The organism is Streptomyces sp. NPDC003284, assembly GCF_053589675.1.
This window is the reverse complement of the sequence record NZ_JBSFSI010000006.1, coordinates 226,850-284,520: the sequence shown is the minus strand read 5'-3', so window position 1 is coordinate 284,520 and position 57,671 is coordinate 226,850. Positions and strand designations below refer to the sequence as shown.

Sequence of the window (57,671 nt, the reverse complement as noted above, 5' to 3'; positions counted from 1 at the left end):
CCGAGTTGCCCGAGCCGGACACGATGGCCCGGTGGAACTCCAGGTCCGCTGAGACCAGTTCCTCCACCGAAGGGGCCGGGCCCAGCGAGTCCAGCCGCGCCTCCAGGGCGTCCAGACACCGCTCGTCGAGGCGGGCGGCCGCCAGCGCGGTCGCGGCCGGCTCCAGGATGCGGCGCACCGCCAGGAACTCCAGCACGGTGTCGTCGCGGTGGAAGTCGACGACAAAACTCAGCGCCTCCAGCAGGAGTTGCGGATCCAGACTGCTCACATACGTGCCGTCGCCCTGGCGCACGTCCAGGATCCGCATCAGCGACAGCGCGCGCACCGCCTCCCGCAGGGAGTTGCGCGACAGCCCCAGTCCGGCGGCGAGTTCGCTCTCCCTGGGCAGCCGGTCACCGGGCCGCAGCGCACCGGAGACGATCATCGCCTTGATCTTCTCGATCGCCTCGTCGGTCACTGCCATGCTCGGTCTCCGCTCCGTCAGACATGGGATGTCTCGGCGGCCATTATGCGGCCGGGCCGCCGCACCGCTCCCGGCCCGCCGCCCGGTCCCGCGCTCCGCTACGAAGCCCCGGACACCCCTCGCGCACGGAGCCCGGGACGGCCTTCCCGCACGGAGCCCGGGGCGGCCCCGGACAGCCGGTGGGGGCGGCCCCGCAGCCGCGGAACCGCCCCCACCGCCGTGCGGATTACTTCTTGTCGAGCACGTCCTGCACCTTCGCGCGGACCTCGTCCGTGGCCAGGCCGCGGATCGTCAGCGTCGTACGGCGGCGCAGCACGTCGTCGGGCGTCTCGGCCCACTCCTGGTCACGGGCCCACACGACCTGCGCCCAGATCTCCGGGGCGTCCGGGTGGACCCGCTCGCCCAGCTCCGGGTTCTCGTTGGCCAGCCGGGCGATGTCCAGGGCCAGCGAGCCGTAGTGCGTGGCCAGGTGCCGGGCGGTGTCGGCGGCCATGCGCGGGCCGGGCGCCGGCCGGTCCACCAGCAGCCGGTGCGCGACCGCGCGGGGGTTGGCGATGCCCGGCAGCGGCAGCTTCTTCGGCAGCGCCGAGATCGGCTCGAAGTCGTCGCCCAGCGGGTGGCCCGGCAGTGACTCCAGCTTCTTCATCACGGTGCGGCCGATGTGCCGGAACGTGGTCCACTTGCCGCCGGCCACGGACAGCATGCCGCCCCTGCCCTCGGTCACGACCGTCTCGCGCTTGGCCTTGGCGGTGTTGCCGGGGCCGCCGGGCAGCACCCGCAGGCCCGCGAAGGCGTAGGTGATCAGATCGCGGTCGAGCTGCTGGTCGCGGATGGAGAACGCGGCCTCGTCGAGTATCTGGGCGACGTCCTTGTCGTTGACCGCGACATCGGCCGGGTCGCCCTCGTACTCCTCGTCGGTGGTGCCCAGCAGCAGCATGTCCTCCCAGGGGAGGGCGAAGGTGATGCGGTACTTGTCGATGGGCGTGGCCAGCGCGGCCTTCCAGGGCGCGGTGCGCTTGAGGACCAGGTGCGCGCCCTTGGACAGCCGGATGGAGGGCGCCGCGTTCGGGTCCTCCAGCCTGCGCAGGTGGTCGACCCACGGACCGGTGGCGTTCAGCACCAGCCGGGCGTCCACGCCGAACTCGTCGCCGGACAGCCGGTCCTTCAGCTCGGCGCCGGTGACCCGGCCCTTGGTGAAGCGCAGCCCGGTGACCTCGGCGTGGTTGAGGACGACCGCGCCCGCCTCGACGGCCGCGCGGACCGTCATCAGCGCCATGCGCGCGTCGTTCATCTGGTCGTCGCCGTAGACGGCCACGGCCTTGAGGTTCTCGGTGCGCAGCTCGGGCACGTCCTGCGCGGCCTTGGCCGGGCTGAGCAGGTGGCCCACGCCGTCACCGAACGCGGAGAGCGCGGAGTAGGCGAAGACGCCCGCCCCGAGCTTCGCCGCGCCGTGCGGCCCGCCCTTGTACACGGGGAGGTAGAAGGTGAGCGGGTTCGCCAGGTGGGGGGCCACCTGGCGGGAGACCGCACGGCGCTCGAAGTGGTTCTCCGCCACCAGCTTCACCGCGCCGGTCTGCAGATAGCGCAGACCGCCGTGGAGCAGCTTGGAGGAGGCGGAGGAGGTGGCGCCGGCCCAGTCGCCGGCGTCGACCAGGGCCACCCTGAGTCCGGACTGCGCGGCGTGCCAGGCGGTGGAGATGCCCAGGATGCCGCCGCCGATCACGAGGAGGTCGTACGTCGCCTTGGAGAGCTGCTCCCGGGTCTCGGCCCGGCTCGGGTTCGAGCCGGAGGCCGGGTGCGTCCCGAGGGCAGGCACGGACAGGGTGGACTGACTGGTCATGGTGGTTCTTACTCCTCGTCAGCTTTCTTCGGCGATCCAGCCCATGGTCCGCTCGACGGCCTTGAGCCAGCTCTTGTACTCACGGTCGCGGGTCTCCGCGTCCATGCGGGGGGTCCACTCGGCGGCCCGGCGCCAGTTCTGGCGCAGGTCGTCGGTGGAGGCCCAGAAGCCGACGGCGAGACCGGCGGCGTAGGCGGCGCCGAGGCAGGTGGTCTCGGCGACCATCGGGCGCACCACGGGGGCGTCCAGGAAGTCCGAGAGCGTCTGCATCAGCAGGTTGTTGGAGGTCATGCCGCCGTCGACCTTCAGCGCGGCCAGCTCGACGCCGGAGTCCTTGGTCATGGCGTCGGCGATCTCCCGCGTCTGCCAGGCGGTGGCCTCCAGGACGGCGCGCGCGAGGTGCGCCTTGGTGACGTACCGGGTCAGACCGGCGATCACACCGCGGGCGTCGGAGCGCCAGTACGGGGCGAACAGGCCGGAGAAGGCCGGCACGAAGTAGGCGCCGCCGTTGTCCTCGACCGAGAGCGCCAGCGTCTCGATCTCGGCGGCGGTGGAGATCAGGCCCATCTGGTCGCGCATCCACTGCACCAGGGAGCCGGTGACGGCGATCGAGCCCTCCAGCGCGTAGACCGGCTTCTGGTCGCCGATCTGGTAGCCGACCGTGGTCAGCAGCCCGCTGTAGGAGTTGATGATCTTGTCACCGGTGTTCATCACCATGAAGGTGCCGGTGCCGTACGTCGACTTGGTCTCGCCCTCGGCGAAACAGGTCTGGCCGAACAGCGCGGCCTGCTGGTCGCCGAGCGCGGAGGCGACCGGGATCCCGCCGAGCAGCTCGCCCAGGCGGCCGCCCTTGACCTCGCCGTAGACCTCGGCGGAGGAGCGGATCTCGGGCAGGATCTCGGTCGGGACGCCGATGGACTCGGCGATCTTCGGGTCCCACTCCATCCTGTGCAGGTTCATCAGCAGGGTGCGGGAGGCGTTGGTGACGTCGGTGACGTGCTTGCCGCCCTCGGCACCACCGGTCAGGTTCCAGATGACCCAGGTGTCCATGGTGCCGAAGAGGATGTCGCCCGCCTCGGCGCGCTCGCGCAGGCCCTCGACGTTGTCGAGCAGCCAGCGGGCCTTGGGCCCGGCGAAGTAGGAGGCCAGCGGCAGGCCGGTCTCGCGGCGGAAGCGGTCCTGTCCGACATTGCGGCCCAGCTCGCGGCAGAGGGCGTCGGTGCGGGTGTCCTGCCAGACGATGGCGTTGTGGACGGGCTCACCGGTGTTCTTGTCCCACAGCACGGTGGTCTCGCGCTGGTTGGTGATGCCGATGGCCTTGATGTCGTCGCGGGTGATGCCGGCCTTCTCGACGGCTCCGGCGACGACCTCCTGGACGTTGGTCCAGATCTCGGCGGCGTCGTGCTCGACCCAGCCCGGCTTGGGGAAGATCTGCTCGTGTTCCTTCTGGTCGACGGAGACGATCCGGCCGTCCCGGTCGAAGACGATGCAGCGGGACGAGGTCGTGCCCTGGTCGATGGCGGCGATGAAGGGTCCGGCGGTGTGGGCGTCGGTCACTGTCTGCTCCTGAGGTCCGTGGTCAGTGGGGCTGCGCGTACGGCGCGTGCGGTGCGGCTCGGCGCGCGCCGCCCGGGGGACGGGCGCGCCGCTCGTCAGGCGAAGGCGACGTTGTAGACACCGGCGGCGATGGCCGCGCCGACCAGCGGGCCGACCACCGGGATCCAGGCGTAGCCCCAGTCCGAGCCGCCCTTGTTGGGCAGCGGGAGGAGGGCGTGCACGATGCGCGGGCCGAGGTCGCGGACCGGGTTGATCGCGTAGCCGGTGGGACCGCCGAGCGAGAGGCCGATGGAGACGACCACGAAGCCGGTGATCAGGGCGCCGACGACACCGAGGCCGTTGCCCTTGTCGTTCAGGCCCTGGGTGAGGATCGCGAGGATCAGCACGAAGGTGCCGATGATCTCCGTGGCGAGGTTCTGCACCACGTTGCGGATCTCCGGGCCGGTGGAGAAGACACCGAGCACGGGGCCTGCGCCCTTCTCCTGCGCCTCGACGGCCTTGGCGGTGGTGGCCTGCGCGCCGGGACCGCCGACGATCTCCTTGTCGGTCAGGTGCGCCTGGAACTGGCCGTAGTAGGCGGCCCAGACGAGCACCGCGCCGATCATGGCGCCGAGCAGCTGACCGGCGAGGTAGGTCGGCACGTTCGTCCACGCGCCGTCCTTGATGGCGAGGGCGAGCGTCACGGCCGGGTTGAGGTGGGCGCCGGAGAGCGGACCCGATATGTACGCGGCCGTCATGACCGCGAAGCCCCACCCGAAGGTGATGGCGAGCCAGCCGGCGTTGCGGGCCTTGGAGGCCTTCAGGGTGACGGCGGCACAGACACCGCCGCCGAGCAGGATGAGTATGGCGGTACCGATGGTCTCGCCGATGAAGATGTCGGAGCTGGACACCCGCGACTCCTTTGTCCTTCGTCCAGGGGAAGCCGAACCCCGGGTCCCTCCGGGGGTCTGGTGCCCTCGGGGTGAGAGCGATGCCGGCCCTTGGCGTTGTCACACTCTAACGCGTTTTTCCGCAAGGTGTTCGACAATGCCGACCGGTGGACGCGAGTCTCACCCTCTCCCAGACGGGCGTCAAGAGGTCTGTTGCGCAAAGCACGATCGTTACGTGGCGTCCCGGTCCGCACCGGCGCGCGCGGCCCGGCGCGGCTGCCCCGCGCGGCCCGGCACGGCGCCCGCGCGCGGGCGTGCGAAAGGCCGGTACGCGAGGGCGTACCGGCCGGTGCGGCCCGGGGCCGCGGAAAGGGGAAGGGGAAGGGCGAAAGGGGAAAGGCGCAGGGGGAAGGGGGAGGGGGGAGGGGCGAAGAGGGGGCGACAGTGCGTCGCCGGGGCGCGGGCGGCGGCTCAGAACCGTCCGGCGCCCAGGTCCCGGGAGACCGCGCGGGCGCAGTCGCGCACCGCCGCTATCAGCTCCGGGCGCAGCTCCCCGTCCCGGCAGACCCGCTCCACGGCGCCGGTGATGCCGACCGCCCCCACCGGCATCCGCCGCCGGTCGTGGATGGGCGCCGCGATGGACGCCACGCCCTCCCAGGTCTCCTCCACGTCGGCCGCGTACCCGCGCGCGCGGGTGAGGTCGAGGAGCTGCTCGAAGTCGGGGGCCGTGCACACCGTCCGGTCCGTGAAGGCCCGGCGCTCGGTCTCCAGCGCCTCGCTGTGCGCGACCGGGTCGTAGGCCGACAGGACCTTGCCCAGGGCCGTGGAGTGCAGCGGTTGCATGGCCCCGATCTCCAGGACCTGCCGGCTGTCGTCCGGCCGGAAGACGTGGTGCACGATCAGCACGCCCTGCTGGTGCAGGACGCCCAGGTGGACGCTCTCCCCGCTGGAGCGGGCCAGGTCGTCGGTCCACACCAGGGCGCGCGCCCGCAGTTCGTGCACGTCCAGATAGGTGGTGCCCAGGCGCAGCAGCTCCGCGCCGAGCTGGTAGCGCCCGGAGGCGTCGTCCTGCTCCACGAACCCCTCCTGCTGGAGGGTGCGCAGGATGCCGTGGGCGGTGCCCTTGGCGAGGCCCAGCGACGAGGCGATGTCCGACAGGCCGAGCCGTCGCTCGCCGCCCGCGAGCAGCCGCAGCATCGCGGCGGCCCGTTCGAGCGACTGGATGTTCCGTGCCATCGCCGTGCTGCCCTCCGTCCCCTTCGACCGCCGGCGTGCGATGTGCTGCCGCCGTTCGGCAATGCCGAACACTACCGGTCCTTGTCGACTCTCCGCTAATGGGCGGCCCTCAGCTGTTACGCAACCGGCCATCCGCCCCGGCAACGGTGACATGCTCGTCCGTGTGGTGGACGCCCCTGACCGCCCGCCTCCGGTCCCGGCTACTCTTGCGGCGTGCGCCCTTCCCGGGAGCCCTGGGCCGACCGCCCGGGACCGCCGGGGAAGACGCAAAGCCGACAGCCGTCGCACCTTCAGGGAGCCCCTTCATGGCCTCGTTGCCGCCGACCCCTTCCGCCGACGCCTCCGCCGGTGGTTCCGCCGACAGCCGGACCCGGGTGTCCGCCCTCCGCGAAGCGCTCGCCGCCCGCGTGGTGGTCGCCGACGGAGCGATGGGCACCATGCTCCAGGCCCAGGAGCCCTCGCTGGACGACTTCCAGCAGCTGGAGGGCTGCAACGAGGTCCTGAACGTCACCCGCCCCGACATCGTCCGCTCGGTCCACGCCGCGTACTTCGACGCCGGTGTGGACTGCGTGGAGACCAACACCTTCGGCGCCAACCTGACGGCGCTGGGCGAGTACGACATCCCCGAGCGGATCATCGAGCTGTCCGAGGCCGGGGCCCGGATCGCCCGCGAGACGGCGGACGAGTTCGCCGCCCGGGACGGCCGGCAGCGCTGGGTCCTCGGCTCCATGGGGCCGGGCACCAAGCTGCCCACCCTGGGCCACACGACGTTCGCCGCCATCCGCGACGCCTACCAGCAGAGCGCCGAGGGGCTGCTCGCCGGCGGCGCCGACGCGCTGCTGGTGGAGACCACACAGGACCTGCTCCAGACCAAGGCGTCGGTGATCGCCGCCCGCCGGGCCATGGCGACGGCGGGCTACGACGTGCCGCTGGTGGTCTCGGTGACCGTCGAGACGACCGGCACCATGCTGCTGGGCTCGGAGATCGGCGCCGCGCTGACCGCGCTGGAACCGCTGGGCGTCGACATGATCGGCCTGAACTGCGCCACCGGCCCCGCCGAGATGAGCGAGCACCTGCGCTACCTCGCCCGGCACGCGCGCATCCCCCTGTCGTGCATGCCGAACGCCGGTCTGCCGGTCCTCACCAAGGACGGCGCGCACTACCCGCTGACCGCTCCGGAGCTGGCGGACGCGCAGGAGCACTTCGTCCGCGACTACGGCCTGTCCCTCATCGGCGGCTGCTGCGGCACCACGCCCGAGCACCTGCGCCGGGTCGTGGAGCGGGTGCGCGGTCTGACCCCCACCGCCCGCGACCCGCGCCCCGAGCCGGGCGCCGCCTCCCTGTACCAGACGGTCCCCTTCCGGCAGGACACCTCGTACCTGGCCATCGGCGAGCGCACGAACGCCAACGGCTCCAAGAAGTTCCGCGAGGCCATGCTGGAGGCCCGCTGGGACGACTGCGTCGAGCTGGCCCGCGAGCAGATCCGCGAGGGCGCGCACATGCTCGACCTCTGCGTGGACTACGTCGGCCGGGACGGCGTGGCCGACATGGCGGAGCTGGCCGGTCGCTTCGCCACCGCCTCCACCCTGCCGCTGGTCCTGGACTCCACCGAGGTCGAGGTCATCCGGGCCGGTCTGGAGAAGCTGGGCGGCCGCGCGGTGATCAACTCGGTGAACTACGAGGACGGCGCGGGGCCGGACTCCCGCTTCGCCCGCGTCGCCGAGCTGGCGGGCGAGCACGGTGCCGCGCTGGTCGCGCTCACCATCGACGAGCAGGGCCAGGCGCGTACGCCCGAGAAGAAGGTCGAGATCGCCGAGCGGCTGATCGACGACCTCACCGGCAACTGGGGCATCCGCGAGGAGGACATCCTCGTCGACTGTCTGACCTTCACGATCTGCACCGGCCAGGAGGAGTCCCGCAAGGACGGCCTGGCCACCATCGAGGGCATCCGTGAGCTGAAGCGCCGCCGCCCCAAGGTGCAGACCACGCTCGGCCTGTCGAACATCTCCTTCGGCCTGAACCCGGCCGCCCGGATCCTGCTGAACTCCGTCTTCCTCGACGAGTGCGTGAAGGCGGGCCTGGACTCCGCGATCGTGCACGCCTCCAAGATCCTGCCGATCGCGCGGTTCGACGAGGAGCAGGTCACCACGGCGCTCGACCTGATCCACGACCGGCGCCGCGAGGGCTACGACCCGCTCCAGAAGCTCATGCAGCTGTTCGAGGGCGCCACCGCGAAGTCCCTGAAGGCGGGCAAGGCCGAGGAACTGGCCGCGCTGCCGCTGGACGAACGGCTCAAGCGGCGCATCATCGACGGCGAGCGCAACGGCCTGGAGGCCGACCTCGACGAGGCGCTGGAGACCCGCAGGGCGCTGGAGATCGTCAACGACACCCTGCTGGACGGCATGAAGGTCGTCGGCGAACTGTTCGGCTCCGGCCAGATGCAGCTGCCGTTCGTGCTCCAGTCCGCCGAGGTCATGAAGACCGCGGTGGCCCATCTGGAGCCGCACATGGAGAAGACCGACGAGGCGGGCAAGGGCACCATCGTGCTCGCCACCGTCCGCGGCGACGTCCACGACATCGGCAAGAACCTCGTCGACATCATCCTGTCGAACAACGGCTACAACGTCGTCAACCTGGGCATCAAGCAGCCCGTCTCGGCCATCCTGGAGGCCGCCGACGAGCACCGGGCCGATGTGATCGGCATGTCCGGACTGCTGGTCAAGTCCACGGTGATCATGAAGGAGAACCTGGAGGAGCTGAACGCCCGCGGCCTCGCCGCCAGCTACCCGGTCATCCTCGGCGGCGCCGCGCTGACCAGGGCGTACGTCGAACAGGACCTGTACGAGATCTACGAGGGCGAGGTCCGCTACGCCCGCGACGCCTTCGAGGGGCTGCGCCTGATGGACGCCCTCATCGGCGTCAAGCGTGGCGTCCCCGGCGCCAAGCTGCCCGAACTGCGCCAGCGCCGGGTCCGCCCGGCCGCCGCCGCGGTCGAGGAGCGCCCGGAGGAGGGCCACGTCCGCTCCGACGTGGCCACCGACAACCCGGTGCCCGAGCCGCCGTTCTGGGGCACCCGGGTCAGCAAGGGCATCCAGCTCAAGGAGTACGCGTCCTGGCTGGACGAGGGCGCGCTGTTCAAGGGCCAGTGGGGGCTGCGCCAGGCCCGCACCGGCGACGGGCCGACCTACGAGGAGCTGGTGGAGAGCGAGGGCAGGCCCCGGCTGCGCGGGCTGCTCGACCGGCTCCAGACGGACAACCTCCTGGAGGCGGCCGTCGTCCACGGCTACTTCCCGTGTGTGTCCAAGGACGACGACCTGATCGTCCTGGACGAGCGGGGCAACGAGCGCACCCGCTTCACCTTCCCGCGCCAGCGCCGCGGCCGCCGGCTGTGCCTGGCGGACTTCTTCCGCCCGGAGGAGTCGGGCGAGACCGATGTCATCGGCTTCCAGGTCGTCACCGTCGGCTCGCGGATCGGCGAGGAGACCGCACGGCTGTTCGCCTCCGACTCCTACCGCGACTACCTGGAGCTGCACGGCCTGTCCGTGCAGCTGGCCGAGGCCCTGGCCGAGTACTGGCACGCCCGGGTCCGCTCCGAGCTGGGCTTCGCCGGCGAGGACCCGGACGCCATGGAGGACATGTTCGCCCTGAAGTACCGCGGGGCCCGCTTCTCCCTCGGCTACGGCGCCTGCCCCGACCTGGAGGACCGCGCGAAGATCGCCGCCCTGCTGGAGCCCGAGCGGATCGGTGTCCACCTCTCCGAGGAGTTCCAGCTCCACCCGGAGCAGTCCACCGACGCCATCGTGATCCACCACCCGGAGGCGAAGTACTTCAACGCCCGCTGAGCGGGTTCCCGCGGCCCCCGGGACAGGGGCACCGGCCTCCGGTCCCGGGGGCCGCGTGCGCCCGGCGGGGACCGTGCGGGCCCGGCGCACGTGGCCCCGGCGACGGGCGCGGGACCCCGCTGCGAGGCCCGCGCGAGGGGTGAGCGAAGCGCTCGCGAGGCGTGCGCGAAGCCCGCGCGAGGTGTTCGCAGGGCATTCGCCCGGTCCGCGTCGTACACTGGTCGGTCCACTGCAGGCCGGTTCCCGCGCGGGAACCGGCCTGATCGTCCCTCAAGGAGGTATGCCGGATGACCAGTACGGTCCCCGCGCTCGGCACCTGTACGGCCGAAGGCTCAGCCCTTCAGGCGGTGCTCCTCGACATGGACGGCACGCTGGTGGACACCGAGGGCTTCTGGTGGGACGTGGAGGTCGAGGTCTTCGCCGCGCTCGGCCACCGCCTCGACGAGGCATGGCGGCATGTCGTCGTCGGCGGCCCCATGACCCGCAGCGCCGGCTTCCTCATCGAGGCCACCGGCGCCGCCGTCACCCTCGCCGAGGTGACCGTGCTGCTCAACGCGGGGTTCGAGGACCGTATCGGCCGGGCCCTGCCGCTGATGCCGGGCGCCGCGCGGCTGCTGGCCGAGCTGTCCGCGCACGAGATCCCCACCGCCCTGGTCTCCGCCTCCCACCGGCGCATCATCGACCGCGTCCTGGCCTCGCTCGGCCCCCACCACTTCGCCCTGTCGGTCGCCGGCGACGAGGTGGCGCGCACCAAGCCGCACCCCGACCCGTATCTGCTGGCCGCCTCCCGGCTGGGCGCGGACCCGGCGCGATGCGCGGTCGTCGAGGACACCGCGACCGGGGTCGCCGCCGCGGAGGCGGCCGGCTGCCGGGTGGTCGCCGTGCCCTCCGTCGCGCCCATCGCCCCCGCCCCGCGCCGCACCGTCGTCGGCTCGCTCGAAGAGGTCGACCTGCCGTTCCTCCAGTCGCTGATGACGTACCCGCAGCCGCCGAGCACGGGCTGACCTGGACGCCAGGGCGGGCCAGGCGGGCCCCGCCGGGCGCCGCGGCGGAATCGTCCCGGTCCGTACTGGCGTACGGGATAATCCTGGTGACGGGTGTGCGAATGAAGGGGAATCCCGCCGGATGGCTGAATTCCGGCACCAGTCGGCCGAGTTGGCAATGTGACGTTCGTCACGCGACTCGGGGTGGACGGTGGTCCGCCGGTGTGCAGGGCCCCCCGTGCCGGGCCTCAACCGACTGCCCTTGTGTCCCGATTGGTGAAAGGCTGCACGAATCCTTCCGGTGGCGCGTTTTCACACCGTCGACAGCCGGTTCCGCTGTGTGATGGCGGAGCGGATCCGGGGGCGGCGGGCCGCGTCCGGGGCGCGGACTAGTCTCGTCGCGAGACCATCGTCCTCACCCCGTGATCGGCCGCACCACCCCCTCTGCATGCCGGGTACACGGACATGACAGCCCCTGGAGAAACTCGAGCATGAACCGCAAGACTTTGGTGCTGCCGGCCGTGGTCGGACTGCTCGCGCCGGTGCTCGCCGCATGCGGTGGTTCCGACAGCGGCGGCAAGAGCGGCGACGCCATCGTCATCGGCACCACGGACCGGTTCACCGCCACCAAGGACGCCCCCGCGCCGCTGGACCCGGCGTACGCCTATGACATCGGCACCTGGAACCTGCTGCACCAGACGTTGCAGACCCTGATGATCCAGCCCAAGGGCGACGGCCAGCCGGTCCCCGAGGCCGCCGAGAAGTGCGGCTTCACCGACAGCGGCAACGAGCGCTACGCCTGCACGCTGCGCGAGGGCCTCAAGTTCGCCGACGGCACCCCGGTCACCGCGGCCGACGTGAAGTTCTCCGTCGACCGCGCCCGCACCATCAAGTCGGAGAACGGCGTCTTCGCCCTGCTCTCCACCGTCGACACCGTGGAGACCCGCGGCGACCGCGAGGTCGTCTTCCACCTCAACACGGCCGACGCCACCTTCCCCTTCAAGCTGTCGACCCCTGTCGCGGGCATCCTCAACCCCAAGGACTACGACAAGGGCAAGCTGCGCGACGGCTTCAGCGTGGACGGCTCCGGTCCGTACACCATGAAGGCCGACGTCAAGAACAACGAGCTCGTCGACGCCGTCTTCACCAAGAACCCCCACTACCAGGGGACGTTGAAGGTCAACAACGACAAGGTCGAGCTGCGAAGCTTCACGGACGCCGACGCCATGGGCGCCGCCCTGGACAAGGGCGACATCGACCTGATGACCCGTGCGATGTCGCCGGACCAGATCCGCAAGCTCTCCAACGCCTCCGGCGACAGCAAGATCGACCTCGTCGAGATGCCCGGTCTCGAAGTGCGCTTCCTCGCCTTCAACACCGACGCCGCCAGCGTGAAGGACAAGGCCGTACGGCAGGCGATGGCCCAGCTGATCAACCGCAGCGACCTGGTCGCCAAGGTCTACGGGACCCAGGCCGACGCGCTGTACTCGATGGTCCCGGCGACCATCACCGGCCACTCCAACTCGTTCTTCAACAAGTACGGCGACCCCAGCGTCAGCAAGGCCAAGTCGCTGCTGAACAAGGCCGGCGTCACCACCCCGGTCAAGTTCACGATGCACTACACGACCGACCACTACGGCCCGGCCACCAAGAAGGAGTTCGAGGTGCTCCAGCAGCAGCTCAACTCCAGCGGCCTGTTCGACGTCGACATCCAGGGCACCCCCTGGAAGGTCTTCCACCCGACGTCCCAGAAGGGCCAGTACGACGTCTACGGCATGGGCTGGTTCCCCGACTTCCCGGACGCCGACAGCTTCATCGCGCCGTTCCTGGACGCCGACAACACCCTCAACACGCCGTACGTCAGCAACGAGATCCGCAAGAACCTGCTCCCCGAGTCCCGCCGCCAGGCCGACCGGCTCGCCGCCTCCACCAGCCTGACCGCCATCCAGGACCTCGTGGCCAAGGACGTGCCGCTGCTGCCGCTGTGGCAGGGCAAGCAGTACGTCGCCACCCGCGACGACATCACCGGCGCCGCCTACGTCATCGACTCCTCGGCCACCCTGCGGCTGTGGGAGCTCGGCCGCGGTGTGAGCGGCTGACACACAGCGCCGCACACGACGGAGGCGCCCCTGCCCGGTCCGCCGGGAGGGGCGCCTCCGTCATGTGCACGGGGGACGCGCGGGTCACTGCGCGCCGGGCCGCACCAGACCGCTCTCGTAGGCGTACACCGCGGCCTGCACCCGGTCGCGCAGCCCCAGCTTGGTCAGCACATGCCCGACGTGGGTCTTGACCGTCGTCTCGCTCACGAACAGGTCGGCGGCGATCTCCGCGTTCGACAGCCCGCGCGCCACCAGCTTCAGCACCTCCACCTCACGATCGGTGAGGGTGTGCAGGGTGTCCGGCACCGGCTCGTCCCCGGAGGGCAGGTGCGTGGCGTACTTGTCCAGCAGCCGGCGCGTGATGCTCGGCGCCAGCATCGCCTCACCGGCCGCCACCACCCGGATCGCCTGCACCAGCTCATTGGCCGGCGCGTCCTTCAGCAGGAAACCGCTCGCGCCCGCGCGCAGCGCCTCCACCACGTACTCGTCGAGGTCGAAGGTGGTCAGCACCAGCACCTTCGCCGGGCCGTCCCGCTCGGGGCCGGTGATCTGCCGGGTGGCCTCCACCCCGTCCATCCGCGGCATACGGATGTCCATCAGCACCACATCGGGCTGTAGCGCACGCACCTGGTCCAGGGCCTGGAGGCCGTCCCCGGCCTCGCCCACGACCGCGATGTCCTGCTCCGCCTCCAGGATCATCCGGAACCCGGTGCGCAGCAGTGGCTGGTCGTCGACCAGTAGGACGCGGATGGCCACGTAAGTCTCCTTCGCTGGACCCCAGGGCCTCTGATCCGAACGAAAGACCCTAGTCCCGCCCCATTGTGCCCTGTACCTGCGCGGGCACCTGCGGCTCGGTCCCGCCCACGGGCAGCGGGTACGGCGGGGGAGTGCCCCCGAACTCGGGGCAGCGCTCGCGGTGGTCGCACCAGCCGCACAGCTTTGTGGGGCGCGGCCGCCACTCACCGGTCTCGGTGGCCAGCCGGATCGCCTCCCACAGCGCCAGCAGCTTGCGCTCCACCCGCTCCAGATCCGCCATGACCGGGTCGTACGTCAGCACGTCACCGCTGCCCAGGTACACCAGTTGCAGCCGCCGCGGCACCACCTGCTTCAGCCGCCACACCACCAGGGCGTAGAACTTCATCTGGAACAGCGCGCCCTCGGCGTACTCCGGCCGCGGGGCCTTGCCCGTCTTGTAGTCGACGATGCGCACCTCGCCGGTGGGCGCCACGTCCACCCGGTCGATGATGCCGCGCAGCCTGAGCCCGGAGTCCAGCTCCGCCTCGACGAACAGCTCCCGCTCGGCCGGCTCCAGGCGCGTCGGGTCCTCCAGCGTGAACCAGCGCTCCACCAGCCGCTCCGCCTCGGCCAGCCAGCGGGCCGCCCGCTCGCCGTCCGCGTCGTCGGCGAACAGCTCCACCAGCTCGGGACGGGCCTGGCGCAGCCGGTCCCACTGCCCCGGCACCAGCGCCTTGGCCCGCGGCGCGGTCCGCTCGGCGGCCGGGGCGTCGAAGAGCCGCTCCAGCACCGCGTGCACCAGCGTGCCCCGGGTGGCGGCCTCGCTCGGCTTCTCCGGCAGCCGGTCGATCACCCGGAAGCGGTACAGCAACGGGCACTGCATGAAGTCCCCGGCCCGCGAGGGCGACAACGACGAAGGGGGCGCGGGGGCCCGCAGGGGCGGCTCCCCGGCCACCACGCCCGCACCTGCACCCGCACCCGCGTCCGTGCCCACGCTCGCGTCCGTGTTCACGCCCGTGACCGCGCCGGGGCCCGCCGTCCCGGGCTCCCCGGACGTCCCGGTGCCCCCCGCGTCGTCCGTGGCGTCCGCCGCTGCGGCCTGCGTGCTCGTCTCCATGCCACAGACCCTACGGCCCGCCACTGACAGTGACCCCCGGCGCAGGCCGGTGAAGTGCGTTACGGCGGGTACGACACTGGGGTGCCGGGCGGAACCGTTCGCCCCGGCCGCATACCATCGACCCGAGACCTCCCGGCCGGCAGAGCGGGGAGCAGCGCTTCGAACGAGGGGACACCGTGGACGTGAGCGGCGGGAGCGGGCAGCCGCGTTCCGGCAACGACGAGCCGGCCGAGTCCCCCACGGGACCCGCCGGCCCGGCGCCCCACGACAGCCCCGCCCGTCCCGGATCCCGTGCGGAGCAGCCCGCCCCCGGTCACGGCGACCCCGCGCACCCGGCCGACGGCCCCCCGCCCGCCCCGGACCACGGCGGCACCCCCGGCCCCGGCACGGACCCGGACGCCGCGGCTCCAGCGGGCGACCGCCCCCCGACCGGCCCCGGCACCCGTCCCGGCCGGACGCCCCGGCCCCCGGCCGGCCACGACTCCCACCCCGACCGTGCCCTCGCCCACTCCGGCCCCGGCCGGACCCCGCCGCCCCCGCCCAGGCGCCCCCGCGAACCCGGCGGCGGACTGCTCATGGGACGCCCCTTCGGCGTGCCCGTCTACGTCGCGCCCAGCTGGTTCCTGATCGCCGCGCTGATCACCTGGGTGTTCGGCGGCCAGCTCGACCGCGTCCTGCCCCAGCTCGGCGCCGCCCGCTATCTGGTCTCCCTTTTCTTCGCCGTCGCCTTCTACGGCTCCGTACTGGTCCACGAACTGGCGCACACGGTGGCCGCCCTGCGCTTCAAGCTCCCGGTGCGCCGCATCCAGCTCCAGTTCCTCGGCGGGGTCTCCGAGATCGAGAAGGAGGCCGAGACACCCGGCCGCGAGTTCGTGCTCGCCTTCGTCGGACCCCTGCTCTCCCTGGTCCTGTCCGGCGTCTTCTACCTCGCCCTCCAGCCCGTGGAGCGCGGCACGGTCCCGGGAGTCCTGCTGGCCTCCCTGATGATCTCCAACCTGATCGTCGCCGCCTTCAACCTGCTGCCCGGCCTGCCCCTGGACGGCGGGCGGATGCTCCGCGCCGTCGTCTGGAAGATCACCGGCCGCCCCATGAGCGGCACCGTCGCCGCCGCCTGGGTCGGCCGCGCCCTGGCCGTCTCCGTCCTCATCGGTCTGCCGCTGCTCAGCCAGTCCGGCGCGCTCGGCACCGCCGCCGAGGACAGCGTCGGCCTGGGCACCGTGACCGACGCCCTGCTCGCCGCGATCGTCGCCGCGATCATCTGGACCGGCGCCGGGAACAGCCTGCGCATGGCCCGGCTGCGCGAACACCTGCCCGAGCTGCGCGCCCGCGCCCTGACCCGCCGCGCCGTCCCGGTCGAGACCAGCACCTCCCTGGCCGAGGCGCTGCGCCGCGCCAACGCGGCCGGTGCCCGCGCCCTGGTGGTCGTCGACGGCCACGGCGAACCGCTCTCCCTGGTCCGCGAGACCGCCATCGCGGGCGTACCCGAGCACCGCCGCCCCTGGGTCGCCGCCAGCTCGCTCGCCCAGGACCTCACCGACGGCATGCGCGTCTCCGCCGAGCTGGCCGGTGAGGAGCTGCTGGACGTGCTGCGCGCCACCCCCGCCACCGAGTACCTGGTGGTGGAGGAGACCGGCGAGATCTACGGGGTGCTGTCCGCCGCCGACGTCGAACGCGCCTTCGTGAAGGCCATGGCCCGCCCCAGCTGAGTCCCGCTCTCCCGAAGCGGTGGTCGGCGGGCCTCCCGGGGGCCGGTAGGCTGGTCACATGTCCGAACCGACCGGTGCCGCCCGCCGCCGCGGGCCCTTCAAGGTCGGGGACCAGGTACAGCTGACCGACCCCAAGGGCCGCCACTACACGTTCACGCTCGAGGCCGGGAAGAACTTCCACACCCACAAGGGTTCCTTCCCGCACGACGAACTGATCGGCGCACCCGAGGGCAGCGTTGTCCGCACCACCGGCAACGTCGCCTACCTCGCGCTGCGTCCCCTGCTCCCCGACTACGTCCTGTCCATGCCCCGCGGCGCAGCCGTGGTCTACCCCAAGGACGCGGGGCAGATCCTCGCCTTCGCCGACATCTTCCCCGGCGCCCGCGTCGTGGAGGCGGGCGTGGGCTCCGGCTCGCTCAGCAGCTTCCTGCTGCGGGCCATCGGCGACCAGGGCATGCTGCACAGCTACGAGCGGCGCGCCGACTTCGCCGAGATCGCCCAGGGCAACGTCGAGCGCTACTTCGGCGGCCCGCACCCCGCCTGGCAGCTCACCGTCGGCGACCTCCAGGACAACCTGTCCGACACGGACGTCGACCGCGTCATCCTCGACATGCTCGCCCCCTGGGAGTGCCTGGAGGCCGTCTCCAAGGCGCTGGTCCCCGGCGGCATCCTGTGCTGCTACGTGGCCACCACCACCCAGCTCGCCCGGACCGTGGAGTCCATCCGGGAGATCGGCTGCTTCAACGAGCCGACCGCCTGGGAGACGATGATCCGCAACTGGCACATCGAGGGCCTGGCCGTCCGCCCCGACCACCGCATGATCGGGCACACCGGCTTCCTGCTCACCGCCCGCCGCCTCGCGGACGGCGTCGAGCCCCCCATGCGCCGCCGCCGTCCCGCCAAGGGCGCCTACGGCGACGACTACGAGGGCCCCAACGCCGACGGCGGCGCCGGCCGCTGACCCGGCCGCGCCCCGACGGCAACGCTTCGGCGCCGTGGCGCAGTTCCCGGCCGGTTCCGGGAACTGCGCCACGGCGCCCGTTCGTTGAGCGGCGGCACGAAGGGCGAGGTCCGCGGCCGGTCGCGGCCCGCAGGAGTACCCACCCCGCCGTTCCCCCGCACTGTGACGTGTGGCACGATGCTGGCCATCCCACCGGCACAGCCCTCACGGGAGACACTCCTAGTGCAGCACTCCGCCGTCCCGGAACTGGCACACGCGCACACCCGCACCCGCCCCGTCCACTGGGTCGCCACCGCCGCGGCCGTCGCCGCGGTGATCGCCCTCGCCCCGGCCCTGCGCCCCGGCTCCGCCACCGCCGCCCAGCACACCGGCACCGGCACCCGGACCGAGAGCGCCCCCGTCACCGCCGAGCCCCCCGCCACCACCGGGGTGGCCTTCCCCATCCAGTGCGGTCCGCTCAAGCCGGTGGTCGCCGAGCAGGCCACCGGGGACCTCGACCACGACGGCCGCCCCGAGACCGTGGCCGTGGTGCACTGCGACGGCTCCATGGGCACCCCGCCCGACGCCGTCTACGTCCTGACCCGCGCCCGGGAGACCGGCGCCACGCGCGTGGTGGCCACCCTCGTCGACCCCAAGGACCGGTTCACCGTCACCGACTTCGCCGTCCGCGCGGGCGAGGTCACCGCCACCCTGCTCGGCTACTCCTCGCCCGACGTGCCCAATTGCTGCCCCGACCTGAAGGACGGCGCGAAGTGGCGGTGGCACAACGGCGCGTTCGTCCGTTCCGGACCGCAGCGGTCGCGCAGTGTCTGAGCGGACGAGCGGTCCGGCCCCGTGCGCCGCACGGGGCCCGCGGTACCCGCCGGGGTGTGAGGAATCAGACAACCGCGACGGCGGGCGTCCGGACGGTCACCCAGCGTCCGGGCCGTACACCTCGACCCTGTCCAGAACCCGCCGCACATGGATGCACTCGCCCGGACACTCCCGCGCCGAGTCGACCACGTCCGTGAGAAGCGGCAGCGGCACGGGCGTTGCCGCGCCCTGCGCCTGGAGCAGCTCGTCGCCGGGGCCCTTCACATAGGCCAGACCGTCGATGTCCAGCTCGAACACCTCCGGCGCGTACTGCGCGCAGATGCCGTCGCCGGTGCACAGGTCCTGGTCGATCCAGACCTCCAGCTCCTCGCCGCCGTCCGCGGTCTGCTGCTGCACGCTCATGTCTCCTGCCGTTTCACGTCGGACCGGACGGGAATCAGGCCAGCTCCGACGGGTGTTGAACGTCTCGACCCTACCTCCGTCCGCTTTCCAATCATGTTCGGTGGGTATTCCCCTGGCGTGAGGGAGAGCGCAAGGGTGAAGATCGGACACACCCCGACAGTCTTTGTGATCTAGGGGTTTCAATCGACACCCACCCAGGTAGGGTCTGGAAGCGTCCAGCTCCCCTTGGAGGAGGTGAGGACCGTGGCAGCCCACGACGACGACATGAACCGCGGCATCCGCCCGGGACGAGGGTCCGACGACCCGGCCGGGCAGATCGCCTACCTTGAGCAGGAGATCGCCGTCCTGCGACGCAAGCTCGCCGACTCTCCGCGGCACACGAGGATTCTCGAGGAGCGGATCGTCGAGCTGCAGACCAACCTGGCCGGCGTCTCCGCGCAGAACGAACGGCTGGCGAACACCCTCCGCGAGGCCCGCGACCAGATCGTGGCCCTCAAGGAGGAGGTCGACCGGCTCGCACAGCCGCCGGCCGGCTTCGGCGTCTTCCTCCAGTCCAACGAGGACGGCACCGCCGACATCTTCACCGGCGGCCGCAAGCTGCGGGTGAACGTCAGCCCCGGCGTCGAGCTCGACGAGCTGCGGCGCGGCCAGGAAGTGATGCTCAACGAAGCGCTCAACGTGGTCGAGGCCATGCAGTACGAGCGCGTCGGCGACATCGTCACCCTCAAGGAGATCCTGGAGGACGGCGAGCGCGCCCTGGTCATCGGGCACACCGACGAGGAGCGCGTGGTGCGCCTCGCCGAACCGCTGCTCGACGTGACCATCCGGGCCGGCGACGCCCTCCTGCTCGAACCCAGGTCGGGCTACGTCTACGAGGTCGTGCCCAAGAGCGAGGTCGAGGAGCTCGTCCTCGAAGAGGTGCCCGACATCGGCTACGAGCAGATCGGCGGCCTCGGCAACCAGATCGAGATGATCCGGGACGCGGTCGAGCTGCCGTACCTCTACCCGGACCTGTTCAAGGAGCACGAACTGCGCCCGCCCAAGGGCGTCCTGCTCTACGGGCCGCCCGGATGCGGCAAGACGCTCATCGCCAAGGCCGTCGCCAACTCGCTGGCCAAGAAGGTCGCCGAGGTCACCGGCCAGGCCGCGGGCAAGAGCTTCTTCCTCAACATCAAGGGCCCCGAGCTGCTGAACAAGTACGTCGGCGAGACCGAGCGGCAGATCCGCCTGGTCTTCCAGCGCGCCCGGGAGAAGGCCAGCGAGGGCACCCCCGTCATCGTCTTCTTCGACGAGATGGAGTCGCTCTTCCGCACCCGCGGCTCCGGTGTCAGCTCGGACGTGGAGAACACCATCGTCCCGCAGCTGCTCGCCGAGATCGACGGTGTGGAGGGCCTGCAGAACGTGGTGGTGATCGGCGCCTCCAACCGCGAGGACATGATCGACCCCGCCATCCTGCGGCCCGGCCGGCTCGATGTGAAGATCAAGATCGAGCGTCCGGACGCCGAGGCGGCCAAGGACATCTTCGCGAAGTACCTCACCGAGCGCCTGCCGCTGCACGGGGACGACCTCACCGAGCACGGCGGTGACAAGCAGGCCACGGTCGGGGCCATGATCCAGACCGCGGTCGAGCAGATGTACGCGGAATCCGAGGAGAACCGCTTCCTGGAGGTCACCTACGCCAATGGCGACAAGGAAGTCCTTTACTTCAAGGACTTCAATTCCGGCGCCATGATCGAGAACATCGTGGGCCGCGCCAAGAAAATGGCGATCAAGGACTTCCTGGAGAAGGAACAGAAGGGTCTCCGCGTCTCGCACCTGCTCCAGGCATGTGTGGACGAGTTCAAGGAGAACGAGGACCTGCCGAACACCACCAACCCGGACGACTGGGCCCGGATCTCCGGAAAGAAGGGCGAGCGGATCGTCTACATCCGCACCCTCATCACCGGAAAGCAGGGCGCGGACACCGGTCGCTCCATCGACACGGTGGCGAACACCGGGCAGTACCTGTAAAAACAGGGCGGCTGCGGGTGCCCACGCCGGGTACCCGCAGTCGACTGTTTTCCGGGGCCATCGCAGGGAGCAGGCAGAGCAGGCAATGAAGCAAATGATCTCCCCGTCGGCGCAAAGGCGTTCTAGGCTCTTTCGTACCGCCGGGTCGCGCGGTGCGGGGACGGGCACCGCACAGGCACCCGAGCACCAGCGGTACTTGAGCGCCGCCCCCGACCGGAGGCGCCGCCGGGCAAGGAGGGCCGCATGACCGTACGGCGAGTGATGGGCATCGAGACGGAGTACGGGATCTCCGTCCCCGGTCACCCGAACGCCAATGCCATGCTCACCTCGTCCCAGATCGTCAACGCCTACGCGGCGGCGATGCACCGGGCCCGCCGGGCCCGCTGGGACTTCGAGGAGGAGAACCCGCTGCGGGACGCCCGCGGCTTCGACCTCGCCCGCGAGGCCGCCGACTCCACCCAGCTCACGGACGAGGACATCGGCCTGGCCAACGTGATCCTCACCAACGGCGCCCGGCTCTACGTCGACCACGCCCACCCCGAGTACAGCGCCCCGGAGGTCACCAACCCGCGCGACGCCGTGCTGTGGGACAAGGCGGGCGAGCGCATCATGGCCGAGGCCGCCGAGCGGGCCGCCCAGCTGCCCGGGGCCCAGCCGATCCACCTCTACAAGAACAACACCGACAACAAGGGCGCCTCCTACGGCACGCACGAGAACTACCTGATGCGGCGCGAGACCGCCTTCTCCGACATCGTGCGCCACCTCACGCCCTTCTTCGTCTCCCGCCAGGTCGTCACCGGCGCCGGCCGCGTCGGCATCGGCCAGGACGGCCACGAGCACGGCTTCCAGCTCAGCCAGCGCGCCGACTACTTCGAGGTCGAGGTCGGACTGGAGACGACGCTCAAGCGCCCGATCATCAACACCCGCGACGAACCGCACGCCGACGCCGAGAAGTACCGACGGCTGCACGTGATCATCGGCGATGCCAACCTCTCCGAGATCTCCACCTACCTCAAGCTGGGCACGACCGCCCTGGTCCTGTCCATGATCGAGGACGGCTTCATCGCCGTCGACCTGGCCGTGGACCAGCCCGTGCGCACCCTGCACCAGGTCTCGCACGACCCGTCCCTCAAGCGCCTGATCACGCTGCGCAGCGGCCGGACACTCACCGCGGTGCAGCTCCAGATGGAGTACTTCGAGCTGTCGCGCAAGTACGTCGAGGAGCGCTTCGGCGCGGACGCGGACGAGCAGACCAAGGACGTCCTGGCCCGCTGGGAGGACACCCTCAACCGGCTGGAGAACGACCCGATGAGCCTGTCCGGCGAGCTGGACTGGGTCGCCAAGCGGGCGCTGATGGACGGCTACCGGCGCCGCGACGGCCTGGACTGGGACGCCGCCCGGCTGCACCTGGTGGACCTCCAGTACGCCGACGTACGTCCCGAGAAGGGCCTCTACAACCGGCTGGTGGCCCGCGGACGCATGAAGCGCCTGCTGGACGAGTCCGAGGTCGACCGGGCGCGCCGGAAGCCGCCGGAGGACACCCGGGCCTACTTCCGCGGCCGCTGCCTGGAGCAGTACGCCGACGACGTGGCCGCGGCCTCCTGGGACTCGGTCATCTTCGACCTGCCCGGACGCGACTCGCTCCAGCGCGTCCCAACCCTGGAACCGCTTCGCGGAACGCGTAATCACGTCAAGGAGCTGCTGGACCGGTGCCGGACGGCGGAAGACCTGGTCAGGGTCCTGTCCGGCGGGTGAGCGGGTACCCGGTCCGGGCAGTGCCGGCCGGCCGGACGGGGTGGAAATGCCCGGGTCCGGGAATCATCGAGATGGCCCCCGCGCGTTGTGGAAACTGCGGGGCCGATGTCGGACCCGGATTGTAGGGTCTGATCATCACCGAACGGCGGTAATGCCGACCATGTCGGGCGAACTGAGCGGGGTGAGGGTTATGGCAACCAAGGACACCGGCGGCGGGCAGCAGAAGGCCACGCGCTCGACCGAGGAGGTCGAGGAGCAGGCACAGGACGCACAGGCCACCGACGACCTCAAGGAACGCCAGGACAAGCTCTCGGAGGACGTCGACGACGTCCTGGACGAGATCGACGACGTACTCGAGTCCAACGCGGAGGACTTCGTCCGAAGCTTCGTCCAAAAGGGCGGCCAGTAGCACACCCGGCACACGTCCCGGCACCGGCCCCCGCGAGCGGGCCGGTGCCGGGACGGATGACCGGCGTCGGCACGGGTAGGGTCCGTGCACAGATTTGATGATCGGCTCGGCCGTCCCCGGCGGGGCCGCAGTCTTACGTGGAAGGAATCGCGTGGAAGCCAACACTCGTAGCACCGGGCGTCTACCAGCTGCCTTCCTGACGCCCGGGTCCTCGTCCTTCATGGACTTCCTCTCCGAGCACCAGCCCGAGCTGCTGCCCGGCAAGCGGCAGCTCCCGCCCGCGCAGGGCGTGCTGGAGGCACCGCACGGCACGACGATCGTGGCCGTGAGCTTCCCCGGGGGCGTCGTGCTGGCCGGTGACCGCCGGGCCACGATGGGCAATGTGATCGCGCAGCGGGACATCGAGAAGGTGTTCCCGGCGGACGAGTACTCCGCCGTCGGCATCGCCGGTACGGCGGGCCTGGCCGTGGAGATGGTCAAGCTGTTCCAGCTGGAGCTGGAGCACTTCGAGAAGGTCGAGGGCGCGCAGCTCTCGCTGGAGGGCAAGGCCAACCGCCTGTCCACCATGATCCGGTCCAACCTCGGCATGGCCATGCAGGGCCTGGCCGTGGTGCCGCTCTTCGCGGGGTACGACGTGGACCGCGACAAGGGCCGCATCTTCTCCTACGACGTGACCGGCGGCCGCAGCGAGGAGCACGGCTACGCGGCCACGGGCTCCGGCTCGGTCTTCGCGCGCGGTGCCATGAAGAAGCTCTTCCGCACCGACCTGACCGAGGCCGAGGCGACCACACTGGTGGTGCAGGCCCTGTACGACGCGGCAGACGACGACTCGGCGACCGGCGGTCCCGACGTCGCCCGCCGGATCTATCCGATCGTCACCGTGATCACCGATGACGGCTTCCGCCGGCTCACCGACGACGAGTCCTCCGAGATCGCCCGCTCGGTGCTCCAGCGGCGTCTGGAGCAGCCGGACGGACCGCGCGCCGCGCTGCTGTAGCCGCGGCCGGATCTTGCCCAGGGTGATCGAGTGACCTCTACAGAAAGGGACGGATAACCGGTGTCGACGCCGTTCTATGTCTCACCCCAGCAGGCCATGGCCGACCGGGCGGAGTACGCCCGCAAGGGCATCGCCCGCGGCCGCAGCCTGGTCGTGCTCCAGTACGCCGACGGCATCGTGTTCGTCGGCGAGAATCCGTCCCGCGCGCTGCACAAGTTCAGCGAGATCTACGACCGGATCGGCTTCGCCGCCGCCGGCAAGTACAACGAGTACGAGAACCTGCGCATCGGCGGTGTCCGCTACGCCGACCTGCGGGGCTACACCTACGACCGGGACGACGTCACGGCCCGTGGCCTGGCCAACGTCTACGCCCAGACACTCGGCACGATCTTCTCCAGCGCGGCCGAGAAGCCGTACGAGGTGGAGCTGGTGGTCGCCGAGGTGGGGGAGACCCCGGAGGGCGACCAGATCTACCGGCTGCCGCACGACGGGTCGATCGTCGACGAGCACGGCTCGGTCGCGGTCGGCGGCAACGCCGAGCAGATCAGCGGCTACCTGGACCAGCGCCACCAGGACGGGATGACGCTGGCCGAGGCGCTGAAGCTGGCGGTGCAGGCGCTGTCCCGCGACACCAACGGCAGCGAGCGGGAGATCCCCGCCGAGCGCCTCGAGGTGGCGGTGCTGGACCGCACGCGTCCGCAGCAGCGCAAGTTCAAGCGCATCGTGGGCCGCCAGCTGGCCCGGCTGCTGGAGGGCGGCAGCCCGGACATCTCCGAGGACAGCGACGAGCCGGAGAACACCGACGGCGCCGAGGGTTCCGGCGGTTCCGACAGCCCCGGCACGAGCGAGAAGTAGTTCCCGCCGTTCCGGCTGCCCCGGCCGGTGTCCCTGCGACGCCGCGGCCGGGGCACCGGCGTCTCAGGAGGCGCCGGGCGGGGCCGTGGAGCCGCGGACGACCAGTTCGACGGGGATGTCCCCGCCGTCGGGCGTGCGGCCCTCCAGGACGGCCAGCAGGGCGTGCATGCCGCGGGCGCCGAAGGTCTCCGCGTCCAGCCGTACGGTGGTCAGCTCGGGGTCGATGGCGGTGGCCAGGGCCAGGTCGTCCAGGCCGGTGACGGAGATGTCGTCGGGCACGCGCAGCCCGAGCCGCCGCAGGGCCTTGTAGGCGCCCGCGGCCAGCTTGTCGTCGTCGCAGACCAAGGCGCTGGGGCGCGGCCCCGGGGCGCCGAGCGCGGCCTCGGTGGCGGCGTGGGCGTCCTCGATGGAGATCGGGGCGCGGGCGGTGCGCAGCGAGGTGCCCGGCACCGCGGCCAGGCGGGCGGCCAGTTCCCGGGCCCGCACCTCGAAGGTCCAGGACGGCACGTCGGCCGCGAGGTGCAGGAAGCGCCGGTGGCCGAGGCCGAGCAGATGCGCGGCGACCTGGCGGACGCCGTCGGCGATGTCCAGGTTCACCGTCGCGGCGCCGAGGCTGCCCGCCGGGTCGCTGTCCAGCATGACCAGCGGCAACTGGTCGCCGCGGATGGCGGTGAGCGCGTCGGCGGCCATGGAGGAGGCGATCACCCCGTCCAGGGCGGCCTGGGCGGAGGCGAAGGGGTTCCTGGCGGGGCCGATGCCCTCGGGGGAGGGGTAGAGGACCACGCCGAAGCCGTGCTCGGCGGCGACCCGGGCGGCGCCGGTGTAGACACCGGCGAAGAACTCGGTGGTCAGCGCCGGGACGACCAGGAGCACGGTCCGGGTGTGGCCCAGGCGCAGGTTGCGGGCGGCGAGGTTGGGCCGGTAGCCGAGGTCGCGGGCGGCCTCGCGCACCCGCTCGGCGGTCGGCTCCGAGACCCGGCCGCGCCACTTGTCGCCCAGGACCAGGGAGACGGCGGCCTGGGAGACTCCGGCGGCCTGGGCCACGTCGCGGCTGGTGGGCCGGGTGCTTCCTCGTGCCACCGTGCTGCTGCTCCTCTGCCTCGGGCCGCCCGGGTGTCCCGGGTGCGCGTGCGCGCGTGCGGCCGGTCGCGGTCGTCTGGACGGGTGAACAGCGCACATGGTACGTATGGCGGCGGAAGTTATACGTAACACTTCCGACGTCTACGTCCTGGAGGACACACGATGGCCGCGGGATTCGCGGGGTACCTGGAGATCCTCGGGGCGCGGCACGCCGCCCGGCTGCTGGCGGGCACGCTCGTGGGGCGGCTGCCGAACGCCACCGCGGCGATCGCGATCGTGCTGTTCGTGCGCGCCGAGGGGGGCTCGTACAGCCTGGCGGGGGCGCTGGCGGCGGTGTACGGCGTCGCCAACGCCGTGGGCCAGCCCGTCCTCGGCCGCCTGGTCGACCTGTACGGGCAGCCGCGCGTCCAGCTGCCCGCCGCGCTCGCCGCGGGCGCGGCCATGACCGTCTTCGCCTGCACCGGCACCGAGCCGCCCGCCCTGGCCTGGAGCGCCGTGGCCGCGGCCGGGCTCTTCACCCCGCCCCTGGAGGGCGGCCTGCGCGCCCTGTGGCCCGCCGTGCTGCGCCGCGAGGAGCAGCTGCACACGGCGTACGCCATGGACGCGGTGGCGCAGGAGGTCATGTTCACCGTCGGGCCGCTGCTGGTGACGCTGTGCGTGTCGCTGTGGTCCGCGCAGGCCGCCCTGGTGCTGCTGAACGCCGTGGGGGTGCTCGGCGCGCTGTCGGTGGTCCTCTCGCCGCCCTCGCGGGCGTGGCGTTCGGCGCCGCGCGAGGCGCACTGGCTGGGCGCGCTGCGCTCGCCCGGTCTGCTGGTGCTGCTGGGCGCGTTCCTGTTCGTCGGGATCGCGCTGGGCTCCATCACGGTGGCGGCGGTGCCGTACGCGGACGCGCACGGCGGTGACGCGGTGTACGGCTGGCTGATGGCGGCGCTGGGCCTGGGCGCGCTGGCCGGCGGTGCGGTCTACGGGGCGCGGGAGTGGCCGGGCGCGCCCGAGCGGCGACTGCGGGTGCTGGTGGCGCTTCTGGCGGTGTGTTACGTGCCGCTGACGCTGATGCCGGGCGCGGTGGCCATGGTGCTGCTGACGGTGGTCTCCGGGGTGTTCCTGGCGCCGTGCATCGCCTGCGCGTTCATCATCGTGGACCGGCACGCGCCGCGGGGGACGGTGACGGAGGCGTTCTCCTGGCTGGTGACCACGTTCACCGTGGGCACGTCGGTGGGGACCGGGGTCGCGGGACCGGTGGTCCAGTCGGGCGGCGCGCCGGGGGGATTCGCCCTGCCGGCCGTGGCGGGCGCCGTGTCGCTGCTGGTGCTGCTGGCCACCGGACCGGTCCTCGCACCTCCCGGTGGAGAGGCGGTCGTTGCCGCTTCATCGGAAAATGATCCAAATCGTGCTGCCGAACCCCGTTTCAGCTCGGGGGATCGGGCGTAATGTTCAGTCATGGACCGCCGCATTTTCGGGCTGGAGAACGAGTACGGCGTCACGTGCACGTTCAGGGGACAGCGCCGCCTGTCGCCTGACGAGGTGGCGCGGTACCTCTTCCGCCGTGTCGTGTCATGGGGCCGCAGCAGCAATGTCTTTCTGCGAAACGGCGCCCGGCTCTATCTCGACGTGGGGTCACATCCGGAATACGCCACACCCGAATGTGACAATGTGATCGAACTGGTCACCCACGACAAGGCCGGAGAGCGCATTCTCGAAGGACTCCTGGTAGACGCGGAACGACGCCTGCACGAGGAGGGAATCGCGGGCGACGTCTACCTCTTCAAGAACAACACGGACTCGGCGGGCAACTCCTACGGCTGCCACGAGAACTATCTGGTGGCGCGGCACGGGGAGTTCTCGAGGCTCGCGGACATCCTCATCCCGTTCCTGGTCACCCGGCAGCTGCTGTGCGGCGCCGGAAAGGTGCTCCAGACCCCGCGCGGGGCGGTGTACTGCGTGAGCCAGCGGGCCGAGCACATCTGGGAGGGCGTCTCCTCGGCGACGACCCGCTCCCGGCCCATCATCAACACCCGCGACGAACCCCACGCGGACGCCGAGCGCTACCGCCGGCTCCATGTGATCGTGGGCGACTCCAACATGTCCGAGACGACCATGCTGCTCAAGGTCGGCGCCACCGACCTGGTGCTGCGGATGATCGAGGCGGGCACCGTGATGCGCGACCTCACCCTGGAGAACCCGATCCGGGCGATCCGCGAGGTCAGCCACGACATCACGGGCCGCCGCAAGGTGCGCCTGGCCAGCGGCCGCGAGGCCTCCGCCCTGGAGGTGCAGCGGGAGTACTACGAGAAGGCCGTGGACTTCTGCGAGCGGCGCGGCATCCGCACCGGTGTGGTGGAGCGGGTGCTGGAGCTGTGGGGCCGCACGCTCGACGCGATCGAGGCGGAGGACCTCGACCGGATCGGCACCGAGATCGACTGGGTGATGAAGTACCAGCTGATCGAGCGCTACCGGGCCAAGCACAACATGACCATGTCGAATCCGAGGGTCGCTCAGATAGACCTCGCGTACCACGACATCCACCGCCGCCGGGGGCTGTACTACCTGCTGGAGAAGAAGGGCCGCGCCACCCGGATCTGCAACGACCTGAAGATCTTCGAGGGCAAGTCCGTGCCGCCGCAGACCACTCGGGCGCGGCTGCGCGGCGACTTCATCCGGCGGGCGCAGGAGCAGCGCCGGGACTTCACGGTCGACTGGGTGCATCTGAAGCTCAACGACCAGGCGCAGCGCACGGTGTTGTGCAAGGACCCGTTCCGTTCGGTCGACGACCGGGTCGAGAAGCTGATCGCCGGAATGTGAGCCCGCGGGACCGGCCGGGTCCCGCGGGGTGAGGCACGCGTTCCGCACGAATCACCGGAACGCCACACGGGCGCCGTACGTTTCACGTGCGGCGCCCTTCTCGACCCGTAGAGTTGCGCGCACGCCAACCACAAGATCGACCGATTACGAGGCCCACCGTGCGCCGACGCTCTCTGCTCCTCTTCGCCCCCGCGGGACTGGTCACCCTGGCCGCCTGCGGCAACGACAAGTCCGGCTCGGGCAGCGACGGTGACAGCGCCTCGCAGTCGCCGTCGCCCAGCGCGCCGGCGACCTCGTCGGCCGCGCCACCCCCGAAGATCGTCTCCGGCCCGCTCCCGGCGATCACCGCGGGCACCAAGTTCGGCGAGAAGCCGACCGTCGCCAAGGGCAGCGGCGCCCCGTCCAAGGACCTCGCGGTCAAGACGGTGATCGCCGGCGGCGGCCGCACCCTCGCGGAGAACGACTACGTGCAGGCGCACTACCTGGGCCAGGTCTGGGACACCGCGAAGGTCTTCGACAACTCCTACGACCGCAAGACGCCCCTGCTCATCCAGCTCGCCCAGGGCACGATCATCGACGGCTGGCGCTATGCGCTGGCCGGCAAGAAGGTCGGCAGCAGGGTGGAGTTCTCGGTGCCGCCGACCTGGGGCTACGGCGCGAATGGCAACGCCCAGGCGGGCATCAAGGGCACCGACACGCTGGTCTTCGTCGTCGATGTGCAGGACGCCTTCAACTCCAAGAGCTCCGCCAAGGGCAAGGACGTCCCGCAGAACGACGCGAACCTGCCGAAGGTCGGGACGAACACCGACGGCGCGGCGCCCTCCATCGACCTGCCGAAGACGGCGGCGCCCAAGAAGCTGGTCGCGGAGAACGTCATCGAGGGCGACGGCCCGGTCGTCAAGGCGGACAGCACCGTGCTCGTGCAGTACAAGGGCGTGCTGTGGGACGGCGGCAAGGAGTTCGACTCGACGTACAAGAGGAACCAGCTCACGTCGTTCTCGCTCCAGCAGGTCGTCAAGGGGTGGGCGCAGGGCCTGACCGGCAAGAAGGTCGGCAGCCGCGTCCTGATCGTCATCCCGCCGTCCCTGGGCTACGGCGACAACCCGCCGCCGGACAGCGGCATCAAGAAGGACTCGACACTGGTGTTCTCCGTGGACATCCTGGCCGCGATGTGAGCCGTCGGGGATGTAAGACTGTCGCCGTTGCCTTTCCGAGAGACAAGCAGGAGCTAGAGACGTGAGCATCGACAAGCCCGAGATCGACTTCCCGGGCGGCGAGCCCCCGGCGGACCTGGAGATCAAGGACATCTGGGAGGGCGACGGCGAGGTCGCGCAGGCGGGTCAGACCGTCACCGTCCACTACGTGGGCGTCGCCTTCAGCACCGGCGAGGAGTTCGACGCCAGCTGGAACCGCGGCACTCCCTTCCGCTTCCCGCTCGGCGGCGGCCGGGTCATCAAGGGCTGGGACCAGGGCGTGCAGGGCATGAAGGTCGGCGGCCGTCGCCAGCTGACCATCCCGGCCCACCTCGCCTACGGCGACCAGAGCCCGACCCCGGCCATCAAGCCCGGCGAGACCCTGATCTTCGTCGTGGACCTGCTCGGCGTCTGATCATCCCGGTCCGGCCGCCTGGGGCCCATGCCCGCCGGGCATGGGCCCTCGGCTTTGGTCACCGCGCCCCGGAGCGGTACGGTCATCGGCAGTAGGCACCATGAGGAAGGTGACGGGCGTCGATGGCGATTGCCAAGGCCGAGCGGCTGATGAATCTGGCGCTGTGCCTGCTGGGGACCCGCCGCCCGCTCAGCAAACGTGAGCTGCGCGAGTCCATCGAGGCGTATGTCGAGGCGTTCGGGCCCGAGCGGTCCGCCTCCGGGTCCGACGACTCCTTCAACCGCATGTTCGAGCGGGACAAGGACGATCTGCGCGAGCTGGGCCTGGTCATCGAGACCGTGGAGAGCCTGGACGGCGAGATCGGCTATCTGGCGCGCCGGGACAGCAACCGGCTGCCGCCCATCACCCTGGACGCCGAGGAGGCCGCCGCCCTCGGCCTGGCCGCCAAGGTCTGGCAGCAGGCCCGGCTGGCCGGTGCCGCCAGCGGCGCTCTGCAGAAGCTGCGCGCGGCCGGACTGCCCGAGGACGTCGACCCGTACGAGGCGCACAGCGCGCTGGAACCGCGCATCCCGGTGCACGAGGCGGCCTTCGAACCGCTGATGCTGGCCTGCCGCGACCGCCGCCCGGTGCTCTTCGACTACCGCAAGGCCAGCGCCGCCCGTCCCGAGCCCCGTCATGTCGAGCCGTGGGCCCTGGAGTGCTGGCGCGGCCACTGGTACCTGGCCGGGTTCGACCGCGACCGCGGCGCCGAGCGGGTGTTCCGGCTCTCCCGGATCACCGGCAAGGTGCGCTCGCGCGGCGCCCGCTTCACCGCGCCCGTCCCGGACGTCGTCACCGTCCGCGAGACCGTCGCGAGCTGGGCCGGGGAGATCGCCGACCGCTCGGCCCGCATCCGGCTGCGCTCGGGCGCGGGGTACCCCCTTCGGGCGAAGGCCACCGTCGTCCGGGAACTCGGCGACGGCTGGGACGAGTTGGAGATCCCGTACGGGCACGGACTGGATGCCTGGCTGGTGGAGTTCGGACCGGACGTGCTGGTGCTGGAACCGGCCGAGCTGCGCGCCGACGTGGTGGACCGGCTGCGCGCCGTGGCCAAGGGCTGAGGGGGAGCGAGCAACACTGTGGCAGGCAAACCGGTCAGGCCCGCGAACGCCATCGACCAGACCCGGCGGATGCTGTCCCTGGTGACGTATCTCAGGGAGCGGCCCGGCGCCCGGATCGAGGACGTCGCGCGCGCCTTCGGCATCAGCGAGGACGAGCTGGTCTCCGACCTCGATGTGCTGCCCATGTGCGGCACCAGCTTCCGCGGCGGCGACCTGCTCGACATCGACACCGACGGCGAGCGCATCTGGTGGCACAACCCCGCCGCGCTCGGCGCCGACGCCGCCGAGCCGCTGCGGCTGGCCGCCGACGAGGCGACCGCCCTGCTGGTGGCGGCCCGCGCGGTGGCGACCCTGCCGGGGCTGCGCGAGAGCGACCGGCAGGCCCTGCTGCGGGCGACCGCCAAGGTGGAGACGGCGGCGGGCGAGGCGGCGGGCGCCAGCTCGCGCCTCTCGGTCACCTTCGAGTCCGAGGGCGGCGTCTTCGCCGACGTCGACCGGGCCATCTCCGAGCGCCGCCGCCTGTGGATCCGCTACTACTCGCCCGCGCGCGACGAGGTCACCGAGCGCGAGATCGACCCCATCCGCCTGGTCAGCGTCGGGCACACGTACGTGGAGGCGTGGTGCCGCCGCTCCGAGGCGCGCCGCACCTTCCGGCTGGACCGCGTCGCCGAGATCAAGATCCTCGACGAGCCGTCGGCGCCCCCGGAGATAGAGCTGCGGGACCTGTCCGAGGCGCTGGTGCAGCCCGCGGCGGAGGACCCCGAGGTCGTCGTGGAGGTCGGTCCCGGCGGGCGCTGGGTCGCCGAGTACTACCCGCACGACAGCGCGGAGGAGCTGCCCGACGGGGGACTGCGCATCACCCTGCGCACCCCCGACCCGGCCTCGCTGCGCCGGCTGGCGCTGCGGCTGGGCCCGGACGGCCGGATCGTGGCGCCGGGCGCGCTGGCCGACAGCGCCCGGGAGGCGGCGCGCGAGGCGCTCGCGGCGTACGACGGCATCGCGGCACAGGCGGGACGCGGCGGCCCGGCCGGGCCGGGCCGGGGCGACGACAGGCGGGAGCAGGCGCTGTGAACGAGCCGACGGCAACGGCGAGCCAGGGCATGTCGGTGGCGACGGCCTTCGCCGGGATGCGCAACGTCACACCCGCGCTGTTCCGCGCCTGCTGCCCCGACTGCCGGGCCCGGTTCGAACTCGGCGCGGACGCGCTGCGCCTGGTCGTCGGCGCCACCAGCCGCACCACCTTCTACTCCTTCACCTGTCCCGAGTGCGCCGCCACCGTCCGCAAGCCGGCCGGGGAGCGCATCGTGGAGCTGCTCACCGGCGGCGGGGTCAGGACCCTGCGGCTGCACGCCGTCTGAGACCGCCCGGCGGCCGGTGCGGAGACGGTCCGCGGACCGTCTAGGCTCAGGGGCATGGTGTGGCCGATGATCGCGGTAGCTGCGGGGTTCGTGGGACTTGTCGTCCTCGGTGTGCTGGCGGTCCGGGTCTTCCTGGAGGCGCAGCGCCTCGGCCGGCAGGTGTCGGACTCGGCGCGGCGCATCAGCAGGGCGGCCGAGGACCTGGAGCGGGCGACGGTGAGCGCGGCGCGCGCCGCCGACTCCCTGTGAGGAGCACCGGGAACTCCTGTGAGGTCCCGAACGTCACTTCTGGTGGAGCACTGCGGCCTGTACCCACGCTGGTCCGGCTGGGTACGCTCTACGCGCGGCCCGGGAAACGAGGCACGGTCCGCACGGCACGAGTACACGTGGGGATGGTCTCGCGTTCATCCCCGGGCGATACGATCGCTGTCAGCACGATGGCCAGACACCTGCCCGTCCCGTCGGGCAGGCCCAGCCGCCCCGCCTCAGTGAGAAGGTGAAGACTGATGTTCCGCAACGCACTCGAGCCGTGGCACCTGGTGCTGTTGATTCTCGTGATCGTCCTCGTGTTCGGCTCGAAGAAGCTTCCGGACATGGCCCGTTCGCTCGGCAAGTCCGCGCGCATCCTCAAGAGCGAGGCCAAGGCGATGAAGGGCGAGGGCAAGGCGTCCTCGACCGCCGCCCAGCCGGCCGAGGAGGAGCAGGCGCAGCAGGCGCAGCGCACGATCCAGGCGGCCCCCGGTGAAGTGTCCACCTCCCGCCCGGTCGGTGAGCCGACGGACACGACCACCCAGCGCTGACGCGAGGACCGGGACCTTCTCCGGTCCACTGCACGAGATGAGGAAGTGGGTTGCTCAAACCTGCCCTTAAAAAGGAGAGGGATCCCGAGGGGCGCATGCCGCTCGCGGACCACTTGCGCGAGCTGCGCAACCGGCTCGCGAAGGGTGTCCTGGCGATCCTCGTCGTGACGGTGGCGGCGGCCTTCTACTACAAGGACATCACCGACTTCATCACCCGGCCGGTGCTGGACTCCATCGGATGCCCGGACTCGTTCGGGAATCTGGCCAAGTCGAAGGACGTGCACTGCGCGCACCTCACCGTCAGCGGCCTGCTGGCGCCCTTCACCCTGGCCCTGAAGGTCGCGCTGACGACGGGCATCGTGCTGGCGTCGCCGGTGTGGCTGTACCAGCTGTGGGCGTTCGTGGCGCCCGGTCTGCACCGCAACGAGAAGAAGTACGCCTACGCCTTCGTGGCGTTCGGCTTCCCTCTCTTCCTCGCCGGCGGCTACCTCGCCTACAACGTGCTGCCGACGACGGCGAAGTTCCTGATCGACCTGACGCCCAGCAACGCCGAGAACCTGCTGCCCCTGGACGATCTGCTCGACCTGAGCATCCGCATGGTCGTCGTCTTCGGCCTCGCCTTCGAGATGCCGCTGCTGCTGATCATGCTCAACCTCACCGGTGTGCTGTCCGGCCGGCGCATGCTCGGCTGGTGGCGCGGCATGATCGTCGGTATCGCGGCCTTCGCCGCCGTGGCCACGCCCAGCCCGGACCCGGGGACCATGCTGTCCCTCGCGGCACCGATCTGGGGACTGTTCTTCATCGCCGTGGGCTTCTCCATGCTGAACGACCGCCGCAAGCAGCGGCGCGCGGGAGGCGGCCTGTCCGACGACGAGGCCTCCGACCTCGACCTCACGCCCGAGGACATCGGCGAGACCGAGCCCGTCGGTGCCGGCCGGTCGGTGCCCGAGCAGTCCGCCCCCGAGCGGGTCAACGGCTACGACGACGTGACCTGACCCCGGCCTCACCCGACCCCGGCGTCCGCAGGCGTCCGCGAGGGCCGGCCCCTCGCCCCGCGAGCGGCCGGCCCTCGCGTGTGCCGGGCCGCCGGTCAGGGCCCGGCCGCCCGGGGCCGGACCCGGCCGGGCGGGGGATCGGGATAATGATCGTCCTGTTGTCGGTGCGGCCCGGTACGCTCGAAAGCACGATGACTCAGGACCTCTCACCGGCCGAGCGGTACGCGGCAGCGCGCAGACGAGCTGCCGAGCAGGCCACCGCGCTCGCGGGCTTCCGCGAGATGTACGACTTCGGCCTCGACCCGTTCCAGATCGAGGCCTGCCAGGCCCTGGAGGCGGGCAAGGGCGTGCTGGTCGCCGCGCCCACCGGCTCCGGCAAGACGATCGTGGGCGAGTTCGCCGTCCATCTCGCCCTCCAGCAGGGCAAGAAGTGCTTCTACACGACACCCATCAAGGCGCTGTCCAACCAGAAGTACTCCGACCTGTGCCGCCGCTACGGCAGCGACAAGGTGGGCCTGCTCACCGGCGACAACAGCGTGAACTCCGACGCCCCGGTGGTCGTGATGACCACCGAGGTCCTGCGGAACATGCTGTACGCGGGCTCCCAGACGCTGCGCGGCCTCGGCTATGTGGTCATGGACGAGGTGCACTACCTCTCCGACCGCTTCCGCGGCGCCGTCTGGGAGGAGGTGATCATCCACCTGCCCGAGTCGGTGACGCTGGTGTCACTGTCGGCGACCGTGTCCAACGCCGAGGAGTTCGGTGACTGGCTGGACACCGTCCGCGGCGACACCGAGGTGATCGTCTCCGAGCACCGCCCCGTCCCGCTGTTCCAGCACGTGCTGGCCGGGCGCCGGATGTACGACCTGTTCGAGGAGGGCGAGGGCCACAAGAAGGCCGTCAACCCCGACCTCATGCGCATGGCCCGCACGGAGGCCAGCAGGCCGTCGTACCAGGACCGCAGACGCGGCCGGAACATGCGCGAGGCGGACCGCGAGCGCGAGCGCCGCCAGCGCACCCGGATCTGGACGCCGGGCCGCCCCGAGGTGATCGAGCGGCTCGACGCCGAGGGCCTGCTGCCCGCCATCACCTTCATCTTCAGCCGTGCCGCCTGCGAGGCCGCCGTCCAGCAGTGCCTGTACGCGGGTCTCAGGCTCAACGACGAGGAGGCACGGGAGCGGGTCCGCGCCCTCGTCGAGGAGCGCACCGCCGCCATCCCGCGCGAGGACCTGCACGTCCTCGGCTACTACGAATGGCTGGAGGGCTTGGAGCGCGGCATCGCCGCCCACCACGCCGGGATGCTCCCGACCTTCAAGGAGGTCGTCGAGGAGCTGTTCGTGCGCGGTCTGGTCAAGGCGGTCTTCGCCACCGAGACCCTGGCCCTGGGCATCAACATGCCCGCTCGCTCGGTGGTCCTGGAGAAGCTCGTCAAGTGGAACGGCGAGCAGCACGCCGACATCACCCCCGGCGAGTACACCCAGCTCACCGGCCGGGCCGGGCGCCGCGGCATCGACGTCGAGGGGCACGCGGTGGTGCTGTGGCAGCGCGCCATGAACCCCGAGCACCTGGCGGGGCTGGCGGGCACGCGTACGTATCCGCTGCGCTCCAGCTTCAAGCCGTCGTACAACATGGCGGTCAACCTGGTCGAGCAGTTCGGCCGGCACCGCTCGCGGGAGCTGCTGGAGACCTCCTTCGCGCAGTTCCAGGCGGACCGCTCGGTCGTCGGCATCTCCCGGCAGGTGCAGCGCAACGAGGAGGGCCTGTCGGGCTACAAGGAGTCGATGACCTGCCATCTCGGCGACTTCACGGAGTACGCGCGACTGCGCCGCGAGCTGAAGGACCGGGAGAACGAACTGGCCCGCCAGGGCGCCACCCAGCGGCGGGCCGAGGCCGCCGTGGCGCTGGAGAAGCTCAAGCCCGGTGACGTCATCCATGTGCCCACCGGCAAGTTCGCGGGCCTGGCGCTGGTGCTGGATCCGGGGCTGCCGGCCGGCCGTTCCCACGGGCATCGCGGCTTCGATCACCAGGACGGCCCGCGTCCGCTGGTGCTGACCGCCGAGCGCCAGGTCAAGCGGCTGGCCGCCATCGACTTCCCGGTGCCGGTGGAGCCGCTGGAGCGGATGCGGATCCCGAAGTCGTTCAATCCGCGTTCCCCGCAGTCCCGCCGCGACCTGGCCTCCGCGCTGCGCACCAAGGCCGGGCACATCCCGCCCGAGCGGCACCGCAAGCGGCGCTCGCAGGCGGTCGACGACCGCGAGATCGCCCGGCTGCGCAGCGACCTGCGGGCCCACCCGTGCCACGGCTGCGACGACCGCGAGGACCACGCCCGCTGGGCCGAGCGCTACCACCGGCTGATGCGGGACACCCGGCAGCTGGAGCACCGTATCGAGGGCCGTACGAACACCATCGCGCGCACCTTCGACCGGATCGTCGCGCTCCTGACCGAGCTGGACTATCTGCGCGGTGACGAGGTGACCGAGCACGGCAAGCGCCTGGCCCGGCTCTACGGCGAACTCGACCTGCTCGCCAGCGAATGCCTGCGCGAGCGGGTGTGGGAGGACCTGGGCCCGGCCGAACTCGCCGCGTGCGTCTCGGCGTTGGTGTACGAGGCGCGGGCCGCCGACGACGCCATGGCGCCCAAGCTGCCCTCGGGCCGGGCGAAGGCCGCGCTCGGGGAGATGGTGCGCATCTGGGGCCGTCTGGACGCCCTGGAGGAGGACTTCCGGATCAGCCAGACCGAGGGCGTCGGCCAGCGCGAGCCCGACCTCGGCTTCGCCTGGGCCGCGTACATGTGGGCGTCGGGCAAGGGCCTCGACGAGGTGCTGCGCGAGGCGGAGATGCCGGCCGGCGACTTCGTGCGCTGGTGCAAGCAGGTCATCGACGTCCTCGGGCAGATCGCGGCGGCGGCTCCCACGGAGGACTCCACCGTGGCGAAGAACGCGCGCAAGGCGGTCGACGGCCTGCTGAGGGGAGTGGTCGCCTACTCGTCGGTCGGGTGAGTCCACCCGTCCCGGGGCCCTGGGGCGTGACGGTGTGCGGTCGGTCCGCGCACGGTCACGCCCCAGGGCCTTTTCGCGCCCGTCCCGGTGACGGGCCGTCGTATGCCCGTACGCCGTCACGTTCGGTGTTCGAACGATTCCGAGGCGTGCGAAACGGCCGAGGGTACTCCAGTCTCCCGGCCCGTTTCAGGTGGTTGCCGAAGATGACACGGCGTTGATCCGGTCGGACTAAGCTCGCCCGCAGCGCACCGAGTTGATGGGTATTCGTGCGTTTGTTCCCCAATGTTCCCCCTGTTCCGAAGGTGCGGCAGTCCGCCGACCCACCCGGCCCGACGCTGCCCCGAACCACCCCCGCCGATTCATCTCAGAAGGCTTACATGGTGAGTGTCCAATCGCCTCCCGGCAGCCGCGAACTTCCCCGCGCACGCGTGCTGCTGCTCCCGGTCATACTGATGGCGGCGGCCACCGGCGCCGCCGTCGCCCTGGTGGCGGACCCGGCCCGCCTCGCCGTGGGCTGCTGCGGCGCCCTCGCCACCCTCCTGGTGCTTCTCGCGGCCGCCGAAGCGGTGCGCCGCGGCCGCACCGTACGCGAGCAGCGGGCCGAGCACGCCCGGCAGACCGACTACCTGAAGCGGCGCATCGCCGGCCACGACGAGGAGATCTCCTACCTGGCCTCGGAGATCCTCCCGGCCGCCGTCGCCTATCTGCGCGCCAGCCACACCCCGCGCGAGGTCATGCGCGACCTCATCGACGGCGACCCGGAGTGGTGCCGGATCCCGGAGCCGCAGCGCGCGGTGGTCCGCATGATCCTCAAGATCGTGGACCAGGAGGAGTCCATGCGGGACTCCACGCAGCGCTCCTTCGTCAGCATCGCCCGCCGGGTGCAGGCGATCGTGCACCAGCAGGCCAAGGAACTGCGGGAGATGGAGGAGGACCACGGCCGCAGCCCCGAGGTCTTCGACGACCTGCTGCGCATCGACCACGGCACTGCGCTGATCGGCCGCCTCGCCGACTCCATCTCCGTCCTCGGCGGCGGCCGCCCCGGCCGCCAGTGGCCCAACCCGGTCACGCTCTACAGCGTGCTGCGCGGCGCCATGTCCCGGATCCTGGAGTACCGGCGCATCGAGCTGCACTCCATCGCCAAGGTCAACATCAAGGGCACCGACGTCGAGCCGGTCATCCACGCCGCCGCCGAACTCCTCGACAACGCCACCCGCTACTCGCCCCCGCAGACCAAGGTGCACGTGACCGCCGTGGAGGTGCAGAGCGGCGTCGCCATCGAGATCGAGGACGGCGGCGTCAGCCTCAACGAGGAGTCCCGCGCCCGGATCGAGAAGATGGTCGAGGCGGCCAAGGCCGGGGTCGACCTCCAGGAGCTGGCCGAGAGCCCGCGGCTCGGCCTCGCCGTCGTCGGCCGCCTGTGCACGGCGTACAAGATGCAGGTCTCCCTGCGGGCCTCCGCGTACGGCGGGGTCCGCGCCGTCCTCGTCGTGCCCAGCGACATGATGACCACCGATCCGGCCCCCGGGCTCGCCCACGGCATCGGCGCCACCTCCATCCCGCGGCCCGGCGAGGACGCCGTCGAGGGACCCAAGCGCGCCCCCAAGAAGCGCCGCCCCACCAGCCCGCGCATCCCCGCCTCGGTCCCGATGGAGGACGAGGTCCCCGAGGTCACCGAGTGGACGCCGGGCGGCCTGCCGCAGCGCCGCAGCCGGGTCAAGACCCCGCTCAGCCAGCGCATCGCCGAACAGGCCGCCGTCGAACGGGCCGAGTTGGAGGGCGGCTCCGTGTGGAGCACGCCCCGGGCCGCCGTCCCCCAGCCCGCGCAGCCGGAGACCGAGCCCGGCCTGTGGGTGGAGGCGTTCTGGGACGGCCTGAAGAAGGACAACCCGGGCCCGGACCCGACCGCGTTCACCCAGGACCCGACCGCGTTCCTGCACCTGATCGAGAAGCCGGCCCGTGACGGAGCCGACGACGAGGGGGACCTCAAGTGATCCAGCAGCGTGCCAACTTCGACTGGATGCTCAAGGAGCTGAACGACGGCGTACCGGGCATCGAGATGATCGTGGTGCTCTCCGCCGACGGCCTGCGCATCGCCCGCTACGGCGGTGACCCGGACGCGGCCGACCGGGTCGCCGCGGCCTGCGCGGGGCTCCAGAGCCTGGCGAGCGCCGTCGCCGTCGAGATCCCCGACAGCGACGGCCGGATGAAGCTGGTCATCATCGAGATCGACGGCGGCTACTTCTACCTGATGTCCGCCGGGGCCAACGCCTACCTGGCGGTACTCGCCGACATCCGCACCGAACCCGGCATGATGAGCGCCCGGATGCGCGATCTCGTGGTCCGGATCGGAGCCCACCTGACCAGTCCGCCCCGGCGCGGTGGGCAGACCGTATGACCCCTCCGCGACGCCAGAGGCGCTACCCCGCACACGAACCGCCGCCGCCCAGACCCGCCGAGCAGGGCGAGGAGCGGAACCCGGAGCGGCTGTACGTCGTGGCCGGTGCGGGCGAGGACGGTGCCCGCGCCGCCCTCGACCTGGTGACCCTCGTGGTGGCACGCGCCGAACCGCCGCCGTCCGCCACCCCCGAGCAGGCGGCGCTGCTGCGGCTGTGCGCCGCCCCGCTGTCCGTGGCCGAACTCTCGGCCTACCTCAACCTGCCGTTCAGCGCGATGACGGTCCTGATCACCGAGCTGCTGACGGCCGAACTGGTCCAGGCGCGTGCCCCGATCGTGCGCCAGGCGGTCCCCGACCGTTCCCTCCTCGAAGCGGTGATGCATGGACTTCAACGGCTCTGACACCCTCCCCGGCCCGCGCACCGGTGACCATCTCCCGCACACGGCCCAGGCCGCGGTGAAGATCGTCATCGTCGGCGGGTTCGGGGTCGGCAAGACGACGATGGTGGGCTCGGTCAGCGAGATCAGGCCGCTGACCACCGAGGAGACCATGACCCAGGCCGGGATCGGGGTCGACGACGACTACGGCTCCGACTCCAAGACGGCCACCACGGTCGCCATGGACTTCGGCCGTATCAGCATCACCGACCAACTGGTGCTCTACCTCTTCGGCACGCCCGGCCAGGAACGCTTCTGGTTCCTGTGGAACGGCCTGTTCGAGGGGGCGCTCGGCGCGGTCGTCCTGGTCGACACCCGCCGTCTGGAGGTCAGCTTCGACGTGATGGGCCGGCTGGAGGAGCGCGGTGTGCCCTTCGTGGTGGCCATCAACTCCTTCCCGGACGGCCCCCGTTACCCGATCGCCGAACTGCGTACGGCGCTGGATCTGTCGGAGGAGATCCCGATGGTCGAGTGCGACGTACGGCGCCGGGCCTCCAGCCGGGACGTGCTGATGACCCTCATGCGCTTCCTGCACTCCCTGGCCATGACGGGCCCGCGCACCTGAGCGGCCCGTGACACTCCCGGCTCTTCTCGGCCCCCTGTCTGTTCCTGTTCCCCTGTTCCCCTGTTCCCCTGTTCCCCTGTTCCCCTGTTCCCCTGTTCCGCCCTCCGTCTCTCCTTCCGTCTCTCCTTCTGTCCTTTCCGCTTCGAAAGCGACCGCTGTGACGCCTGAACCCCAGCACCTGACCGGTCCGGACGACCGCATCCCCGCCCCGCCCCCCGGCTGCCCCGCGCACGGCGCGCACGGCGTCGGTCCCGGTGGGCTGCACCGCCTGCACGAGGCGCCCGACCTCGGCGACCTGTACGAGCAACTGCGCGACCGGCACGGCCCGGTGGCGCCCGTGCTGCTGCACGACGACGTCCCCATGTGGGTGGTCCTCGGCCACACCGAGAACCTGCACATGGTGCGCACCCCCTCGCAGTTCACCCGGGACAGCCGCATCTGGACCCCGCTCAAGGAGGGCATGGTCAAGCCCGACCACCCCCTCATGCCGCACATCGCCTGGCAGCCGATCTGCTCGCACGCCGAGGGCGACGAGCACAAGCGGCTGCGCGGCGCGGTCACCGCGGCCATGGCCACCATCGACCACCGCGGGCTGCGCCGCCACATCGGCCGCGCCACCCAGCGCCTGGTCAACCGCTTCTGCGGGACGGGCCGCGCCGACCTCGTCGACCAGTTCGCCGAGCATCTGCCGATGGCCGTGATGTGCGAGGTCCTCGGCATGCCCGAGGAGTACGGCGACCGGCTGGTGCAGGCCGCCCGCGACATGCTCAAGGGCACCGAGACCGCCATCGCCAGCAACGACTACATCATGGGCTGTCTGAGCGGGCTCGCCGCCCGCCGCCGGGCCCGCCCCGAGGACGACTTCACCAGCCACCTCATCGCCGACCCGGCCGGTCTGAACGACGAAGAGGTCGGCCAGCACCTGCGGCTGGTGCTCATCGCCGCCTACGAGGCCACCGCGAACCTGCTGGCCAACACCATCCGCCGGGTGCTCACCGACCCGGGGTTCCGCGCCCAGCTCAACGGCGGGCAGATGACGGTGCCGGAGGCGGTCGAGCAGTCCCTGTGGGACGAGCCGCCCTTCAGCACCATCTTCGCCTACTTCGCCAAGCAGGAGACCGAGCTGGGCGGCCAGCGCATCCGGCGCGGCGACGGGCTGCTGCTCGGCATCGCGCCCGGCAACGTCGACCCCCGGGTCCGGCCCGACCTGGCGGCCGACATGCAGGGCAACCGGTCCCACCTCGCCTTCAGCGGCGGCCCGCACGAGTGCCCCGGCCAGGACATCGGCCGGGCCATCGCGGACGTCGGTGTGGACAAGCTGCTGATGCGGCTGCCCGACATCCGGCTCGACTGCCACGAGGACGAGCTGCGCTGGACCGAGTCGATCGCCTCGCAGCACCTGGTGGAGCTGCCGGTGCGGTTCACCCCGCGCCCGCAGCAGGACGTGATGGCCCAGCCGAGCCACACCCCGATGCCGGTGCCGCAGCCGCGCACCGCCTGGGAGATCAGCACCGTACCGGCCACGCCCGCACCGTCCCCCGAGCCCGTGCCGGACGAGGGGACGGCCGCTGCCACGGTGTCGGCGGGCCCCTCGCGCGGCCGGACGGCGGTGGCCGCCGAGGCGCCCGCACGCCCGGCGTCCGCGCCCGCGGCCACCGCCCCCGCGGCGCCGACCGCCCGGACCGCCGGGACCACCGGCACCGGGGTCGGGATCGGCGGCGGCACGGGCACCGGCCCCGGCGCGGACCCCGGCGGCGACTTCGTGCCGGACCGCCCGCTCGGCGCCTGGCAGCGCTTCCTGCGCTGGTGGCGCGGCTACTGACCCGCTTCCCACGCGGCCGGGGACTCCCAGGCCCGCAGGGTCCGCCCGCTGCGCAGCCGGTGCTCGGCGCCCGTGACCGGGTCGGTGAACTCCAGCTCCCGCGCCAGCAGTTGCAGCGGGCGCCGGAAGTCACCGGCCGGGCCGGGGCCGGTCACCACCGGGTAGAGCGGGTCGCCGAGGATCGGCACGCCCAGCGCGCTCATGTGCACCCGCAGCTGGTGCGTCTGCCCGGTGGCCGGGGTGAGCCGGTAGCGGGCCAGGCCGTCCGCGCGGTGTGCGAGCAGTTCGACGTGCGTGAGCGCGTTCGGCTCGCCGGGCACCTCGCGGGCGGCCAGCTCCCCGCGCTCCTTCACGATCCGGCTGCGCACGGTCCGGGACAGGGCGAGCGCGGGATCGTACGGCGCCACGGCCTCGTACACCTTGCGCACCCGCCGGTCGCGGAAGAGCGTCTGGTACGCGCCGCGCTCCTCGGGCCGCACCGTGAACAGCACCAGCCCGGCGGTGAGCCGGTCCAGGCGGTGCGCGGCGCCGAGCGCCGGGAGAGCCAGCTCGCGGCGGAGCCGGGCCAGCGCGGTCTCGGCGACATGGGTGCCGCGCGGGGTGGTGGCCAGGAAGTGCGGCTTGTCCGCGACGACCAGGTGCTCGTCGCGGTGGACCACCTCCAGCGGGAACGGCACCGGCACCTCGTCGGGCAGCTCCCGGTGGAACCAGACGAACATCCCGGGCTCGTACGGCGCCTGTGGTGCCACCGGCCGTCCGTCGGCGCCGATGATCCGCCCCTGGTCGAACATCTCGGCGACCGCGCCGGGAGCCGCCCCCGACAGCCGCTCCACCAGGTGCTCGCGCACCGTCGCCCACGTCCCGTCGGCGGGCAGCCGCACCCGCACCGGGTCCACGCCCCGCAACTGGGGCAGCGGAGCGGGCGGTGCGGAGCGGGAACGGCGTCTCATCCGCAGCAGCCTACGAGCCGCCGCACCCGGAGGAAAACCGCTGGGCCGCCCGGTCCGCGCCCGGCAGGATGCGGACCATGCCCGACCTCACCGCTCCCGTCCTGCCCGCCCACGCCTTCTCCCGTGCGCCGCAGCCCGCAGTGCCCACCGGCGACGGACTCCTGCTGCGTCCCTTCCGGACCGGGGACGCGCCCGCCGTGCACGCCGTCTTCCAGGACCCGGTCATGCACCGGTGGCACCTGCGCTCCGCCGGTTCCGAGGAGGAGGTGACCGGCTGGATGGCCCAGTGGCACGCGGCCTGGGCGGCGGACCGGGAGGCCCACTGGGCGGTGACCGAGGACGGCGGCGCCGGGCGTCTGCTGGGCCGGGTCGCGCTGCGCGAGGTGCGCCTCGCGGACGGCGCGGCCGAGGTGGCGTACTGGACGGCGCCCGAGGCCCGGGGCAGGAAGGTGGCCGCCCGTGCCACCGCCGCGCTCGCCCGCTGGGCGCTGGAGGAGACCGGCTTCCACCGCCTGGAACTGCTGCACGCCGTGGCCAACGAGGCGTCCTGCCGGGTCGCCGCCCGGACCGGCTTCGCGCTGGAGGGCACCAAGCGCCGCTCGGGTCTGCACGCGGACGGCTGGCACGACATGCATCTGCACGCCCGGCTGCGGGGCGACTGAGCGCGGACCGCGGATACGGGCGACGACGCGAGGGGCGGCCCCCCGCGTGCGCGGGTGCCGCCCCTCGGGGTGCGTCCTCGGCTCAGGCGGCGCTCGGCGCGCCCTCCTGCTCGGCCTCGATACGGGCGTTCCACTCGGGCTTGGAGGCCTGCCAGCCGTCCTCGTTGTGGCCCAGGCGCCAGTAGCCGGAGATCGACAGGTCCTCGCGGGGGATGCCGTGCTCGACGCGCAGCAGCCGCCGCAGGTCCTTCACGAAGGCCGCCTCGCCGTGCACGAAGGCCTGCACGCGGCCCGCGGGGAACTCCAGCGCCCGTACGGCCTCGACCAGGGCCTCGCCGACGGGCCGCTCGCCGCGGTGCAGCCAGACGACCTCCACGTCGGAGTCGATCTTCTGCTCCTCCTCGGGGCCGGAGACCTCCACGAAGGCGTGCGCGGTGACGCCCGGGGGCATGGCCTCCAGGGAGCGGGCGATGGCGGGCAGGGCGCTCTCGTCACCGGCCAGCAGATGCCAGTCGGCGGTGGGGTCCGGGGCATAGGCGCCGCCGGGGCCCATGAAGCGCACCACGTCGCCCGGCCGCACCCGCAGCGACCAGGGGCCCGCCAGGCCCTCGTCGCCGTGCACCACGAAGTCGACGGCCAGCTCGCGGTGCTCGGCGTCCCAGGCGCGCACGGTGTAGGTCCGGGTCACCGGCCACTGCTCGGGCGGGAACTCCTCGCGGACGCGCTGTAGGTCGAAGGGCTCGGGATAGGTGACGCCGGGGGCCGGGAACAGCAGCTTCACATAGTGGTCCGTGCAGGTGTCTGCGGCGAAGCCGGCCAGCTCCTCGCCGCCGAGCACCACGCGCTGCATGTGCGGAGTGAGCCGTTCGGTGCGGACCACCCGCGCGGTGTGGGCCCTTCGCGGCTTGCGCGCCGGACGTTCTGCCATGACGGCCTCCCAGTTCACTTGCTTAGGCTTACCTAAGTTAGCACCTTCCGCCGGGCGGCACCTCTTCCGCGGGGACTTCCCCCGTGCGCGTCGTCGCTCTGTGTCACGCCTCCAGGGTGCTGACCAGGCGCTGGAGGGAGCCGCCCAGTCCCCAGCGGCCGGACAGCTCCGTCAGTGCCGCCGCGTCGCGCGGGGTGCGCGGCAGCGCCGTGTCGACGTCCGGCAGCGGGACGTCCCGGGCCACGCGCACGACCTTCGGGGCCACCGCGAGATACGGGCGTGCCTCGTCGAGCCGTCTGCGCTGCGCCGGGGTGAGCTTCGCCCGCGGGTCGTCGACCGCGGCCATGATCCCGGCCAGGTCGCCGAAGGCGTCGAGCAGCCGGGCCGCGGTCTTCTCCCCGATGCCGGGCACGCCCGGCAGGCCGTCGCTCGGGTCGCCGCGCAGCAGTGCCAGGTCCGCGTACCCGCTGCCGTCGACCCCATACTTCTCGCGCAGCACCGCCTCGTCGGTGAGCTGGAGCGTGCCGACACCCTTGAGCGGGTAGAGCACGCGCACCCCGCGCGCGTCGTCCACCAGCTGGTACAGATCGCGGTCGCCGGTGACGATGTCGACCGGGCCGGTGGCGCGGGTGGTGAGGGTGCCGATGATGTCGTCGGCCTCGTACCCGGCGACGCCCACGCGGGCGATGCCGAGGGCGTCGAGCACCGCCTCGATGACCGGGACCTGCGGCGAGAGGGTGTCGGGCACCTCTTCCTCGTCCGGGCCGCCCGGGTGCTCGGCGGCCACGCGGTGCGCCTTGTAGGACGGGATCAGCTCCACCCGCCAGTGCGGCCGCCAGTCGGCGTCCATGCAGGCCACCAGCCGGGCGGGCCGGTGGTCGCGGACCAGGCGGTCGATGAAGTCGAGCAGTCCGCGCACCGCGTTCACCGGGGTGCCGTCGGGGGCCTTCACGGACTCCGGGACGCCGAAGTGGGCGCGGAAGTACAGGGAGGCGGTGTCGAGGAGCATCAGGGGTCCGGTCACGCCTCGCATCATGCCGTACGCCACTGACAGTCACCCGGCGCCGTGTGAGCCACGCCACTTTTGTGTTTGCCTCCGGGGGACCTGGGCAGGCGCGGGCCCGAGCGAAGGTAGTTGCGTTATTCAACTGTTACTGATCCTTCGCAACTGTCCCTGTCCCCTATGACGAGAGGTGCGCGTGGCATCCAGGCTTGAGGCCCAACACCTGTACAAGGTGTTCGGCAGACGACCCGACGAGGCAGTGGAGAAACTCCGGCAGGGTGCCGACCGCGACGAACTGCGGGCCGGCGGCACCACCGCCGCCGTCATCGACGCCTCCTTCACCGTGGACCCCGGACAGATCTTCGTCGTGATGGGGCTGTCCGGCTCCGGCAAGTCCACACTCCTGCGGATGCTGAACGGCCTCCTGGAGCCGACCGCCGGGCAGGTGCGCTTCGACGGCGAGGACCTGACCGCGCTCACCGACCGCGAACTGCGCGAGGTCCGCTCGAAGAAGATCAGCATGGTCTTCCAGCACTTCGCGCTCTTCCCGCACCGCAGCGTCCGCGACAACGCCGCGTACGGCCTGGAAGTGCAGGGCGTGCCCCGCGCCGAGCGCGCTCGCCGCGCCGACGAGGCGCTCGCCCTGTGCGGCCTGGCCGGCTGGGAGGACTCCTGGCCCGACGAGCTGTCCGGCGGCATGCAGCAGCGCGTCGGCCTCGCCCGCGCACTCGCCACCGACGCCGACCTGCTGCTGATGGACGAGTCCTTCAGCGCCCTGGACCCGCTGATCCGCCGCGACATGCAGGACCAGCTGCTCCAGCTCCAGAAGACCCTGAAGAAGACGATCGTGTTCATCACCCACGACCTCAACGAGGCCATGCGCCTGGGCGACCGCATCGCCGTCATGCGCGACGGCCGGATCGTGCAGAACGGCACCGCCGAGGACATCCTGCTGCGCCCGGAGGGCGACTACGTCGCCTCCTTCATCCAGGACGTCGACCGCTCCCGCGTCCTGACCGCGGAGTCGGTCATGGACCGCGAGGTGCAGGGCGACGAGGCCGACTGCGGCTGCGAGACCGCGACGCCGCACACCCCGTTCACCGAGCTCTGCGCGCTCAGCGCCCGGCTGCCCCACCCGGTCGCCGTGCTCGACGAGCACCGCGAGCTGGTCGGCGTCGTGCCGCGCGGGCGGCTCATCGGCTTCCTCGCCGACGAGTCCGACGCCGCCGACGCCGCGCCCGTGACCTGCGACGCGCCGCGTGGCAAGGACGGCAAGGACGGCAAGGACGGCAAGAAGGAGGCGGCCCGTGCCTAGGATCCCGCTCGGCGACTGGGTCAACTCCGCGGTCGACTGGCTGCTGGGCCATGTGTCCTGGCTCTTCGACTTCTTCAAGACCGTCTTCACCGGCGCCTACGACGGCATCAACGCCGTCCTCCAGGCGCCCGAGCCGCTGCTGCTGGCCGGCATCTTCGCGGTGCTCGCCTTCTGGCTGCGCGGCACCCTGGCCGGTGTCCTCGCCTTCGTCGGGTTCGCCTTCATCGACTCCCTCGGGCTGTGGGACGACGCGATGGTCACCCTGGCGCTCGTCCTGGTCGCCACGATCATCGCCCTGGTGATCTCCGTCCCGGTCGGTGTCTGGGCGGCCCGCTCGGACCGGGTCAGCGCGATCGTGCGGCCCTTCCTGGACTTCATGCAGACGCTGCCGGCGATGGTCTACCTCATCCCGGCCATCCTGTTCTTCGGCACCGGCGGCCCCGCGGGCATCGTCGCCACCCTGATCTTCGCGCTCGCCCCCGGTGTGCGCATGACCGAGCTGGGCATCCGCCAGGTCGACAAGGAGCTGGTGGAGGCCGCCGAGGCGTTCGGCAGCACGCCCCGCAGCATCCTGCTGCGCGTCCAGCTGCCGCTGGCGCTGCCCACCGTGATGGCCGGCGTCAACCAGGTGATCATGCTCGGCCTGTCCATGGCCGCGATCGCCGGCATGGTCGGCACCGGCGGCCTCGGCGGCGACGTCAACGAGGCCATCGGCCAGCTCGACGTCGGCCTCGGCTCCGAGGCGGGCGTCGCCATCGTGATCCTCGCGATCTACCTGGACCGTATGACCAACGCCCTGGGCACCCAGGTCTCGCCGCTCGGCCGCCGGGCCGCCGCCCGCGCCCGCGCGCTGGCCGGTCTGAAGATCTGGTCGTACCGGCCCAGCCCGCAGATCGCCGTGATCGGCGTGGTCGTGCTCGCGCTGGCCGCCGGCGGCATGGGCGTCTTCGGGGGCGGCGACAGCGCCACCGCCGCCGACGACGGCCAGAACGTCGGCAAGGGCAAGAAGGTCACCATCGGCTACATCCCCTGGGACGAGGGCGTGGCCTCCACCTTCCTGTGGAAGGAGGTCCTGGAGCGGCGCGGCTACAAGGTCGACGCCCGCCAGTTCGACGCCGGACCGCTCTACACCTCGCTCGCCCAGGGCAGCGTCGACTTCGAGACGGACTCCTGGCTGCCCACGACCCACGCGCAGTACTGGAAGAAGTACGGCGACCGGCTCGACGACCTCGGCTCCTGGTACGGGCCGACCTCGCTGGAGCTGAGCGTGCCCTCGTACATGAAGGACATCAACTCCCTCGACGACCTCAAGGGCAAGGCGTCCCTGTTCGGCGGGAAGGTCACCGGCATCGAGCCCAGCGCCGGTGAGATGGCCCTGCTCAAGAGCAAGGTCCTCAAGGACTACGGCCTGGACAAGGAGTACAAGGTCGTCGACAGCTCCACGCCCGCCATGCTGGCCGAGCTGAAGCGCGCCTACAGCAAGAAGGAACCGGTCCTCGTCACCCTGTGGTCGCCGCACTGGGCGTACAACGACTACGACCTGAAGAAGCTCAAGGACCCCAAGGGCGCCTGGGGCAAGGGCGACGGCGTGCACACGCTGTCCCGCAAGGGCTTCGCCGACGACAACCCGGTCGTCGGCAACTGGCTGAAGAACTTCAAGCTGGACGAGAAGCAGCTCACCAGCCTGGAGGCCGAGATCAACAAGGCCGGCAAGGGGCGGCAGCAGGACGCCGTGCGCACCTGGCTGAAGGCCAACCCGGGCGTCGTCGACAAGCTGGCCCCGGTGCCCGGCGGCGCCGGGAGCACCCCGGCCGAGGCCAAGCGCGCGCTGAACGTCGCCTGGTTCCCCTGGGACGAGGACGTCGCCGTCACCCACCTGTGGAAGCACGTCCTGGAGCGGCGCGGCTACAAGCTGAACCTCAAGCAGATGGACGTCGGCCCCGTCTACACCGGCCTGGCCGGCGGGGACATCGACCTCAACTTCGACGCCTGGCTGCCCTACGCCCAGAAGAACTACTGGGACAAGAGCAAGGACAAGCTCAAGGACCTCGGCACCTGGTACCAGCCGACGTCCCTGGAGATCGCCGTGCCGTCCTACGTCAAGGACGTGAAGTCCCTGGCGGACCTGAAGGGCAAGTCGTCCGAGTTCGGCGGGAAGATCATCGGCATCGAGCCGGGCACCGGTGAGATGACCCTCCTCAAGAGCAAGGTCCTGCCCGGCTACGGCCTGGACAAGGAGTACAAGGTCGTCGACGGCTCCACGCCCGCGATGCTCGCCGAGCTGAAGCGCGCGTACGCCAAGAAGCAGCCCGTCGCCGTCGTGCTGTGGTCCCCGCACTGGGCCTACAGCCGCTACGGTCTCACCAAGCTCGCCGACGACAAGAAGCTCTTCGGCGAGGGCAACACCATCCGCACCATCTCCAGCCAGAAGTTCCCCGAGCAGTACCCGCAGCTCACCGAGTGGATCAAGAAGTTCCGGATGAGCGAGGACGAGCTGGGCAGCCTGGAGAGCGAGATCAACGCCCGCGGCAAGGCCCAGGAGGACGAGGCCGTCGACGCCTGGATCGCGAAGCACCCGGACGTCGTCCAGCGGATGACCCCGCAGTAGCGGCACCGGCGCCGCGCCCGGCGGCCCGCCGCACCGCACACCGCCCGAGGGGCGGGTCCGGCCACGCACCTGACGGTGTGGCCGGACCCGCCCCTCGGGCCGTCCACCGGGCGGATCCGGACAATCACGGACCGTCACCTCATCGCCCGGTACGGCACCGGAGCCCGTACGGTGGCTGTGAGCGCGACCGGAGCGCGGCGTGAACCAGGGGGTCGCGACGACGGGAGGCGTACGGGGAAGTGACGGGCACGTGAAACGGTTTGCCGAACATGCGTAGGGTGCAGACAACTCAACAGGAGCGGTACGCCCCGGCACGGAGCCCGGGACGGACCGCGCGGGGGCGGACCGGCGAGCGGGCCCGCGGACAGCACGACGACGAGCGAAGGAGGGAGCCGGAGCGATGGGCGACCACAAAGAACAGCCCCTGCGCGTGGGCGCGGCCGTACGGCGGCGCCGCCGCGCGCTGAACCTCACCCTCGCCGTCGTGGCCGGGCGCAGCGGCCTGTCGGTGCCCTTCCTGAGCCAGATCGAGAACGACCGGGCCCGCCCCAGCCGAAGCTCCCTGGAGAAGGTCGCCGACGCGCTGCGCACCACCGCGGTGGAACTGCTGGCGGCGGCCGACCCGGCGTGCAGCGTCGACGTGGTCCGCGCCGAGCTGCCCGAGAGCGGCGAGCCGGAACCGGCGCCCCGGATGCGCGCCCTGGTCCGCGGCCACCACCAGCTGCACGCCTCGGAGTTCACCGGGGACCACGACGCCGGCCGCGAGTTCCAGCACCGCAACGACGAGCTGATGTACGTCGCCGACGGCGCGGTCGAGGTCGAGGCCGAGGGCCGCGCGTACCGGCTGGTGCGCGGCGACACCATGTATCTGACCGGCGGGGTGCGCCACCGCTGGCGGGCCACCGTCGCGGACACCCGCGTGATCGTGGTCGCGGTGGCCGAGCACATCGAGGCGGTGCAGGACCGGACGCGCTGATGGTCCGCGTCGTCTCCCTGGTCCCCTCGCTCACCGAGGCGGTCGCCGCGACCGTGCCCGGCGCGCTGGCCGGCGCCACCGACTGGTGCAGCCACCCGGCCGGCCTGGACGTCGTCCGTGTCGGCGGCACCAAGAACCCCGACACCGCCCGTATCGCCGCCCTCGCCCCCGATCTGGTGATCGCCAACGAGGAGGAGAACCGCGCGCCCGACCTCGACGCGCTGCGCGCCGCCGGGACCGAGGTGCTGGTGACCGAGGTGCGGGACGTACCGGGCGCCTTCCGTGAGCTGGCGCGGGTGCTGACGGCCTGCGGGGCGGCGGCCCGGCCGCGCTGGCTGGACGAGGCCGAGGCCGCCTGGGCGGCGCCGCCCGCCCCCGAGGTCCGTACGACCGCCGTCGTGCCGGTGTGGCGCAGGCCCTGGATGGTGCTCGGCCGGGACACCTTCGCCGGGGACGTGCTGGCCCGTCTGGGCGTCGACCACCTCTACGCCCGCCACGCCGAGCGCTACCCGCGCGTCCCCGTCGAGGAACTGCGGGCGGCGGCCCCGGACGTCGTCGTGCTGCCCGACGAGCCGTACCGGTTCACCGCCGCCGACGGCCCCGAGGCCTTCGCGGGCCTGCCGTGCGCGCTGGTCAGCGGACGGCATCTGACGTGGTACGGGCCGTCGCTGGCCGAAGCGCCGCGGCTGCTGGGCGAGGCGCTGCGAGCAGCGCTCCGCTGAGCAGCCCGCGCGCGGTGTGCACGGCCGCGGCGGCCCACGCGGTGAGCAGCACCGCGTACAGGGCCACGGCGAGCGTGTCGTACGCGACGAGATGGGTGTGCCGGGCCAGGGCCGAGGCGCCGGTCACACAGGTGCCCACCGGGAAGGTGAAGGACCACCACGTCATGGCGAAGCCCATGCCCTGCCGGGCGGCGCGCACCACCTGGGCGGCGGCGAAGGCGAACCAGAGCACGGCGAAGCCCATGACCGGCACCCCGTACAGCAGCGCGAAGACCGCGAAACCCGTGTCGAAGGGGGCCGGTACGACGCCGGGCGCGGTGTCCGCGAAGGCACCGGCGGCCGTCGTCGACTGCCCCAGCGGGCCCAGCACCAGGAACAGCGTCGGCGTCAGCGCGAGCGGCAGCGGCCCCACCAGCAGCAGCCGGCCCAGCACCAGCGGCAGCAGGGCGAGCGTCGCCAGCAGGCTCAGCCCGAACATCGCCACACAGCCCAGCAGCAGGGTCTCCCGCAGCTGACCGGCCGGCAGGTGCAGCACCAGGGCGGGTCCCAGCGCGGCGGACACCATCGGCGCGACCACCGGCAGCAGCCACACCGGTGTCGTCTCGCGCGGCTCGATCCGGTGGTGCACGGCCATCAGGTACGGCACCGCGACCGCCGCCACCAGCCCGACCGCCGTACCGGCCGTGAACAGCACGGTGTCCAGGGCGAGCGCGGCGGACGCGCCGATCCAGTCCCGGCCCACCGAGAGCGCGCCGCCGCCCACGGCCAGCAGCGCCATCGAGAGGCAGCCGTAGAACGGGGCCGCCGCCGGGTCCAGAAGGTGCGCGCGGGCCTGGTCGCGGTGGTGGATCCAGTGCAGCGCGCGGGCCGTCAGCAGGACCGCGAGCAGGACCAGCGAGAGCGCCCAGACGGCCGCGCACACCGTGCGCAGCCCCGGGACGTGCACCGGCAGCGCCGCACCCGCCCCGGCGACGGCGGCGGTGCCCATGACCGAGCCGTACCAGTTGGGCCCCAGCAGGCGCAGGGCCGGGAGGCGGCGCGGCGTGGCCGGGCCGGGCATGCGGGCCGGGGAGGCCGAGGAGGCCGAGGAGGACGGACGGGAGTGCTGCGTCGTTGAATGGGCTGCGGTGACCATGACCTGAGGTTTTCGCAGGTCCGCTGCCCCCACCAGGGGGTTTGTCTCTATCGGGGCATAAGCTGGCTTTATGGGAAGGAGGCCGGAGGTGGACGCAGGCAATGGCGAGGGGCGGCCGCCCGGGGCGGCGCCGCTGGCCCACCGGGTGCCCGACCTGGGCGCGCTGGAGCTGCTCCTGGCGGTGGCGCGGCTGGGCAGCCTGGGCGCCGCCGCCCGCGAGCTGGGCATCACCCAGCCGGCGGCGAGCAGCCGGATCCGCTCCATGGAACGGCAGCTCGGACTGGCCCTGGTGGACCGCTCACCGCGCGGTTCCCGGCTGACCGACGCGGGCGCGCTGGTCACGGACTGGGCCCGGCGGGTCGTGGAGGCGGCGGAGGCGTTCGACGTGGGGGCGCAGGCGCTGCGCGACCGCCGGGACTCGCGGCTGCGGGTGGCGGCGAGCATGACGATCGCCGAGTACCTGCTGCCCGGCTGGCTGATCGCGCTGCGCGCGCGCCGCCCCGACACGGCGGTGTCGCTGCTGGCCGGGAACTCCGCGGTGGTCGCCGAACGGCTGCTGGCGGGCGAGGCGGACCTCGGCTTCGTGGAGGGGGTGTCGGTGCCGCCCGGACTGGACTCCGTGGTGATCGCCCACGACCGGCTGACCGTGGTGGCCGCGCCCGGCCATCCCTGGGCCCGGCGGCGGCGCCCGCTGGAGGCGGCGGAACTGGCCGCGACCCCGCTGATCCTGCGCGAGACGGGCTCCGGGACCCGGCAGGTGCTGGACGCGGCGCTGGGCGGGCTGGCCCGGCCGCTGATCGAACTCTCCTCCACCACGGCGGTGAAGGCCGCGGCCGTCAGCGGCGCGGGCCCGGCCGTCCTCAGCGAACTGGCCGTCGGCGACGAGCTGACCCTGCGCCGCCTGGTGACCGTCCCGGTCCGGGACGTCGCCCTCCGCCGCGACCTGCGCGCGGTCTGGCCCACCGGCCACCGCCCGACGGGCCCGGCCCGGGACCTGCTCTCCCTGACCCGGACCTGACCCGGACCTGACCCGGACCTGACCCGGACCTGATCCGGACCTGACCCGGGCCCGGCCGGGGGCGGGACCCGCGCCGGACGCGGGCGCGGGGTCGGTGTCCGGGCCGGTCCGTGTGTCAGGGCCGCGCGGAGTGGTCGTCGGGCGCCGCCGGGGGCCGACGAGTCGCCGCCGGGGGGCGTCCCCGCTCAGTCGCCGTCGTTCCCGGCCGCCGCCGCGACCAGGGCGCTCATGACCCGGGTGTCCTCGGCCATCTCCGGGTGCCACTGGACCCCCAGGGTCCAGGGCGCGCCGGGCGGTGGTTCGAGCGCCTCGACCGTGCCGTCCTGGGCGTGCGCCGAGGCGACGAGCCCGGCGGCCAGGCGGTCGACGGCCTGGTGGTGGTAGGCCGGGACGGTCGTGGGTTCCGGGACGGCCGCCGCGTACCGGGTGCCGGGCACCGGGACGACCGGGTGGGCGCCGAAGACGCCGACGGCCCCGGCGTGCCCGTCCAGGTGCTGCACCAGGGTGCCGCCCAGGGCCACGTTCAGCAGCTGCATGCCCCGGCAGATGCCGAGCAGTGGCACCCCGGCCGCCAGCGCGGCCCCGATCAGGGCGAGTTCCCAGGCGTCCCGGGCCCGCGCGGGCGGCCCCGTACGGGGATCGGGCGCGGCTCCGTACCGTACGGGCTCCACGTCCGGGCCGCCCGCGATCACCAGGCCGTCCAGCCGCTCCACGGCCGCCGCCGCCCGCTCGGGCGCGTCCGGCGGCAGCATCGCGGCGAGCCCGCCCGCGCGCTGCACCAGCCGCGGGTAGCCGGCCGGCAGCAGCGCGGCCTCCAGCTCCCACACGCCCCAGCGCGCGCCCGGCTCCAGATACGTACTGACGCCGATCAGCGGTCGTCGTGCGCTCGTCGCGGTCATCCGGCCCTCCCGGCTCGCAATGGTGTGCGTCCATACCTAACGCACCCGGGCGCCCCGACGCACCCACGCGCGCGTGCCCGCGTCCCGGGGCTCCCCGGTCACCCACGCGCGTGCCCACGCCCTCGCAGCTCCCCGGTCACCCACGCGCGCGTGCCCCCGCCCTCGCCCCTCCCGGAACCCGCCGCCCGGCGCCGCCCGGTCCGCCCGGCCCCTCTGGTTCACGCCAGGAAGCCCCGCAGCAGCGCCGCCGTCCCCGCGCAGTGCTCCCGCGCCCGCTCCCGTGCGCCGTCCGCGTCCCCGGCCAGCACCGCGGCCACCAGCGCGGCGTGCTGGCGCTGCGAGTGCTCCAGGTTGCGCACCAGCAGCGGGATGCAGTCCAGCAGGTCGTTCACCGTGGCCCGGACCGCCGCGTACTGGGCGGCCAGCGTCGGCGAGCCGGACAGCTCGGCCAGCGTCAGGTGCAGCAGCGTGTCCCGGCGCCGGTACTCCGCGGGCGGTACGTCCCGGGTGTGCTCCAGCGCCGCCCGCAGCCGCCGCTCCTGGTCGTCCGTCAGCCCGTGCGCGGCGCACAGCCCGGCCGCGCCCGTCTCCAGCACCTCGCGGAAGCGCAGGACGTCCTCCAGGTCGACCGCGGCCACCCGCCGCCGCAGCTCGTCCCCGGCGTGCGTACCCGTGTCCGCGCGCGGGCGCACGAACGTACCGCCGTAGCGCCCCCGCCGTGCTTCCACGAGCCCCTGCTCATGGAGCACCTTCAGCACCTCGCGCAGCGTCACCCGGCTGATGCCCAGCCGGGCGGCCAGCTCGCGCTCGGCCGGCAGCCGCTCACCCGTCGGCACCAGCCCCAGCCGCACCACCAGCAGGATCTGCTCCAGCGCCTCCTCGAAGCCGTTGCCCGCGCGCACCGGCCGCAGCAGCGCCGTGAGCCGGTCCCCGCCCGCTCCGGTCGAACCCGTGTCCCCAGCCATCCGGCCGCGCCCCCTTCCCAGCCAATGGTCCAGAGCCATACCTTATGGCGCACGGCGTCGGCCGAACGGCCGGCGAAGCCCGAGGAGGCCCGCCCGTGGCAGACCGCACACCCCCGCTCACCGTCGAGGAACTGCGGACGCTCGTCGCGGGCGGCGACATCGACACCGTCGTCCTGGCCTTCCCGGACATGCAGGGACGGCTCCAGGGCAAGCGCTTCGCCGCCCGCTTCTTCCTCGACGAGGTCCTGCGGCACGGCACCGAGGGCTGCACCTACCTCCTCGCCGTCGACGCCGAGATGAACACCGTCGACGGCTACGCCCTGTCCTCCTGGGACCGCGGCTACGGCGACTTCGCCATGCACCCCGACCTCGCCACCCTGCGCCGCCTCCCCTGGAACCCGGGCACCGCCCTGGCCGTCGCCGACCTCGCCTGGCACGACGGCTCCCCGGTGACCGTCGCCCCCCGGCAGATCCTGCGCCGCCAGCTCGACCGGCTCGCCGAGCACGGCTGGCGGGCCCAGGCCGGGACCGAGCTGGAGTTCATCGTCTTCCAGGACACCTACGAACAGGCCTGGGACGGCGGCTACCGCGGCCTCACCCCGGCCAACCGGTACAACGTCGACTACTCGATCCTCGGCACCGGCCGCGTCGAACCGCTGCTGCGCCGCCTGCGCAACGACATGGCGGGCGCCGGTCTCACCGTCGAGTCCGCCAAGGGCGAGTGCAACCTGGGCCAGCACGAGATCACCTTCCGCTACGACGAGGCCCTGGTCACCTGCGACCAGCACGCCGTCTACAAGACCGGCGCCAAGGAGATCGCCGCCCAGGAGGGCGTCTCGCTCACCTTCATGGCCAAGTACGACGAGCGCGAGGGCAACTCCTGCCACATCCACCTCTCCCTCACCGACGCCGACGGCACCGGCGTGATGGCCGGTCCGGAACCGGGGGAGATGTCCGAGGTCATGCGGCACTTCCTCGCCGGACAGCTCGCCGCGCTGCGCGACTTCTCCCTGCTCTACGCGCCCGGCATCAACTCCTACAAGCGGTTCCAGCCCGGCTCCTTCGCCCCCACCGCGGTCGCCTGGGGCCACGACAACCGCACCTGTGCGCTGCGCGTCGTCGGCCACGGCCCCTCGCTGCGCTTCGAGAACCGGCTGCCCGGCGGCGACGTCAACCCGCACCTGGCCGTCGCCGGACTCGTCGCCGCGGGCCTGTACGGCCTCGAACAGCGGCTGCCGCTGCCCGAGCCGTGTCCCGGCAACGCCTACACCGCGGACTACGCGCACGTTCCCACGACCCTGCGCGAGGCGGCCGAGCTGTGGGAGAACAGCCCGATCGCGAAGGCCGCCTTCGGCGACGAGGTCGTCGCGCACTACCGCAACATGGCGCGCGTCGAACTCGACGCGTTCGACGCCGCGGTCACCGACTGGGAGCTGCGCCGCTCCTTCGAACGCATGTGAGAGGCCCCGTCTTGCCGAACGAGTTCCAGCCCGAGCACGCACCCGAACTCCTGGTCCTCGACCCGGCCACCGAGGAGACGGTCGCCGTCGTCCCCGCCGCCGACGCCACCGACGTGGACCGCGCCGTCGTCCGCGCGAGCGCCGCCCAGCGCTCCTGGGCGGTCGCCGCCCCCGCCGACCGGGCCCGGCTGCTGCGCCGCTTCGCCGACGTCGTCGACGCCCACGCCGAGGAACTGGCCCAGTTGGAGGTCCGCGAGGCCGGCCATCTCGTCGGCGACGCCCGCTGGGAGGCCGGCAACGTCCGCGACCTGCTGCTGTACGCGGCCGGCGGCGCCGAACGGCTGCTCGGTCGGCAGATCCCGGTACCCGGCGGCTGGGACGTCACCTTCCTCGAACCGCTCGGCGTCGTCGGTGTGA

Annotated in this window: 50 protein-coding genes (2 of these 50 running past the window's edge); 35 read left to right on the top strand and 15 right to left on the bottom strand. The window is 72.2% G+C overall.

The features are described from left to right. From ACWDYF_RS16120 to ACWDYF_RS16100, 5 genes are all read right to left on the bottom strand, one after another. On the bottom strand, positions 1-463 hold the 5' portion of the coding sequence (locus ACWDYF_RS16120; protein ID WP_381736999.1) for a FadR/GntR family transcriptional regulator. 209 nt of this gene lie to the left of the window's left edge; the window shows 463 of its 672 coding nt (coding positions 1-463); the start codon lies at positions 461-463; its stop codon lies beyond the left edge, outside the window. 226 nt (positions 464-689) lie between these two features. Continuing rightward, complete coding sequence (locus ACWDYF_RS16115) at positions 690-2,303, bottom strand: glycerol-3-phosphate dehydrogenase/oxidase (RefSeq protein WP_018570363.1); 1,614 nt, start codon at positions 2,301-2,303, stop codon at positions 690-692. Positions 2,304-2,321: 18 nt separating this feature from the next. After that, entirely contained in the window at positions 2,322-3,860 is a 1,539-nt protein-coding gene (gene glpK / locus ACWDYF_RS16110; protein WP_018570362.1) for a glycerol kinase GlpK, read from the bottom strand. A gap of 95 nt (positions 3,861-3,955) precedes the next feature. Beyond that, positions 3,956-4,750, bottom strand: a complete 795-nt coding sequence (locus ACWDYF_RS16105) for an MIP/aquaporin family protein (protein ID WP_018570361.1) — start codon at positions 4,748-4,750, stop codon at positions 3,956-3,958. Between the two features lie 450 nt (positions 4,751-5,200). Continuing rightward, entirely contained in the window at positions 5,201-5,965 is a 765-nt protein-coding gene (locus tag ACWDYF_RS16100; protein WP_026252954.1) for an IclR family transcriptional regulator, read from the bottom strand. Positions 5,966-6,270: 305 nt separating this feature from the next. Here ACWDYF_RS16100 and metH point away from each other — a divergent pair, with 305 nt between their 5' ends. From metH to ACWDYF_RS16085, 3 genes are all read left to right on the top strand, one after another. Then, on the top strand, positions 6,271-9,807 hold the full coding sequence (metH, locus tag ACWDYF_RS16095) for a methionine synthase (protein ID WP_389464065.1): 3,537 nt from the start codon (positions 6,271-6,273) through the stop codon (positions 9,805-9,807). Positions 9,808-10,094: 287 nt separating this feature from the next. Then, the gene (locus ACWDYF_RS16090; RefSeq protein ID WP_018570358.1) at positions 10,095-10,811 is read left to right on the top strand and encodes an HAD family hydrolase; all 717 of its coding nucleotides are present in this window, start codon (positions 10,095-10,097) and stop codon (positions 10,809-10,811) included. Positions 10,812-11,281: 470 nt separating this feature from the next. Then, the gene (locus ACWDYF_RS16085) at positions 11,282-12,889 is read left to right on the top strand and encodes an ABC transporter substrate-binding protein (RefSeq protein WP_389464067.1); all 1,608 of its coding nucleotides are present in this window, start codon (positions 11,282-11,284) and stop codon (positions 12,887-12,889) included. Positions 12,890-12,973: 84 nt separating this feature from the next. On the opposite strand, the gene ACWDYF_RS16080 is transcribed toward ACWDYF_RS16085, so the two are convergent. Then, positions 12,974-13,645, bottom strand: a complete 672-nt coding sequence (locus ACWDYF_RS16080) for a response regulator (RefSeq protein WP_018570356.1) — start codon at positions 13,643-13,645, stop codon at positions 12,974-12,976. A 49-nt stretch (positions 13,646-13,694) separates the two neighbouring features. Continuing rightward, the gene (locus ACWDYF_RS16075; RefSeq protein ID WP_389464070.1) at positions 13,695-14,741 is read right to left on the bottom strand and encodes a RecB family exonuclease; all 1,047 of its coding nucleotides are present in this window, start codon (positions 14,739-14,741) and stop codon (positions 13,695-13,697) included. A gap of 176 nt (positions 14,742-14,917) precedes the next feature. Here ACWDYF_RS16075 and ACWDYF_RS16070 point away from each other — a divergent pair, with 176 nt between their 5' ends. From ACWDYF_RS16070 to ACWDYF_RS16060, 3 genes are all read left to right on the top strand, one after another. Continuing rightward, complete coding sequence (locus ACWDYF_RS16070; RefSeq protein ID WP_389464072.1) at positions 14,918-16,447, top strand: site-2 protease family protein; 1,530 nt, start codon at positions 14,918-14,920, stop codon at positions 16,445-16,447. Between the two features lie 58 nt (positions 16,448-16,505). Further along, on the top strand, positions 16,506-17,408 hold the full coding sequence (locus ACWDYF_RS16065) for a tRNA (adenine-N1)-methyltransferase (protein ID WP_018570353.1): 903 nt from the start codon (positions 16,506-16,508) through the stop codon (positions 17,406-17,408). A 222-nt stretch (positions 17,409-17,630) separates the two neighbouring features. Further along, on the top strand, positions 17,631-18,221 hold the full coding sequence (locus tag ACWDYF_RS16060; protein ID WP_355478546.1) for a hypothetical protein: 591 nt from the start codon (positions 17,631-17,633) through the stop codon (positions 18,219-18,221). A 96-nt stretch (positions 18,222-18,317) separates the two neighbouring features. Here ACWDYF_RS16060 and ACWDYF_RS16055 read toward each other — a convergent pair whose 3' ends face one another. After that, a complete protein-coding gene (locus tag ACWDYF_RS16055) occupies positions 18,318-18,623 on the bottom strand; it encodes a ferredoxin (protein ID WP_018570351.1) in 306 nt (101 codons plus the stop codon). A 243-nt stretch (positions 18,624-18,866) separates the two neighbouring features. On the opposite strand from ACWDYF_RS16055, the gene arc reads away from it, so the two are divergent. The 5 genes from arc to prcA all read left to right on the top strand — a co-directional run bounded on the left by arc (position 18,867) and on the right by prcA (position 24,649). Further along, positions 18,867-20,633, top strand: coding sequence for a proteasome ATPase (gene arc / locus ACWDYF_RS16050; protein WP_064531880.1), 1,767 nt, complete (start codon positions 18,867-18,869; stop codon positions 20,631-20,633). 243 nt (positions 20,634-20,876) lie between these two features. Then, entirely contained in the window at positions 20,877-22,388 is a 1,512-nt protein-coding gene (gene dop, locus ACWDYF_RS16045) for a depupylase/deamidase Dop (RefSeq protein WP_389464075.1), read from the top strand. Between the two features lie 190 nt (positions 22,389-22,578). Further along, complete coding sequence (locus tag ACWDYF_RS16040; RefSeq protein ID WP_018570348.1) at positions 22,579-22,797, top strand: ubiquitin-like protein Pup; 219 nt, start codon at positions 22,579-22,581, stop codon at positions 22,795-22,797. Between the two features lie 151 nt (positions 22,798-22,948). Further along, a complete protein-coding gene (gene prcB, locus ACWDYF_RS16035) occupies positions 22,949-23,794 on the top strand; it encodes a proteasome subunit beta (protein ID WP_037874232.1) in 846 nt (281 codons plus the stop codon). Between the two features lie 60 nt (positions 23,795-23,854). Beyond that, entirely contained in the window at positions 23,855-24,649 is a 795-nt protein-coding gene (prcA, locus tag ACWDYF_RS16030; RefSeq protein ID WP_389464078.1) for a proteasome subunit alpha, read from the top strand. Between the two features lie 63 nt (positions 24,650-24,712). On the opposite strand, the gene ACWDYF_RS16025 is transcribed toward prcA, so the two are convergent. Next, positions 24,713-25,729: a LacI family DNA-binding transcriptional regulator gene (locus ACWDYF_RS16025; RefSeq protein ID WP_389464080.1), complete on the bottom strand. Its 1,017-nt coding sequence runs from the start codon at positions 25,727-25,729 to the stop codon at positions 24,713-24,715. A gap of 162 nt (positions 25,730-25,891) precedes the next feature. Between ACWDYF_RS16025 and ACWDYF_RS16020 the strand changes: the two genes are divergently transcribed. The 16 genes from ACWDYF_RS16020 (at position 25,892) to ACWDYF_RS15945 (ending at position 42,613) form a co-directional block, all read left to right on the top strand. Continuing rightward, the gene (locus ACWDYF_RS16020; protein WP_389464082.1) at positions 25,892-27,160 is read left to right on the top strand and encodes an MFS transporter; all 1,269 of its coding nucleotides are present in this window, start codon (positions 25,892-25,894) and stop codon (positions 27,158-27,160) included. A 9-nt stretch (positions 27,161-27,169) separates the two neighbouring features. Next, the gene (gene pafA, locus ACWDYF_RS16015; RefSeq protein ID WP_026252952.1) at positions 27,170-28,531 is read left to right on the top strand and encodes a Pup--protein ligase; all 1,362 of its coding nucleotides are present in this window, start codon (positions 27,170-27,172) and stop codon (positions 28,529-28,531) included. Between the two features lie 158 nt (positions 28,532-28,689). After that, entirely contained in the window at positions 28,690-29,706 is a 1,017-nt protein-coding gene (locus ACWDYF_RS16010) for an FKBP-type peptidyl-prolyl cis-trans isomerase (RefSeq protein WP_381737007.1), read from the top strand. Positions 29,707-29,767: 61 nt separating this feature from the next. Beyond that, positions 29,768-30,139, top strand: a complete 372-nt coding sequence (locus ACWDYF_RS16005; protein ID WP_018570341.1) for an FKBP-type peptidyl-prolyl cis-trans isomerase — start codon at positions 29,768-29,770, stop codon at positions 30,137-30,139. Between the two features lie 122 nt (positions 30,140-30,261). Next, a complete protein-coding gene (locus ACWDYF_RS16000) occupies positions 30,262-31,239 on the top strand; it encodes a helix-turn-helix transcriptional regulator (protein WP_018570340.1) in 978 nt (325 codons plus the stop codon). A gap of 18 nt (positions 31,240-31,257) precedes the next feature. Next, positions 31,258-32,310, top strand: coding sequence for a helix-turn-helix transcriptional regulator (locus ACWDYF_RS15995; RefSeq protein WP_389464085.1), 1,053 nt, complete (start codon positions 31,258-31,260; stop codon positions 32,308-32,310). A 29-nt stretch (positions 32,311-32,339) separates the two neighbouring features. Beyond that, positions 32,340-32,597 (top strand): hypothetical protein, encoded by a 258-nt coding sequence (locus tag ACWDYF_RS15990; RefSeq protein ID WP_051115958.1) that lies wholly within the window; start codon positions 32,340-32,342, stop codon positions 32,595-32,597. Between the two features lie 54 nt (positions 32,598-32,651). After that, on the top strand, positions 32,652-32,846 hold the full coding sequence (locus ACWDYF_RS15985) for a hypothetical protein (protein ID WP_018570337.1): 195 nt from the start codon (positions 32,652-32,654) through the stop codon (positions 32,844-32,846). Positions 32,847-33,103: 257 nt separating this feature from the next. Then, complete coding sequence (tatA, locus tag ACWDYF_RS15980) at positions 33,104-33,397, top strand: Sec-independent protein translocase subunit TatA (RefSeq protein WP_018570336.1); 294 nt, start codon at positions 33,104-33,106, stop codon at positions 33,395-33,397. A 95-nt stretch (positions 33,398-33,492) separates the two neighbouring features. Next, positions 33,493-34,392, top strand: a complete 900-nt coding sequence (tatC, locus tag ACWDYF_RS15975) for a twin-arginine translocase subunit TatC (RefSeq protein ID WP_389464087.1) — start codon at positions 33,493-33,495, stop codon at positions 34,390-34,392. A 146-nt stretch (positions 34,393-34,538) separates the two neighbouring features. Continuing rightward, complete coding sequence (locus ACWDYF_RS15970; protein WP_389464089.1) at positions 34,539-37,391, top strand: DEAD/DEAH box helicase; 2,853 nt, start codon at positions 34,539-34,541, stop codon at positions 37,389-37,391. 377 nt (positions 37,392-37,768) lie between these two features. Continuing rightward, on the top strand, positions 37,769-39,385 hold the full coding sequence (locus ACWDYF_RS15965) for a sensor histidine kinase (protein ID WP_078531246.1): 1,617 nt from the start codon (positions 37,769-37,771) through the stop codon (positions 39,383-39,385). Beyond that, positions 39,382-39,789, top strand: coding sequence for a roadblock/LC7 domain-containing protein (locus tag ACWDYF_RS15960; protein WP_018570332.1), 408 nt, complete (start codon positions 39,382-39,384; stop codon positions 39,787-39,789). Before ACWDYF_RS15965 ends, ACWDYF_RS15960 begins: the two co-directional genes overlap by 4 nt. Beyond that, positions 39,786-40,190, top strand: coding sequence for a DUF742 domain-containing protein (locus ACWDYF_RS15955; RefSeq protein WP_026252950.1), 405 nt, complete (start codon positions 39,786-39,788; stop codon positions 40,188-40,190). Before ACWDYF_RS15960 ends, ACWDYF_RS15955 begins: the two co-directional genes overlap by 4 nt. Further along, positions 40,171-40,791 (top strand): GTP-binding protein, encoded by a 621-nt coding sequence (locus ACWDYF_RS15950; RefSeq protein ID WP_037896622.1) that lies wholly within the window; start codon positions 40,171-40,173, stop codon positions 40,789-40,791. Before ACWDYF_RS15955 ends, ACWDYF_RS15950 begins: the two co-directional genes overlap by 20 nt. 157 nt (positions 40,792-40,948) lie before the next feature. Beyond that, positions 40,949-42,613 carry a cytochrome P450 gene (locus tag ACWDYF_RS15945; RefSeq protein ID WP_389464093.1) on the top strand — a complete coding sequence of 555 codons (1,665 nt, stop codon included), beginning with the start codon at positions 40,949-40,951 and terminating at the stop codon, positions 42,611-42,613. On the opposite strand, the gene ACWDYF_RS15940 is transcribed toward ACWDYF_RS15945, so the two are convergent. Then, positions 42,607-43,563, bottom strand: a complete 957-nt coding sequence (locus ACWDYF_RS15940; protein WP_389464095.1) for an RluA family pseudouridine synthase — start codon at positions 43,561-43,563, stop codon at positions 42,607-42,609. The genes ACWDYF_RS15945 and ACWDYF_RS15940 overlap by 7 nt on opposite strands. Before the next feature lie 77 nt (positions 43,564-43,640). Here ACWDYF_RS15940 and ACWDYF_RS15935 point away from each other — a divergent pair, with 77 nt between their 5' ends. Continuing rightward, the gene (locus tag ACWDYF_RS15935) at positions 43,641-44,225 is read left to right on the top strand and encodes a GNAT family N-acetyltransferase (RefSeq protein ID WP_389464097.1); all 585 of its coding nucleotides are present in this window, start codon (positions 43,641-43,643) and stop codon (positions 44,223-44,225) included. Between the two features lie 82 nt (positions 44,226-44,307). On the opposite strand, the gene ACWDYF_RS15930 is transcribed toward ACWDYF_RS15935, so the two are convergent. Together ACWDYF_RS15930 and ACWDYF_RS15925 are read right to left on the bottom strand one after the other, a co-directional pair. Next, positions 44,308-45,153, bottom strand: coding sequence for a siderophore-interacting protein (locus ACWDYF_RS15930; RefSeq protein WP_389464098.1), 846 nt, complete (start codon positions 45,151-45,153; stop codon positions 44,308-44,310). Positions 45,154-45,256: 103 nt separating this feature from the next. Beyond that, positions 45,257-46,162: a 5'-3' exonuclease gene (locus ACWDYF_RS15925; RefSeq protein WP_389464287.1), complete on the bottom strand. Its 906-nt coding sequence runs from the start codon at positions 46,160-46,162 to the stop codon at positions 45,257-45,259. A gap of 190 nt (positions 46,163-46,352) precedes the next feature. Here ACWDYF_RS15925 and ACWDYF_RS15920 point away from each other — a divergent pair, with 190 nt between their 5' ends. The 4 genes from ACWDYF_RS15920 (at position 46,353) to ACWDYF_RS15905 (ending at position 51,777) form a co-directional block, all read left to right on the top strand. Next, the gene (locus ACWDYF_RS15920; RefSeq protein WP_389464100.1) at positions 46,353-47,471 is read left to right on the top strand and encodes a quaternary amine ABC transporter ATP-binding protein; all 1,119 of its coding nucleotides are present in this window, start codon (positions 46,353-46,355) and stop codon (positions 47,469-47,471) included. Continuing rightward, entirely contained in the window at positions 47,464-50,079 is a 2,616-nt protein-coding gene (locus ACWDYF_RS15915) for an ABC transporter permease/substrate binding protein (protein ID WP_018570323.1), read from the top strand. The genes ACWDYF_RS15920 and ACWDYF_RS15915 overlap by 8 nt, the downstream gene beginning before the upstream one ends. A 400-nt stretch (positions 50,080-50,479) precedes the next feature. After that, the gene (locus ACWDYF_RS15910) at positions 50,480-51,055 is read left to right on the top strand and encodes a helix-turn-helix domain-containing protein (protein ID WP_381737014.1); all 576 of its coding nucleotides are present in this window, start codon (positions 50,480-50,482) and stop codon (positions 51,053-51,055) included. Continuing rightward, a complete protein-coding gene (locus ACWDYF_RS15905; RefSeq protein WP_381737015.1) occupies positions 51,055-51,777 on the top strand; it encodes a helical backbone metal receptor in 723 nt (240 codons plus the stop codon). Before ACWDYF_RS15910 ends, ACWDYF_RS15905 begins: the two co-directional genes overlap by 1 nt. On the opposite strand, the gene ACWDYF_RS15900 is transcribed toward ACWDYF_RS15905, so the two are convergent. Further along, positions 51,689-52,912, bottom strand: coding sequence for a TDT family transporter (locus ACWDYF_RS15900; protein ID WP_389464103.1), 1,224 nt, complete (start codon positions 52,910-52,912; stop codon positions 51,689-51,691). The two genes, ACWDYF_RS15905 and ACWDYF_RS15900, sit on opposite strands and share 89 nt — an antisense overlap. A gap of 70 nt (positions 52,913-52,982) precedes the next feature. Between ACWDYF_RS15900 and ACWDYF_RS15895 the strand changes: the two genes are divergently transcribed. Then, entirely contained in the window at positions 52,983-53,930 is a 948-nt protein-coding gene (locus ACWDYF_RS15895; RefSeq protein WP_381737017.1) for a LysR family transcriptional regulator, read from the top strand. A gap of 185 nt (positions 53,931-54,115) precedes the next feature. Here the strand turns inward: ACWDYF_RS15895 and ACWDYF_RS15890 are convergent, their stop codons facing one another. Then, positions 54,116-54,829, bottom strand: a complete 714-nt coding sequence (locus ACWDYF_RS15890) for a gamma-glutamyl-gamma-aminobutyrate hydrolase family protein (RefSeq protein ID WP_389464105.1) — start codon at positions 54,827-54,829, stop codon at positions 54,116-54,118. Between the two features lie 218 nt (positions 54,830-55,047). Beyond that, complete coding sequence (locus tag ACWDYF_RS15885) at positions 55,048-55,794, bottom strand: FadR/GntR family transcriptional regulator (RefSeq protein ID WP_381737019.1); 747 nt, start codon at positions 55,792-55,794, stop codon at positions 55,048-55,050. Between the two features lie 95 nt (positions 55,795-55,889). Between ACWDYF_RS15885 and ACWDYF_RS15880 the strand changes: the two genes are divergently transcribed. Next, positions 55,890-57,254: a glutamine synthetase family protein gene (locus ACWDYF_RS15880; protein ID WP_037896614.1), complete on the top strand. Its 1,365-nt coding sequence runs from the start codon at positions 55,890-55,892 to the stop codon at positions 57,252-57,254. An 11-nt stretch (positions 57,255-57,265) separates the two neighbouring features. Beyond that, positions 57,266-57,671: the 5' end (the start) of an aldehyde dehydrogenase family protein gene (locus ACWDYF_RS15875; RefSeq protein WP_381737020.1), read on the top strand. The gene runs 986 nt beyond the window's last position; only the first 406 of its 1,392 coding nucleotides appear in the window; its start codon is at positions 57,266-57,268; the stop codon falls past the right edge of the window.

Coding starts and splice junctions, on each gene's coding strand:
- ACWDYF_RS16115 (WP_018570363.1), bottom strand. CDS start 2,303: ATGACCAGTCAGTCCACCCTGTCCGTGCCTGCCCTCGGGACGCACCCG.
- ACWDYF_RS16100 (WP_026252954.1), bottom strand. CDS start 5,965: ATGGCACGGAACATCCAGTCGCTCGAACGGGCCGCCGCGATGCTGCGG.
- metH (WP_389464065.1), top strand. CDS start 6,271: ATGGCCTCGTTGCCGCCGACCCCTTCCGCCGACGCCTCCGCCGGTGGT.
- ACWDYF_RS16090 (WP_018570358.1), top strand. CDS start 10,095: ATGACCAGTACGGTCCCCGCGCTCGGCACCTGTACGGCCGAAGGCTCA.
- ACWDYF_RS16085 (WP_389464067.1), top strand. CDS start 11,282: ATGAACCGCAAGACTTTGGTGCTGCCGGCCGTGGTCGGACTGCTCGCG.
- ACWDYF_RS16075 (WP_389464070.1), bottom strand. CDS start 14,741: ATGGAGACGAGCACGCAGGCCGCAGCGGCGGACGCCACGGACGACGCG.
- ACWDYF_RS16065 (WP_018570353.1), top strand. CDS start 16,506: ATGTCCGAACCGACCGGTGCCGCCCGCCGCCGCGGGCCCTTCAAGGTC.
- ACWDYF_RS16055 (WP_018570351.1), bottom strand. CDS start 18,623: ATGAGCGTGCAGCAGCAGACCGCGGACGGCGGCGAGGAGCTGGAGGTC.
- dop (WP_389464075.1), top strand. CDS start 20,877: ATGACCGTACGGCGAGTGATGGGCATCGAGACGGAGTACGGGATCTCC.
- ACWDYF_RS16040 (WP_018570348.1), top strand. CDS start 22,579: ATGGCAACCAAGGACACCGGCGGCGGGCAGCAGAAGGCCACGCGCTCG.
- ACWDYF_RS16020 (WP_389464082.1), top strand. CDS start 25,892: ATGGCCGCGGGATTCGCGGGGTACCTGGAGATCCTCGGGGCGCGGCAC.
- pafA (WP_026252952.1), top strand. CDS start 27,170: ATGGACCGCCGCATTTTCGGGCTGGAGAACGAGTACGGCGTCACGTGC.
- ACWDYF_RS16000 (WP_018570340.1), top strand. CDS start 30,262: ATGGCGATTGCCAAGGCCGAGCGGCTGATGAATCTGGCGCTGTGCCTG.
- ACWDYF_RS15990 (WP_051115958.1), top strand. CDS start 32,340: ATGTCGGTGGCGACGGCCTTCGCCGGGATGCGCAACGTCACACCCGCG.
- ACWDYF_RS15985 (WP_018570337.1), top strand. CDS start 32,652: ATGGTGTGGCCGATGATCGCGGTAGCTGCGGGGTTCGTGGGACTTGTC.
- tatA (WP_018570336.1), top strand. CDS start 33,104: ATGTTCCGCAACGCACTCGAGCCGTGGCACCTGGTGCTGTTGATTCTC.
- tatC (WP_389464087.1), top strand. CDS start 33,493: ATGCCGCTCGCGGACCACTTGCGCGAGCTGCGCAACCGGCTCGCGAAG.
- ACWDYF_RS15970 (WP_389464089.1), top strand. CDS start 34,539: ATGATCGTCCTGTTGTCGGTGCGGCCCGGTACGCTCGAAAGCACGATG.
- ACWDYF_RS15965 (WP_078531246.1), top strand. CDS start 37,769: ATGGTGAGTGTCCAATCGCCTCCCGGCAGCCGCGAACTTCCCCGCGCA.
- ACWDYF_RS15955 (WP_026252950.1), top strand. CDS start 39,786: ATGACCCCTCCGCGACGCCAGAGGCGCTACCCCGCACACGAACCGCCG.
- ACWDYF_RS15950 (WP_037896622.1), top strand. CDS start 40,171: ATGGACTTCAACGGCTCTGACACCCTCCCCGGCCCGCGCACCGGTGAC.
- ACWDYF_RS15940 (WP_389464095.1), bottom strand. CDS start 43,563: ATGAGACGCCGTTCCCGCTCCGCACCGCCCGCTCCGCTGCCCCAGTTG.
- ACWDYF_RS15935 (WP_389464097.1), top strand. CDS start 43,641: ATGCCCGACCTCACCGCTCCCGTCCTGCCCGCCCACGCCTTCTCCCGT.
- ACWDYF_RS15930 (WP_389464098.1), bottom strand. CDS start 45,153: ATGGCAGAACGTCCGGCGCGCAAGCCGCGAAGGGCCCACACCGCGCGG.
- ACWDYF_RS15925 (WP_389464287.1), bottom strand. CDS start 46,162: ATGCTCCTCGACACCGCCTCCCTGTACTTCCGCGCCCACTTCGGCGTC.
- ACWDYF_RS15910 (WP_381737014.1), top strand. CDS start 50,480: ATGGGCGACCACAAAGAACAGCCCCTGCGCGTGGGCGCGGCCGTACGG.
- ACWDYF_RS15905 (WP_381737015.1), top strand. CDS start 51,055: ATGGTCCGCGTCGTCTCCCTGGTCCCCTCGCTCACCGAGGCGGTCGCC.
- ACWDYF_RS15900 (WP_389464103.1), bottom strand. CDS start 52,912: ATGGTCACCGCAGCCCATTCAACGACGCAGCACTCCCGTCCGTCCTCC.
- ACWDYF_RS15895 (WP_381737017.1), top strand. CDS start 52,983: ATGGGAAGGAGGCCGGAGGTGGACGCAGGCAATGGCGAGGGGCGGCCG.
- ACWDYF_RS15890 (WP_389464105.1), bottom strand. CDS start 54,829: ATGACCGCGACGAGCGCACGACGACCGCTGATCGGCGTCAGTACGTAT.
- ACWDYF_RS15885 (WP_381737019.1), bottom strand. CDS start 55,794: ATGGCTGGGGACACGGGTTCGACCGGAGCGGGCGGGGACCGGCTCACG.